Genomic DNA, 57,331 nt, shown 5'->3' on the forward strand with positions numbered 1-57,331 from the left:
CTGCTACTAAGGTTATCTGCTTATTCTACTTCAAGGGGACTAAACGATACCAGGAAGTTGAAGCAATAATCGAAGGTAATTCGTTTACGGTTCAATTCGATACATCATTGATCACGACAGATGAGTCTGTTATTGGCTACATCTACTTTGAAAAAGTAGAGCAGTCAGCAGATGTATATAGCTTTATGTTTAATGTCCATGTGAGCGAAATTGATAAGGCAGTTAAAACACCACTAATTGAACGTGAATCAGGGCGAATTGTTAACGCTAAAGATATCGTGACCAAGCAAGAATTGGATGAACTATTTACCAAAATTAAAGAGCAAGGTGGCACGTATGACGATAGTGGTATTCGTGCTAAAATAAGCCATATTTCAACCGAAATAGAAGCCTTAAAGACAAAACCTGATATTGATACAAGTCAGTTTGCAACCAAGCAAGAATTACAAAATATTGCCTTAACGCCCGGACCTAAAGGGGACAAGGGGGAAGCCGGAGAGCGTGGACCGATAGGACCACAAGGGCCGCAAGGATTGACTGGACCACAAGGTTTACAAGGGGAAACCGGTCAACAAGGCTTACAAGGTATCCAAGGGCCTATTGGTCCTAAAGGTGAAACTGGCGAACGTGGACCACAAGGCGAAACTGGACCAAGAGGGGCGGACGGTTTACAAGGCCCTCAAGGTTTGCAAGGTATTCAAGGCGAGCGTGGTCGAGATGGAGATCCAGGACCTCGTGGAGAACGAGGGGAACAAGGACCTGCTGGCTTACCTGGTCCAGTCGGCCCTCAAGGGCCTATTGGCTTAACTGGTCCAAAAGGTGCTGACGGTCGTGATGGCGTTGGTATTCCTCAGAAATTGAGAATTGAAGGAAATACCTTAATTCTTTCTGATGGTGGTGGGAATGTCACTCTACCAACCGCTACTGGCTCGAATAATCAGGTAAACCAGTATGAAATTCACGGAACGGGCTTTCCTAACGGGAAGGTTACTGCTCCAGTCGGGACTACTTATGTTGATACCGCTGTTACAAGTGGAGCTCTCAAGTGGATAAAGAGACAAGGAAGCGAAAATCAAGGCTGGGAGGTTCTAACTGGTGATACTGGTTGGAGAACGTTGAATATTAAGTCTAAACTCGGAAACTCATATCTAAAAGTTCGACGCAAAAATGACACCGTAACATACCAATTCGGTGGGCTAAGCTGGGGTTGGTTTGGTGTCATTCGTAGAGGTGGCGTAGGATACGAGGCTCAAGGGAGCGACAGGGAAAGAAACTGTTACATTCTAGGACTTGGTGGTGTTCCTGTTGGTTTTCGCTCTGAAGGGTCTTTAATAGGAAACATTTACAACGATAAAGGTGTCTCCTACGGGACTTGGTATTTAGGTGGCGCTGGAGACAGTAACATGCTACGTTTCCAGTTCACTGACCCAGTCCCTACCGATAGAGATATTGGCGACATTCGTGTAAGTTCAATCTCATATTTAACGAGTGAACCGTGGCCTACAACGTTGCCATAATGAAAGGAATTAAAAAATGGTAGAAATTGACAAAAGCAGACTAAGAACGAATCTCCCGCAAGTGGGAATTCAACCATACAGACAAGTACACGCACACTCAACAGGCAACCGTAACTCAACCGCTCAAAATGAAGCAGACTACCACTGGCGCAAAGACCCTGAACTTGGGTTCTTCTCACACGTTGTTGGGAATGGTCGAGTTATGCAAGTAGGGCCTGTAAATAACGGTTCATGGGACGTAGGTGGTGGCTGGAATGCTGAGAGTTATGCAGCAGTCGAATTGATTGAAAGTCATGCAACTAAAGAAGAGTTCATGACTGATTACAAGCTCTATATTCAACTACTACGTGAACTTGCAGAAGAAGCTGGATTGCCTGTCACTCTGGATACAGACGACCTTGCAGGAATTAAAACGCATGAATATTGTACTTATCATCAACCAAATAACAACTCAGACCACGTTGATCCATACCCTTACTTAGCAAGCTGGGGTATTAGTCGCAGTCAATTCAAGCACGACATCGAGAATGGTTTGACTGTTGAACCTGGTTGGAAGAAGAACGACACAGGATACTGGTACGTTAAAGAAGACGGTTCTTATCCTAAAGAGAAATTTGAGAAAATCAACGATGTGTGGTATTACTTCGACAATTCAGGATACATGCTTTCTGAACAGTGGAAGAAGCACAAAGACGGCAAGTGGTACTGGTTCGACAAATCAGGAGCAATGGCTACTGGTTGGAAGAAGATTGCTGAAAAGTGGTACTATTTCAACGAAGAAGGCGCTATGCAGACTGGTTGGGTCAATTATAAAGATACTTGGTACTACCTTGATAGCAAAGAAGGTAACATGGTTTCAAATGCCTTTGTGCAATCAGCAGACAAGACTGGTTGGTACTATCTCAAAGAAGATGGGTCACTTGCTGACAAGCCAGAGTTTGAGGTTGAGCCAGAGGGCTTGATCACACTGAATAAGCCAAAAGAAAAAGAAGAAAAATAAAATAAAATATAACAGAAAGAAATTAAATTAATTATACCTATGAACCGCTGGCAATCGCTGGCGGTTTTTTTGTTTACTCTGAAAAGGGGCAAAAAAGGGGCATAAGGTGTAAACTTTTATATTTTTATGGTAAAAATTATATGCATTTTAAACCTTATTTATGCTTATTTAATAAGATTTATTTCTATTATATACTTATGAAATGATGTTAGCCCTTAAAGAAGCAGTTAAATAATGATTTTATAAAAAACCTATTAATCAAGCGTCAAGCTTGGTTCGTAGGTTTTTTTATTTTGTAGAGGACTTGTTACGAAAGTAGAAGTAGAAATAAGAATTTGGACTATTATAAGCTATAAAAAAATTAAAGCTTGAAAAAATAAAGGAAACAAAAAAACAACTCCGAATCGAAGTTGTTTTCGTTTAACCGTATACAAGTGATGCGGTTGATTATTTGAGACCGTATTTTTTGTTGAAACGATCCACGCGTCCATCTGCTTGAGTGAACTTTTGACGTCCAGTGTAGAATGGGTGTGAGTCTGATGAAATTTCCACACGGATCAATGGGTAAGTTTCGCCTTCGAACTCAACTGTTTCGCTAGAGCGTTTTGTTGAACCGCTAAGGAATTTGTAACCAGTAGTTGTGTCCATGAAGACAACTGGGCGATATTCTGGATGGATATCTTTTTTCATTTTGCAATATTTCCTTTCTGCCATGGTCTCTTTGCGAGCCATAGATTGTTACCATACTAGTCTATCAGATTCTGAAAAGTTTGGCAAGCTTTTTATCTATTTTTCAGCAAGTTTTTTAATTTTTGGTAGATGAACTCATTCTCTTCTAAACTATACGAATTTGCTCCGCTAGCGAGAGGATGGCCACCGCCATCATGTTCTTTTGCGACACCATTGATAGGGACAAATTTACTGCGAAGACGTACGCGGTAGTGACCATCTGCTTGCTCCACAAAGATTCCCCAAAGGCTAACAGTATCAATACGGCCTGGAGCTCCAACGATGGCTGCTGTTTCTGCATCAGTAACCTCGTATTTTTTCAAGATTTCTTGGGTGAGAATAACACGAGCAGCACCATTTTCATCAACTTCTAAGTGGTCATAAACATAACCCTGGAGTTTGGCAATCTTAAAACTCATAGTATCCATTTTACGAGTTAATTCAGCGTAGTCAAAGTTATGTTTTCTGAGTTGACTTGCGATACGAAGCGTGCGTGCAGAAGTAGAAGGGTAGAGAAAACGGCCGGTATCACCAATAATTCCAGCGCAGAGCATTTTAGCAGCGTAGTCGGATAATTCTAAGTTAGTTGCTTCAGAAAAAAGAGCAATCATTTCACTCGCACTACTAGAGTTCGTATCTACCCAAACAAGATCGCCGTAGACTTCGTCATTTGGATGGTGGTCAATTTTGATAATAGTCTCAGCCTTAGTGTATCGTTTATCATCAATACGTGCTGTGTTTGCTGTATCACAGATAATGGCCAGTGCACCTTGATAGTCTGTGTCCTCTACCTGATCCATTTTAGCAAGCCAAGTTAAGGTTGGTTCATTAAAACCAACTACTTTTATCGTTTTTTCTGGAAAATGATGCTCAAGCAAGGCTTTTAAACCTACCTGACTCCCCAGAGCGTCAGGGTCTGGTTTCATATGACGGTGAATGATAATAGTATCATATTCTTTAATTTTTTCTAAAATTTGGTGACAAATTTCCATAATGAACCTCAATTCTTTCTCATTTCATTTTAGCACAAGAGTTTTTATTTTTAAAATCAAAAAGATGTGATATAATGGAGAAAGATTAATTGAGGAGGACCTTATGGCATTAGCAAAAATTGTATTTGCCAGTATGACCGGTAATACTGAAGAAATCGCTGATATTGTAGCAGATAAATTAAGAGAATGTGGATTAGATGTCGATGTTGATGAGTGTACAACCGTTGACGCTTCTGACTTTTTAGAAGCAGACATCGCCATTGTCGCAACCTATACCTACGGAGATGGAGAATTACCAGATGAGATGATGGACTTCTACGAAGATCTAGCAGACCTCAACTTGAGCGGTAAAATCTATGGTGTAGTCGGATCTGGTGATACTTTCTACGATGAATTCTGTAAAGCAGTTGATGACTTCGACCGAGTATTTATCGCCACTGGAGCTGAAAAGGGTTCAGAGTGCGTTAAAGTTGACCTTTCTGCCGAGGAAGAAGATATTGAACGCTTGGAGCAATTCGCTGAAGAATTAGCTGCTAAAGTAGGATAAGCATGAAGTGCACTGATGAAAATTGTCAGTGCAGTTTTTATTAAACAGGATTAGGACTTTACTAGCCTATTTAGTGCTTTTTTGGTACAATAGTTCAATTAAAAAGGAGACTCTATGGATTTAGATAATATTCGACAAGAAATCGATAAAATCGATGACCAGATCGTTCAACTTTTAGAAGAGAGGATGCATTTAGTTGAAGGAGTAGTCGCCTATAAAAAAGCTTCAGGAAAACCTATTCTAGATACTAAAAGAGAAGAAGTTATCTTTGAGAAAGTCAAAAGTCGTGTAGGCAATAAAAAATACGAAGATACAATTGTTGAGACTTTTTCAGATATTCTCAAACGTTCACGTGATTATCAGGATAAAACGATCAAATGAATAAAGAAAAATTTTACCCTCTAGGAATCTTTCTAGCTGGTATGCTGGGAGGAATTGTGCGTTTTCAGATTTCGAGATGGTTGCCATCTAGTCCAGACTTCCCATGGGGAACACTAGTAGTCAACTATTTAGGAATTTTTTGCCTTGTCTACCTTGTAAAAGGTTATCTGGTTTATAAGGGAAGTAGTAAAGGCACTATTCTAGCGCTTGGAACAGGATTCTGTGGCGGCTTAACGACATTTTCTAGTCTCCTATTAGATGCTGTGAAATTGTTGGACACAGGGCGGTACCTTAGTTTGGTGACCTATTTGCTTTTGAGCATCGGTGGTGGGCTTCTATTTGCTTATTGTCTAGGGAGGAAGAAATGGTAGTATTTTATCTAGCACTTGCTTGTGGATTTGGTGCTCTTGTTCGTTATTTCTTTTCCCGTTATAATCAGGGTTCAGTACTGCCTCTAGGAACTCTCATAGCCAATATTCTTGGCTGTTTTCTGATTGGCTTATTTTATAATCATGTGGAATCAAAAGAAGTCTATCTTATTCTTGCAACTGGTTTTTGTGGTGGTTTGACTACTTTCTCAACTTTGAATGATGAACTCCAAAGACTGATCAATGACAAGAAGGCATTTTATAGTTATTTATTATTAACCTACTTGCTTGGTTTTCTTGCAATTTTTTTGGGAATTTTGCTTTAAATTTCTTTACTTTTTCTAGGAAATTTGATAAACTGTATCTTGTGTGTAATGGACGCACAAAAATACAGTTTATCCGCTGAGGAAGTTTCCTCAAGATTGACAAAGATAGGAGAATAAAATGAATCCATTAATCCAAAGCTTGACTGAAGGTCAACTTCGTACAGATATCCCTTCATTCCGTCCTGGTGACACTGTTCGTGTACACGCGAAAGTTGTCGAAGGAAACCGTGAACGTGTTCAGATCTTTGAAGGTGTTGTTATTGCACGTAAAGGTGCTGGCATCTCAGAAAACTACACAGTTCGTAAAATCTCTAACGGTGTAGGTGTTGAACGTATCTTCCCAATCCACACTCCACGTGTTGAAAAGATCGAAGTTGTTCGTTACGGTAAAGTACGTCGTGCGAAATTGTACTACTTGCGTGCTCTTCAAGGTAAGGCAGCTCGTATCAAAGAAATCCGTCGTTAATTCGATGAAAAAAACTCTGCTCATTCGGCAGAGTTTTTCTCTAGCTCCCTTAGTTCAATGGATATAACAACTCCCTCCTAAGGAGTAGTTGCAGGTTCGATTCCTGCAGGGAGCGAAACTAGCTACAAAAACACTGGATAACCAGTGTTTTTTCTTTGACCAAATTTTAAACATTTAATATGATATCTATGGTGTGGTATAATAGATGTAGATTTTGTTGTTTTTGGGAGAAAGAGATGAAAAAACCTACTTTACTTTGGCTGGTTTTAGCCCTTGTAGTATTTGGAGGAGGCGCATGGATGGCACAAGAAACAAATTTATTCCTAAGCCCACGGGCTAAGCAGTTGGCTTATCTAAAGGAACATGAAGAGGAAATGGCGAACTTCGTTAAATCTTGGAATTCAAAAGTTGAGAGTGTCCAGTTTGATTGGGATAGTATGAAGGTTGGTCAGATAGGAAATGGAACTCCTCAAGGCGGAGGTTATATGATGACAGTGAACGGTAGAATCAATAATAATAAGGATACTCAATTTACATTAGGTTTTCCACTAAAACGTAATTTAAATGAAATCCCTGAGAAACTTGTGATTATTCAAATGCAACCTATAAGGATTTTACGCGATGGTGGGTGGTTCTTATATGAGTAATAGTAACTTAAAAACTTTTGAGGATCTTTATTTCAATCATTTAGTTGGAATAGGAGGATAGTATGAAAGAAAGATATTATGAATTTTTGAATATACTGATGACTCGTCATATACCAGTGAGAAATTTACATTTTTTTCTTACATTTTTAATCGAATTTCTATTTACTTCAGTGGTACTGATTGTTTCTATATTTACAAAGAATCAAATGCATAATCTTAGTGTTTTTTTGATTCATATTACAATTGTCCATTTGGTAATAGTACTACTTGCATTTCTGTTGTTTCAAAAATTTTCCGCATCAAAATTATTACAGTCAGTTCCAACGACTTCGTATCTTTTTCTTCATTTTGAATTTCTTTTTTTGAGCTCTATATTCTTTGAGGAACAGTACTTATTGATATTCTTCCTTTTTATTGCTTTAAGCATTGCTTTTCAAGTGGTAAACTTTTTTTACCAAATATCAATTGTTTCAAAAGTCAAACAAATGCCAGATAATGAGCATAAGAAGAATATGTTACACTTACCAACCCTTATTGTAACAGTAATATCCGCGGTAATAGTAGTAATAACACGATTATTTATGTTATCTGGGATTTATATTATCATCGGATTAGTAGGAATGAGTATTTCATGGAACTCGTTCTTTATTATCGGATATACTCAAGTATTTACAGGTTGGAGAAAGACAAGTACTAATAACATTATTTATAGAGGAGAAATAAAATAAAGTTAGATAGAATGGCTAGAAGTAGAGGTCGTGCTAGGAGGATAAGATGAAAGAAAAGTATATTGAATTTTTGAATATGGCAGTTGTGGATACTAGACCTATAAAAAACTCTGATTTTTTAAAGTCAGTTGCAATTGAAGTAATGTTTACTTTGCTGATATTTATAGTATCTATTTTTATAAAAGGAGAGACGAATGATGTGAGTGTGATTATCTTTCATATTACCATTTATCATCTATTGGCTTTGTTATTGATGTTCTTGCTATTTCAAAAGTTTTCCAAATCAAAATTCTTGCAAATATTTCCGGCTACGTCTGTGTTAATTTTTCACGTTGAATTTCTTTTCTGGAGTTCTTTATTTTTGGGAGATGACTACTGGTCTGTCTTTATGTTGTTGATTAGCCTAAGTCTTATTTTTCAGCTACTAACCTTTGTTTACCAGTTGTTAATTGTCCCTAAAGCTAAGACTTTGCCATCTGGAGAGTTCAGGAAGACAATGTTACATATCCCTTCTGTTATTGTTGTTTGTTCAGCAGCAATTGTAATAGTTATAGCACAATTATTTACGTTACCGGCGGTATATGTTGTTACTAGCCTTGTGGCAGTAAGTATTGGATGTATTCCCTTCTATTGGTTTGAATATGCACGAGTATTTACAGGTTGGAAAAAGAAAAGCACCAATAACTTTATTTTTAGAGGAGAAATAAAATGAAATTAATTAGAATAGATATCAGTAATATTGCTTATACAGAGAAAAGAGTTTCGATGGCTACTTTTCCAGATCTGATTGAAAACAGTGAAAAATTATTATTTGAAACAGGGGTCTATAAAAATGGTCCGACAACGATTGAAACATGTTTGAGCACATTTGGAAAGCCAGGAGAATCCTTGTTTAAGGTCTATATTCCGACAAACATCCCAATTGAAGAAATGATGAATTTCAATATCTAGAACATTTTACAATTAAGCAGTGTGTCTCTGATGTAACTCCATTTGATGAACATCTCCTTCCAAAAATTGAAGAAATGAAGCAATATATTCAAGATGAGGGGTTGGAAATGCAAGGAGATACCGTTTTTCTAGCGATATTGCCAATATTTGGACAGCACTTTGTTGAAATTAATATCCCAATTAAGGAGATTTCAGATGCTATTTAAAAACGTGGGAGAATACCAAGATATACAGTATAGAAATGTTATCTCAAGGTATTACAAAGTATCTCCAGAAGAGATGCCGGACACTTATAACGCTTTTTTAGACGAAGTAAGAAAAGCAGGATATACGCTTCGAGGACCTTTCTTTTATACAATTAATTCTAAGTTAGAAGAAAATCAAGATGTGTTGATGGAACTGTTTATCCCAGTAGAAGAAGAGTATATTGAAGATGCTTTGCCGAAAGACTTTTTGTATCACAGTATGTTTCAAGTTTTAAATACTGTTTCAACTAGAATTTTGGAACCAGATGATGAGTCAGTAAGAGAAGGAATCGACTTTTTAGCTGGCTATATTCATTTTCGAGATTATAAAGAGTTGACCCCTCCCTTCTTTTTTACCACAACAATTAATGAAAAATTCTATACAGATATACAAGTAGGAGTGTTGAAGTAGTAAGTCAGATTCATCTGATAATCTCCAGCCTCCAAAAGTTATATTTATTTGTAAACTTTTTGGGTTTTCTGTCTAGTTTGATTATAGATCCGAAGTCGATGCATTGTACAAATAATTAGAGTCATTTTACAAAGGTGTTGATAATTTTTGATCTTTAAAATGTCTCGCCAAATTTCATTTCTTACAAAAATATGAAGGTTAATCTAAAAATAGTTTAGGCAAACTTTTGACCAAGTTTATCCTAAATCCTATTAGAATAGGCTTTTTAAGCATATTTTATATTTCTGCAGGGAGCGAAACTAGTCACAAAAACACTGGATAACCGGTGTTTTTTCTTTGACCAAATTTTGAACAATTCATAAGATATCCATGGTGTGGTATAATAGGCGTAGAATGTTTAGGAGAAAGAAATGAAAAAACACTTATTTTGGCTTATTAGTGTAATGTTAATGTTTTTGACACTTTTTGCACTAAATGGATGTAGTTTGGGTGGAGAATCCATTCCAAAAAACAGGACAAAAGAACAGTACGAATTTGAAAAAACGTTTGAGCCTATATTTAAATTTTTAGAACAAGACAAGAAGGAGTTTACTGGACTAAAGTCATACACTAGTGATGTTTATATAAAAAATCAAGCTAAAGTCAAAAAGTACGAAGTGGACTTAGATATTAATCAAGCTGATATTAAAGGAGATTACACAATAACACGTGGTGACACTAAAGAGACAGTTCCTGTTACTTATTCTAATGGTAAGTTAAATTATGAGTCAGAGATAGATCCTTTATTTGATGAAGAAATTCTTAATTTAGTGGTTTCAAGAGATTATTTCGCTTCCTTAGATGTGAAAAAGACTTTTAAGAGCGCAGAAACTGAATTGAGTGATATTATCTACGAGCCAGAAAATCAATCAGAGTTTTATAAAAAAATAGTGGAAAAGTATAATCTTCCATCTGACACAAAACTTTCAGTTAGTCTTGGATATGCGTATTATGACAGATACGATATACTACTAAGTTTAGAATCAGAAGAAAAATTGGTTCAAATTAGTGCTGCAATTTATCTAGTGAAAGGAAAGTAATTTTTTGAATCCGATCAAAAAGATTGTAAGCTAAAAATAGCACTAATTTCAATATTGGAGAAATTTTTACATGAAAAATCATAAACACTTATTTTGGCTTGTTAGTGTAATGCTAATGCTTTTGACACTTTTTGCACTGAGTGGATGTAGTTTGGGTGGTGAAACAATCCCCAAAAATAGAACAAAAAAACAGTACGAATTTGAAAAAACGTTTGATCCTATATTTAAATTTTTAGAACAAGACAAGAAGGACTTTACGGGATTAAAGGCTTATATTTGTGATGTTTATATAAAAGCTGGAACTCAAGTACAGGATTATGAGATTGATTTAGATATTACTGAATCAGCCATTAAGGGTGACTATACAATAAAAACCGGAGATAAAAAAGAATCGGTTCCTGTTACATACTCAAATGGGAAGTTAAATTATGGGTCGGAGGTAACTCCTTTATATGATGAAGAAATTCTTAATTTAGTAGTACAAAGAGATTATTTTGCTTCTTTGGATATAAAAGAAACCTTTAAGAGCGCTGAAACTGAATTGAGTGATATTATCTACGAGTCAGAAAATCAATCTGACCTCTATAAATATCTTAAAAATAAGTACGATATGCCAGATGATACAACCTGTCGAATAATAGTTAGCTATTCTAGTTATACAATTTATGGTATTACAATTCAGATGAATTCGAAAGATAAGACAGTTCAGTTGGATTTAACTATATTTAAACAAAAGGGATGATAGTTTATGAACGAAATCGAAAAGAGCAATCGTCGGGTCGAAAGGTAAGCAATACAAATGCTAGTTAGGGATAGAAATATGAAAAAAGGCTTATTAATTGGTTGTTTATCCATGGTTATACTATTTGCAATATTCATAATCCTTAGTCCTATTTTTGCAATGATGGATATGTGGGGTCTATTTGCCCATGCAAGTCGGAATGAACTTGAGCAAGCTGTACATCGTTCTTATGAGAACTACGGTCTTACAGGTCAGTTTGAGTTAGAAAAATACGAAAAAAACTATACAAGTGTAGGAGGATTTGTAATCCATGGTACTTACACTGAAAATATAGATGGTAAAACCTATCAGGCTAATTCTCGCTTTGAATACTATACTCGTCCTTCGGAAAACAAAAAGTATAAAAAGACGGATGCAGAAGTAGATTATGAACAAAACAAAAAAATTTATCACGCTTTTCCAGAATTAGCCTATCTAGGGATTGAAATAAGTCCAGGTACTAGTGAGTTTTTAAAAACATTGGATACTTCAATAACAGATCCCAAAATGACTGCTTTGAAATACGATGGGATTGATTTTCAATTTAATAGTAAATCTGGCAATATGTATCTTTATGATGAAATTTTAGAGGAAAATCAAAGAAAAGGACAAGCATTACAAGGGATGTATCCTATGGATGCTCAATATCTTTTCCAAAAAGATATCTTTATACCAGAATTTCAATTTCGATACTACACTCCAGAAGACAAGAAGGATCAGTTATATGATGCTTATCTTAAAGACCTTGAATCGCAATTGAAAGAGTTTTTTAACAATCAACCCTTACCTAGTGGTCTTTATGCTGTAAAGATTGATCGATATGAAGGGGATAAACTAGTCAATAATAGCGGTGGCTATCATGTTAGGATTGGAAACCGTCAAGTTGTGAAGTTTATCAAAGATTTACAGCAGGAGTCACTGGACTAATGCTTTTCAGATGTATAGAATTTTGGAGAAAGAGGTAATATGTTAGATGTCCCAAGAAGAATACCTTCGAATAAAAAAAGAATATAAAATTCGCCTAGTATTAGTAATCCTTCTATTCGTATTATTTTCTATCCTAAGTATCTTGCTCATCATAAATCTCAATAGATTTATCCCGCTAGGCGCGACAGCTATGGCTACAGTTGTTCCGTTCAACCATTTCTTACTCGTTCCACTTTGGGAAGAGAAAAAAGCGATTGAAGCAGAGCATCCTGAATGGAAGGACCTTAGTATAAGCGGAGCCAGGGTCCCTTCGACAGAAGCGAGTAAACGAAACATAGCAACTGTTGGGAGCATTATTGCCTTGTTATTATCGTTTGCTTTACTCTATAGGCCTGCTAAGGTATACCAGAAGGTGCCTACTGCCGATGAACTAAAGAACCTTCCCAAGATTGAGAACAATGGCATTCCTAAACTTGATAATAAGAAAATTCCAAAAATAAAAAGGGAATCAGAAGAGTAATCTGTAATGAAAATACCCCAGGAGTTAGACTTTTTCTCTAACTTCTGGGGTGCTTTTATTATATTCTATTCAGTTTACAAGACCCAAGTTCGAATGGCATGGGCAACGCCGGATTCATCATTTGTTTTGGTGATGTATTTGGCGATTTTTTTGAGTTCTGGGTTTCCGTTTTCCATAACAACGGGATTTCCAACGACTGCTAGCATGGCACGGTCATTTTCTTCATCACCGATCGCCATAGTTTCATCTTTGCTTAGTCCAAGTTTCTCAGCTAGGTGAGTGATAGCAGATCCCTTGTCTACATCCTTTTTAAGGAGTTCTAGGTAAAATTGAGCAGATTTGTTGATAGAGTATCGCTCGTAAAATTCTGCTGGAATCTTTTCAATAGCAGCATCGAGAATCTCTGGTTCGTCGATAAACATACATTTGACGATTTCTTTATCAGCCATCTCTTCAGGTGTACGGTAAAAAATTGGCATGCTGACGAGAGTTGACTCGTGTACGGTGTATTTTCCGATATTGCGATTGGCAGTGTAGATGCCGTCTTTGGTAATAGCATGCATATGGACTCCCAGTTTACGGCTGAGAAATTCCATATCAAGATAGTCCTCGTAAGTCAAGGATTCGCTGATAATCTCATGGCCATTAGCGGTTTCTTGGACAAGGGCACCGTTGAAGGTCACAACATAGTCTCCTTCGTCTCTCAACTGCAAGTCGTCAAGAAGTTTGGCAACACCAGCGATGGGGCGTCCTGTTGCAATGACAACCTTGACCCCAGCTGCTTTGGCATCTTGGATAGCTGCAAAAACTTCTGGAGTAATTTCTTTTTTGCTATTAACCAGGGTACCATCAATATCGACGGCGATTAGTTTTATACTCATAAATTTCCTCTGTTATTTCTTGTCTGGAGTAAAATGATCATTCTCAATCAAATGTGAAAATTGTTGAATGATATTCGTGAAAATACTGTTTTGCTTAAGCATTTCTTTAGGGAAGTAGAAACGGTTGTCACCATGACGGCTTCCTGCAAGAGATTGGACGATAGGAGATAGGCTAGAAAGTTCTGCCAGCTCGCCATTCTTTTGGACAATCTCGATTTGAGTTCTTGGATTTGCAGACTCTGGTCGATAAATATCGTAAGGAAGGTCAAAATTCTTATGGATAGCAGTGTAGTAGTTGGGGTCAAACCCAATTTCTTCTACGAAATTCCGCATGATCTCAAGTTTGTCTTGGTCGTCCTCAGAAAAAGTAATAGATTTAAAGACCTTACGGTTGATAAAACGTTGCGAAAGATCAGCTAGAATTTTATCTGTACTAGTCATCCAGAGTTGGAAATAGGTATTCATAACCCCGTCGTCAAGTGCAAGATAGTCAGATAAGGTTACCTTCTTCTCAAAAAATGGCAGTAGATGTGGGGATGTAAGGGCAAAGAAGTCCTTATTTTCAGGATAGAGCTCCTTAGCACGTTTGAGAAGATTTTGCAGAAGGACTTCCATGGCGCGTGTGGCTGGGTGGAAATAAACCTGCATATACATCTGGTAACGACTGAGTACATAGTCCTCGATGGCATGCATCCCATTACGCTGAAAGGCAATGCCATTTTCAACAGGACGAATGACACGAAGAATACGAGTGAGGTCAAACTGGCCATAAAAAGCACCGGTGAAGTAGGAGTCGCGTAGGAGATAGTCCATACGGTCTGCATCAATCTGACTAGAAATGAGCTGAACCACTTGTTTGTTTGGATAAGTGTGGTCGATAACGCTGGCTACTTTTTTTGGAAAGTCCGGTGCAACCTGCAAAAGAACCTGATGAATCTCTGTATCAGGGCTTTGGATAATTTCCTGGGTAATTGCCTCATGGTCGGTGTCAAAGAGATTTTCAAAAGTATGAGAGTAGGCACCGTGTCCGAGATCATGTAGTAAAGCTGCAGTCATGGTTAGTAGTGACTCGTTAGAATCCCATTCCTCAGGATATTTCTCCTCAAAAATCTCAGTGATTTGACGGGCAATTTCGTAGACACCCAAACAGTGAGAAAAACGACTATGCTCTCCACCATGGAAAGTATAGCTAGATGTCCCAAGCTGTTTGATGCGACGGAGCCGTTGAAATTCTTTGGTATTGATCAGGTCATAAATGACTTGATTATTAACGTGGATATAGTTGTGAACTGGGTCACGAAATACTTTTTCATTCATAAGACCATTATAGCAAATTCCTTGCCTTTTTGGTAAAATAGTAGGGATAAGTGAGAAGAAAGAGGAATAGTTGTGAAGATTAGAATGAGAAATACCATCAAGTTCGATGACCAATTGGAAGTAATCGACCAACTTTATGATGTTGAATTACGGGAAAAGGGCGATTTTTCCTATCTCCTTTTTTACAATGAAGACCAAGAAAAAGTAGTTTTGAAATTTAATGGGGAGGAACTTGTCATGACACGTTTCTCAAATCCCAAGACCATCATGCGTTTTCTCAAGGATTCTGATAGTTTAGCCTATATTCCAACACCTATGGGACTGCAGGAGTTTATCATCCAAACAAGCCACTACGAAGTTGGTGAAGAGAAGATTGAACTAGCCTATCAACTACAAAACAAAGAAGGAGTTCCATTTGCCAACTACCGTTTAGAAATTACTTGGGGATAAGAAAAAGAGGCTGGGAAAAAAGTTCTAGCCTCTCAATTGTATTTGGAGTGTCGAGCAAGACGCAGTGGTTGAGTGGGCTCTAATACGCTGATTTCATCAGCTTTTACAGCCCTACTCAACTGTGCGGAGGTGGGACGACGAAATCGAATTCTAACGAATTACCGATTTCTGTCCCACTCTCATTTGATATAGAGTTCTTGATTTTTTAGGACGATTTCACGTACACTTGCAAATTTCTTAAGTTTTTTAAGTTCTTCTGGATGGGTTACAAGGGTGATGACATAGCCATCTTTACCCATACGCCCTGTACGACCCGCACGGTGAGTGTAAGTTTCCGTGTCTCTAGGGACGTCAAAGTTAATCACGCATTCCAAGCTATCAATGTCGATACCACGAGCCAGAAGGTCTGTCGCAAGAAGTAGTGTCAGTTGATTATCTTTGAATTTTTCTAGAATAACTTTTCTAAATTTAACGTTGACATCGCTAGCTAGCGAAACTGCTAAAACATCACGGTATTGTAATTTTTCCTCGGCGCTTCCAAGATCAGACAAGCTATTAAAGAAGACAAGACCACGGAAATCTTCAACCTGTGCCAGTTTACGAAGCATATCTACTCTGTGACGTTGGTCTACTTGCATGTAGAAGTGTTGGATGTTGTCTAACTTTTGGTCTGAGAGGTCAATGATGCGCGTGTTAGGTGCAATCTTATCTTGGTCAAATTTGGTAGTGGCACTCATGTAAATAAGTTGATGGTCACGAGGTGCGTAGTTGGTAATTTTCTCGACAAAATGAATTTGAGAATCATCAAGGAGTTGGTCGAATTCATCAAGAATGATTGTTTCCACGTTCATCATCTTGATTTTTTTCAATTTGACCAGTTCAAAGATACGACCAGGTGTTCCAATCAGAATTTCTGGTCCTTTTTTAAGTCGTTCAATTTGGCGTTTCTGGCTCGAACCGGATAGAAATAGCTGAGCTGTTAATCCGATAGCCTCACCCCAGGTTTTAGTGACTTCAAAAATTTGTCCAGCAAGCTCAGTATTAGGTGCTAAAATCAATAATTGTTGGGCTTTTTTCTTTTGCAGTTTGAGAAGACTAGGTAGGAGATAGGCTAAAGTTTTCCCTGTACCAGTTGGACTGACTCCAAGTAGGTTTTCACCTTCTGTTATTGGTTCAAAAAGTTGAGTTTGAATGGGAGTAAATTCTTGGAATCCCAGTTGATCAATCAATTCTTGCCATTCGGTAGGTAGTTTGGTTTTCATTTTTCTGCCTCAAATCTAATGCCAGCATTCTGGCGCATGGTATAAAGTAGCTCATGGACGTGTGTCGCATCATCAATCCAAGATTGGTAGAGATTCAGGTCTGCTTGCTTAATCATATGTGCGAAAGCAGCAACTTCCTCAGTCATGGTGTGAGGAGCCTGCTGGATAGGAAGTTGAACTTCATTTCCTTGATGGTCTGTAAAAGTAGCTGATTGGACATGCTCGATTGTATTAAGTGTCAAGGTTCCATCAGTAGTATAAATCTCACAAGGAAGATTAGAAGTGATATTCTTTCCTGCTTTGATGTGTACTTGATAGTCAGGATAGTAGAGCATGCCGTCACCGTTCAAATCGATACTATTATCTAGTTTCTGAGCTTGATAGGTTGCATGAGTCGGTTTTCCAAATAAGCGAACAGCAGCGTAGATAGGATAAATACCAAGATCCATGAGTGCACCACCTGCAAAACGGTCTGAGAAAACATTAGGAGTATCGCCAGCAAGTAGGTTAGGCATCTTAGAAGAATATTTAGCGTAGTTAAAGTCTGCACCCAGAATTTGTTTGTTTGCAAGAAAGTCTTTGATTGTGGTAAAAGCATCTTCGTGGTAGTTTCTTGCTGCTTCAAAGATAAAACATTTATTATCTTTAGCCGTTTGAACTAATTCCTGCCATTCTTGTGGTTGAGTGACAGCTGGTTTTTCAAGGATAACATGTTTTCCAGCAGATAAAGCCATCTTTGCTTGACTAAAATGCAGGGAATTGGGACTAGCAATGTATACCACATCGAATGAATCATTAAAGAAATCATTTAGCTGATCAAATAGCTTAACGCCTTGATACTGTTCAACAAACTTTTCTGCGGTTTCTATTTTTCTAGAATAGACTGCACCCAGTTGAAAGTTCCCGCTAGTATGGGCAGCCTCTAGAAAATGATGGCTGATTGAACTAGTTCCTATGATACCAAGTTTTAGCATAGTTACTCCTTTTCCACAAGTAATGTTTGATTTCATTATATCATAGAAAGAGCCAACTCGTTACCTTGAGATAATTCTTTTGCTTTGATACTTCGAAATTTCTAGAAAAAATGGTACAATAGTTACAGTAAATTTAGGAGTTTAGTATGAGATTATTACCTATGAGAAAGATTTCTCGTCATTCAAAAAGATTGGCGCTTTTTTTGACTTTTTGTGCAGGCTATGTAGATGCCTATACGTTTATTGTAAGAGGCAATACCTTAGTCGCTGGGCAAACAGGGAATGTGGTATTTCTATCAGTCGGAATCGTTCAGAGAAATTTGGCTGATGCTGAAATAAAGATATTGACACTTTTATCTTTCATGTTAGGCGTTTTTTTGCTTACGATTTACAAGGAAAAACTTCGCATTGTTAAAAAACCCATTCTATCACTTGTTCCATTAGCTATTTTATCATTGATAATCGGCTTTGTTCCATTGAGTGTTGATAACATGTTTATTATTCCTCCTCTGGCTTTTTGTATGGGTCTGGTTACAACAGCTTTTGGAGAGGTTTCTGGAATTGCCTATAACAATGCCTTTATGACGGGAAATATCAAACGCACCATGTTGGCTTTTGGCGAATACGTCCGGACCAAGCACACAGCCTTTTTGATGGAAGGATTGATTTTTGTGAGCCTACTTGTTAGTTTCATTCTAGGAGTAGTATTTTCAGCTTACTTAACGATTATCTTCAACGAAAAAACGATTTTAGGTGTCCCTATCATGATGAGTATTTTTTATCTAAGTATGCTTTTATCTTCTTTACAAAAAAAGTCTGATAAAAGGCTGAATTTTGAGTGAAAATACTTGTCAAAAATTTGGAATCATGCTATACTTGTAGAGTTGACTATGCACGATCCTGTGCAACCGCACGAACATCGTTGCTCGTCGTATAACAAATTTAAACTTCGTCATTATCGCCTTGCCTAACATAAGTTATGTCTTCAGCTTAATTCCTAGTTTATTCTTTGTTATACTAAGAGCTCTTCTTTTAAGTGGTTCGTCCCACGATGCTAGGCGAGTCTTCACAAAAATTCGGGGAAACCCCAAAAAATCATAGGAGGTGCATAATGAGCACATACGCAATTATCAAAACTGGCGGAAAACAAGTTAAAGTTGAAGTTGGTCAAGCAGTTTACGTTGAAAAATTGAACGTTGAAGCTGGTCAAGAAGTTACTTTTAACGAAGTTGTTCTTGTTGGTGGTGAAAACACTGTTGTCGGAACTCCACTTGTTTCTGGAGCTACTGTAGTTGGAACTGTTGAAAAACAAGGAAAACAAAAGAAAGTTGTTACTTACAAGTACAAACCTAAAAAAGGTAGCCACCGTAAACAAGGTCACCGTCAACCATACACTAAAGTTGTCATCAACGCAATCAACGCTTAATTTTAAGGAGAACACATGATACAAGCAGTCTTTGAGAGAGCCGAAGATGGCGAGCTGAGGAGTGCGGAGATTACTGGACACGCCGAGAGTGGCGAATACGGCCTAGATGTCGTGTGTGCATCGGTTTCTACGCTTGCCATAAACTTTATCAATTCCATTGAGAAATTTGCAGGCTATGAACCAATCTTAGAATTAAACGAAGATGAAGGTGGCTATCTGATGGTTGAAATTCCAAAAGATCTTCCTTCTCACCAGAGAGAAATGTCACAATTATTCTTTGAATCATTTTTCTTAGGTATGGCAAACTTATCGGAGAACTCTTCTGAGTTCGTCCAAACCAGAGTTATCACAGAAAACTAACACGGAGGAAAACATTATGTTAAAAATGACTCTTAACAACTTGCAACTTTTCGCCCACAAAAAAGGTGGAGGTTCTACATCAAACGGACGCGATTCACAAGCTAAACGTCTTGGAGCTAAAGCAGCTGACGGACAAACTGTAACTGGTGGATCAATCCTTTACCGTCAACGTGGTACACACATCTATCCAGGTGTAAACGTTGGACGTGGTGGAGACGATACTTTGTTCGCTAAAGTTGAAGGCGTAGTACGTTTCGAACGTAAAGGTCGCGATAAGAAACAGGTTTCTGTTTACCCAATCGCAAAATAAACATTAAATAAGGCTTTCCAAGATTTTTGGAAAGCTTTTTTTCTTGAACAATATTTGTATCAGTTATTTTTTAAGTTTACTTCAGAAACTGTTTTAAATCAATAAAATCTTAAGGAGCTTATTTGATTTATTATGATAGATAATAAGAAGGAAATATGGTATAATATAGGGTGAGACCTTATGAATAAATAGTGAAAGAGTATAAAAAAAATAATGAAAAAAATAGTCATTAACGGTAGACGTCCATTAAAGGGTGAGATAACCATTAGCGGAGCAAAAAATAGTGTAGTTGCTCTGATTCCTGCTATTATTTTATCAGATGATGTAGTTATTTTGGATTGTGTTCCAGATATCTCCGATGTCGCTAGTTTGGTTGATATTATGGAAATTATGGGTGCGAGTGTTAAGCGCTATGATGACGTTCTAGAAATTGATCCTCGTGGTGTTCAAAATAAACCAATGCCATACGGTAAGATTAACAGTCTTCGCGCATCCTATTATTTCTACGGTAGTCTTCTTGGACGTTTTGGTGAAGCAACAGTAGGTTTGCCTGGTGGATGTGACTTGGGTCCTCGTCCTATTGACTTGCACTTGAAAGCTTTTGAAGCTATGGGTGCTAAGACAACCTATGAGGGAGATAATATGAATCTCTCAACTAATGGTTCTAAGTTACAGGGTGCTAGTATTTATATGGATACTGTAAGTGTAGGAGCAACTATTAATACGATGCTTGCAGCAGTAAAAGCTCAAGGACGTACAGTCATTGAAAATGCTGCTCGAGAGCCTGAAATTATTGATGTAGCTACTTTGTTAAATAATATGGGAGCTCATATTCGTGGTGCAGGTACGGATATGATTACTATCGATGGTGTTGAATCTCTACACGGCACACGTCATCAAGTTATTCCAGATCGTATCGAAGCTGGTACTTATATTTCTTTAGCTGCTGCTGTGGGACAAGGAATTCTTATTAACAATGTACTTTATGAACATTTAGAAGGTTTTATTGCGAAACTTGAAGAAATGGGTGTTCATATGACTGTTTCTGAAGATAGTATCTTTGTTGAAGAGCAGAAAAATCTAAAAGCTGTTAATATCAAGACTGCTCCATATCCAGGATTTGCTACAGACCTTCAACAACCGATTACACCACTTTTGTTGAAAGCAGAAGGACGAGGAACACTGATTGATACCATTTATGAAAAACGTGTGAACCATGTCTTTGAATTAGCTAAAATGAACGCAGATATTTCAACAACAAACGACCACATCCTTTATAAGGGTGGAAATCCTTTGCAGGGTGCAAAAGTTAAGGCGACAGACCTACGTGCTGGAGCTGCCTTGGTTATTGCTGGCTTGATGGCTGAAGGAAAAACAGAGATTACCAATGTTGAATTCATCCTACGAGGCTACTCAAATATTATTGAGAAATTACGTAAGCTTGGAGCAGATATTGAGCTAATCGAAGATTAGCCATTTTGAGGAACACAATGAATATCTGGACAAAATTAGCAATGTATTCTTTCTATGAGACGGAACGTTTGTATTTCCGTCCATTCTTTTTTACGGATGTAGATGACTTTCATGCTCTAGCATCAGACCCTGAAAATCTCCAATTTATTTTTCCTACGCAAGCCAGCATTGAGGAAAGTCAATATGCTCTTGCTAACTACTTTATGAAATCACCTTTGGGAATTTGGGCGATTTGTGATAAGAAAGCACAGAAGATGATTGGAGCCATCAAGTTTGAAAAGCTGGATGAAATCCGTAAAGAAGCAGAAATTGGCTATTTTTTAAGGAAAGATTATTGGTCTCAAGGATATATGACGGAAGCAGTGACTAAATTACGCGATTTGTCTATGGATCAGTTTGAATTAAAGCAACTTTCTATTGTGACGCATTTAGAAAATAGTGCTAGTCAAAAGGTTGCACAAAAATCAGGCTTCGTTCTATATCGTCGTTTCAAGGGTAGTGATCGATATACTCGTAAGATGCGGGATTATCTAGAATTTCGCTATACAAAAGGAGAGCTAAATGAGTAAACACCAAGAAATTTTAGCTTATTTAGAAGAATTACCAGTCGGAAAACGGGTCAGTGTTCGAAGTATTTCAAATAGGCTGGGAGTGAGTGATGGTACAGCTTATCGTGCTATCAAAGAAGCTGAAAATAGAGGATTGGTTGAAACACGTCCTCGAAGTGGAACTGTCCGTGTCAAGTCCAAAAAAGTTGCCATTGAGAGATTAACCTTTGCAGAAATTGCAGAAGTCACTGGTTCAGAAGTTTTAGCTGGCCAAGCAGGTTTGGAGAGAGAATTCAGTAAATTCTCCATTGGAGCCATGACAGAAAAAAATATTCTTTCTTATCTTCATGATGGTGGTCTACTTATTGTCGGTGATAGAACACGGATCCAATTATTGGCACTTGAAAATGAAAATGCTGTCTTGGTAACGGGTGGATTTGAAGTTCATAAAGATGTTTTGGATGCTGCTAATAAGAAAAATATCCCAGTGTTACGCAGTAAACATGACACATTTACCATTGCAACCATGATTAACCGAGCTTTGTCAAATGTACAAATAAAGACAGATATTTTAACGGTTGAAAAAATCTATCGCACTTGTCATGAATATGGTTTTTTACAAGAAACGGATACTGTAAAAGATTATTTAGATTTAGTTCGTAAGAATAGAAGTAGTCGATTCCCTGTTATCAATCAGCACAAGGTTGTTGTTGGTGTCGTGACCATGCGTGATGCTGGAGATAAGTCACCAGGGACTACCATTGATAAGGTCATGACAAGAACGGTCTATATGACAGGCCTAGCAACGAATATTGCTAACGTGAGCCAGAGAATGATTGCAGAAGATTTTGAAATGGTACCTGTTGTACGGAGCAATCAAACCTTGCTTGGTGTCATTACTAGACGTGATGTTATGGAAAAAATGAGTCGTTCTCAGGTCTCAACTTTACCAACCTTTTCAGAACAGATTGGACAGAAGTTATCTTATCATCATGATGAAGTTGTTATTACAGTCGAACCCTTTATGTTAGAAAAAAATGGTGTTCTGGCTAATGGTGTTCTTTCAGAAATCTTGACTCATATGACGCAAGACTTGGTCGTTAATAGCGGTCGTAACCTCATCATTGAACAAATGTTGATTTACTTCTTACAGGCTGTTCAGATTGATGATGTTCTACGGATTCAAGCTAGAATTATTCATCATACGAGACGATCGGCTATTATTGATTATGACATTTATCTCAATCATCAAATTGTATCAAAAGCAAATGTAACTGTAAAAATTAATTAGAATCTAGGAGAAAACATGATTACATTAAAATCAGCTAGAGAAATCGAAGCTATGGATAAGGCTGGTGATTTTCTTGCAAGTATCCACATTGGCTTGCGTGATATCATTAAGCCAGGTGTTGATATGTGGGAAGTAGAAGAGTATGTTCGCCGTCGTTGTAAAGAAGAGAATTTCCTTCCACTACAGATTGGTGTTGATGGGGCAATGATGGACTATCCATATGCAACCTGCTGTTCGCTCAATGACGAAGTAGCACATGCCTTCCCTCGTCATTATATCCTCAAAGAGGGTGACCTCCTCAAGGTTGATATGGTTCTTGGTGGGCCAATCGCGAAGTCTGACCTCAATGTTTCTAAACTCAATTTTAACAACGTTGAGCAGATGAAAAAATATACTCAAAACTTTACGGGTGGTTTGGCTGATTCTTGTTGGGCATACGCAGTTGGTAAACCATCAGAAGAAGTTAAAAACTTGATGGACGTGACCAAGGAAGCTATGTATAAGGGGATCGAACAAGCTGTTGTTGGCAATCGCATCGGCGATATTGGTGCAGCGATTCAAGAATATGCTGAAAGTCGTGGATACGGCGTTGTTCGTGATCTTGTAGGACACGGTGTTGGACCAACCATGCATGAAGAACCAATGGTTCCAAACTATGGTATCGCAGGTCGTGGCCTTCGCCTTCGTGAAGGTATGGTTTTGACAATCGAACCTATGATTAATACAGGTGATTGGGAAATTGATACAGACATGAAAACAGGCTGGGCTCACAAAACTATAGATGGTGGTCTATCATGTCAGTATGAGCATCAGTTTGTTATTACCAAGGATGGACCTGTTATCTTGACAAGTCAAGGTGAAGAAGGAACTTATTAATCAAAAGGGAGCTGAGCTCCTTTTTTTCGTTTTAGTTGAAATCAAATTTGCGTAGCAGATATCTTACAAACGTTTTCTTTTATAGTAAAATATAAGATGACTATATGAAAGAAGGTTCTTAATTGGAAAGTATTATATTTTTTATTTCTGTCTTTATAGCTGGGGTCTTGTCATTCTTTTCTCCCTGTATTTTTCCCTTGTTACCAGTCTACGCAGGTGTTCTGCTAGATGATCAAGAGGAGTCAAGGACATTTCGTTTTTTGGGTAAAGATGTTGCCTGGTCAGGATTGATTCGGACACTCTGTTTTATCGCAGGTATCTCTCTAATTTTCTTTATTCTAGGGTTTGGAGCAGGATTTCTTGGGAATTTACTTTATGCCGACTGGTTCCGTTATGTCATGGGAATCATGATTGTTATACTGGGTTTGCATCAGATGGAAATTCTTCACTTACAAAAATTAGAGGTACAAAAAACAGTAACATTTAAGCAAAAACAGTCTAGCAAATATTTGTCGGCCTTTTTACTGGGTATCAGCTTCAGCTTTGGCTGGACTCCATGTATAGGCCCAGTTTTAAGTTCTGTTTTAGCACTGGCTGCCTCAGGAGGAAATGGAGCTTTTCAAGGGGCTTTATTAACCCTAATTTATACACTTGGAATGGCGCTTCCATTTTTAGTATTGGCCTTGGCATCAGGTCTGATCATGCCTTATTTTAGTAGAATTAAATCTCACCTACTCTTATTGAAAAGAATTGGTGGTTTACTAATTATTCTCATGGGAATTTTATTAATGTTGGGACAGTTAAATGTCTTATCTGGAATATTAGGATAAAAGGAGTAATCTATGAAAAAAACAATCTATTTTGGACTTAGTTTCTTATCTATCTTTCTTTTGATTGCTTGTGGCAAGGAAGAGAAGGAACCAAGTCAGGAAAATCAAACGACTCAAGCACAGCAGCAAGCAACGGTTAAGCAAATAGCTGTAGGAGCAGAAGCACCGGATTTCACGCTCCAATCTATGGATGGAAAAGAAGTGAAATTATCAGATTATAAAGGAAAGAAAGTTTATCTTAAATTTTGGGCTTCTTGGTGCGGACCTTGTAAAAAAAGTATGCCTGAATTAATGGAACTTGCTGCAAAAGAAGATCGTGATTTTGAAATATTATCTGTTATTGCACCCGGCCTTCAAGGCGAAAAAACGATCGACCAATTTCCAAAATGGTTTGAGGAGCAGGGCTATAAGGATATACCTGTCTTATATGACACTAAGGGAACTACCTTCCAAGCCTATCAGATTCGAAGTATCCCAACTGAATACCTAATTGATTCAAATGGTAAAATTGCTAAGATTCAGTTAGGTGCAATTAGCAATGCAGAAGCTGAAGCAGCTTTTGCACAAATGGATTAACGTTATAAAAAATGTCTAGACTGTTTTGTCTAGACATTTCTTTTTTTTAAAATTAAATTGAATTAGTTTTTAGAAGCAGCTTGGAATTCTGGGTTTTTCCATGCTTCGTCAATAATTTCTTGCAATTCACGAGCAGAAAGTTGCATTTTTTGAGTTTCAGCATCGTTCAATGGGATGTTAACTGGGCGAACGATACCATGCGCACCAACGATAGCTGGTTGACCGATAAAGACGTTTTCAACTCCGTATTGTCCTTCTTGGAAGACTGAAAGTGGAAGAACCGCATTTTCATCATCAAGGATAGCTTTTGTGATACGAGCAAGAGCAACTGCGATACCGTAGTATGTAGCACCTTTTTTGTTGATGATTGAGTAAGCAGCGTCACGAACTGAGATGAAGAGTTCAACAAGATCCGCTTCATTCAAGTCACGGTTAGCTTGTAACCATTGTTCCAATTTAACACCGGCAACGTTAGCGTGTGACCAAACTGCAAATTCAGAGTCACCGTGCTCACCCATGATGTAGGCGTGAACTGAACGAGCATCAACACCGATAGTTTCAGCAAGTGCTTGACGGAAACGAGCTGAGTCAAGTGAAGTACCTGAACCGATAACACGTTCTTTAGGGAATCCTGAGAATTTCCAAGTTGAGTAAGTTAAAATGTCAACTGGGTTAGCAGCAACAAGGAAGATACCGTCAAAACCAGACGCAACAACTTGTTCAACGATTGATTTGTTGATAGCAAGGTTTTTACCAACAAGGTCAAGACGAGTTTCACCTGGTTTTTGTGGAGCACCGGCAGTGATAACTACAAGGTCTGCATCCGCACAGTCTTCGTACTTAGCTGCATAGATTTTTTTAGGTGAAGTAAAAGCTAGCGCGTGGCTAAGGTCTTCGGCATCACCAACTGCTTTTTCAAACAATTGAGGAATTTCAATGATACCAAGTTCTTGTGCAATTCCTTGTGTTACGAGGGCAAAAGCGTAAGATGAACCTACGGCACCGTCACCGACGAGGATAACTTTTTTGTGTTGTTTAGTTGCTGTCATTTGTCTAAACATCTCCTTTATTTTATTAAGGGGGAACCCCATTTGATTTCATTCTATCACTTTTGCTAGGCTTTGTCACGGATATACCTTCGGGATAAATATGTAAACGTTTTACACGTGTTGTTAGACTGTAAAATAGTCCAAACTATGGTATAATATATGTAATTACTAATAGTGAAACGAGGCATTTGTTAATGCAAGATAAAAATTTAGTGAATGTCAATCTGACCAAGGAGATGAAGACTAGCTTTATCGACTACGCCATGAGTGTAATCGTATCGCGTGCTCTTCCTGATGTTCGTGATGGGTTGAAACCTGTTCATCGTCGTATTTTGTACGGAATGAACGAATTAGGAGTTACGCCTGATAAACCTCATAAAAAATCTGCCCGTATTACAGGGGACGTAATGGGTAAATACCACCCACACGGTGATTCATCTATTTACGAGGCTATGGTCCGTATGGCACAATGGTGGAGTTATCGCTACATGCTTGTAGATGGACATGGAAACTTTGGTTCCATGGATGGTGATGGTGCTGCCGCGCAACGTTATACCGAAGCTCGTATGAGCAAGATTGCCCTTGAAATGCTTCGTGATATCAATAAAAATACCGTTGATTTTGTTGATAACTATGATGCCAATGAGCGCGAACCGGTAGTTTTACCAGCTCGTTTCCCAAATCTATTGGTAAATGGTGCTACAGGTATCGCCGTTGGTATGGCGACCAATATTCCACCTCATAATTTAGGTGAAACCATTGATGCTGTTAAACTCGTCATGGATAATCCTGAAGTTACAACTAAAGATTTGATGGAAGTTTTGCCTGGTCCAGATTTTCCAACCGGTGCCCTAGTTATGGGGAAATCAGGTATTCATAAAGCATACGAGACAGGTAAGGGATCTATTGTTCTTCGTTCTCGAACAGAAATCGAGGAAACAAAAACTGGTCGTGAACGTATCGTTGTTACTGAATTCCCATATATGGTCAACAAAACCAAAGTGCATGAACATATTGTGCGTCTGGTTCAAGAGAAACGTATTGAAGGAATTACAGCTGTTCGTGATGAATCTAACCGTGAAGGTGTTCGCTTTGTTATTGAAGTTAGACGCGACGCATCAGCTAATGTTATTTTGAACAACTTATTCAAGATGACTCAGATGCAGACTAGCTTTGGTTTTAACATGCTTGCTATCCAAAATGGTGTTCCAAAGATTTTATCGCTTCGCCAAATCTTGGACGCATACATTGAGCACCAAAAAGAAGTTGTGACTCGTCGCACTCAATTTGATAAAGAAAAAGCTGAGGCGCGTGCACATATCTTGGAAGGTTTGTTAATTGCTCTGGATCATATTGATGAAGTCATTCGTATCATCCGTGCCAGTGAGACTGATGAAGAAGCTCAATCAGAATTGATGAGCGAGTTCAAACTATCTGAACGTCAAAGCCAAGCAATCCTAGACATGCGTCTCCGTCGTTTGACTGGCTTGGAGCGTGATAAGATTCAATCTGAATATGATGACCTCATTGCTTTGATTGCCGACTTGGCAGATATTCTTGCAAAACCAGAACGTGTTGCGCAAATTATCAAAGAAGAACTTGATGAAGTGAAGCGCAAATTTGCTGATAAACGTCGCACAGAGTTGATGGTGGGAGAGGTTTTGACGCTCGAAGATGAAGACTTAATTGAAGAATCTGATGTTCTCATCACACTATCGAACAAAGGCTACATCAAACGTTTGGATCAAGATGAATTCACAGCTCAAAAACGTGGTGGACGTGGCGTACAGGGAACAGGAGTCAAGGATGATGACTTTGTCCGTGAGTTGGTTTCTACTAGCACCCATGATCACTTGCTTTTCTTTACCAACAAAGGTCGTGTCTATCGTTTGAAAGGTTATGAAATCCCAGAATATGGTCGTACAGCCAAGGGATTGCCAGTAGTTAACCTCTTGAAACTGGATGAGGGAGAAAGCATCCAAACTATCATTAATGTCGAATCAGAACGTAGTGATGATGCATACATCTTCTTTACGACTCGAGCAGGTATTGTTAAGAGAACTAGCGTTAAAGAATTTGCCAACATTCGTCAAAATGGTCTAAAAGCCTTGAATTTGAAAGATGAGGACGAATTGATTAATGTTCTTCTTACTCAAGAAGATACTGATATCATTATCGGTACTAAGTTAGGCTATGCAGTTCGTTTCAACCAGTCATCCGTTCGTAGCATGAGTCGTAGTGCTACTGGTGTTAAAGGGGTAAATCTTCGTGAAGGAGATGCTGTAGTTGGAGCTAGAGTAATTACTGACCAAGATGAGGTCCTCATTATCACCGAAAAAGGATATGGTAAGCGTACAGTTGCCACTGAATATCCAACTAAAGGTCGTGCTGGTAAAGGTATGAAAACCGCTAATATTACAGATAAGAATGGTCATCTTGCAGGTCTTCTAACAGTAAAAGGTAACGAAGATTTGATGGTTATCACAGATACCGGTGTCATGATTCGAACAAATGTTGCCAATATTTCACAAACTGGACGTTCAACTATGGGAGTAAAAGTTATGCGTCTAGATGAGAATGCTAAGATTGTAACCTTTACAACAGTTGCGGCAGCTGAGAAAGAAGAAGTTGGGGCAGAAAACGAAACAGAAAGTGAAGAATAATGTCTCAAAAAAGAATAAAAAGTAAAAAAAATAAGCGTAAGAATCTACTGATTAATATTTTGGCTGGATTTCTAATCCTTTTGTCTCTAGCTTTGATTTTTAATTCGAAGATACGTGATGTAATTATGATTTGGAATACCAATAAATATCAAGTAAGTCAGGTTTCAAAAGAGGAAATTGAGGAAAATAAAACTGCTACTGGAAATTTTGATTTTGACTCTGTAAAATCCTTATCTTCAGAGGCAGTACTTTCAGCTCAGTGGAATTCCCAACAACTTCCAGTGATTGGGGGTATTTCTATTCCAGAACTTGAAATGAATTTGCCTATTTTTAAGGGGCTTGATAATGTGAACCTGTTCTATGGTGCTGGAACGATGAAAGCTAATCAGGTTATGGGGCAGGGAAATTATTCATTGGCAAGTCACCGTATTTTTACTGGTAAAGATGCAGATCAGAAGCTATTTTCACCCCTAGCACGTGCTACTAATGGAATGTTCATTTATCTAACAGATAAAGAAAAAGTTTATAAATATGAAATAGTAGAAGTCAAAAAGGTAACTCCAGATCGCATCGATGTTATTGAAGACAGAGAAGGGATTGACGAGCTGACTTTGGTAACCTGTGAAGATGCTAATGCTACAGAACGGATAATTGTTAAAGCAAATTTGAAGGAAGTTAAAGACTATTTACAAGCTTCTCCAGAAATATTGCAATCATTTACTAAACCATATAAACAGTTTTATGAATAGTAGAAGAGGTTGGGACAAAAGAGCCCGACCTCATTTTTTATTAGCAATCAAACTTTGACGCGGTAGCTGATTGAACTTTTTGTTCGTCTTTTAGACTCCAAAAAGCTCCTAATCATCCTCGCGGGGCTGGGACTACGAAATCGAGACTTTGTCTATCGATTTCTGTCCCACCGCCTTTTCTTGTCAATTTCAGAAAATAGATAAGGTAAAGACTTTTCAATTTTTCTAAAAAGTAGTATAATGTTACTATTATAGAAATTTTTAGAAAATTCCAAAAGAGGTTTGTTATGGGATATACAGTTGCTGTTGTCGGTGCTACAGGTGCCGTTGGTGCTCAAATGATCAAAATGTTGGAAGAATCAACTCTTCCAATCGATAAGATTCGCTACCTTGCGTCTGCACGTTCTGCAGGAAAGGTCTTGCAATTCAAGGGTCAAGATGTAACTATTGAAGAAACAACAGAAGAAGCTTTTGAAGGAGTTGATATTGCTCTTTTCTCAGCTGGTGGTTCAACTTCTGCAAAATACGCACCTTATGCTGTTAAAGCAGGGGCAGTAGTAGTAGATAACACTTCTTATTTCCGTCAAAACCCAGATGTGCCATTGGTTGTTCCAGAAGTAAACGCCCATGCTCTTGATGCTCATAACGGGATCATCGCATGTCCTAACTGTTCAACTATTCAAATGATGGTAGCTCTTGAACCAGTTCGTCAAAAATGGGGCTTAGACCGTATCATCGTTTCTACTTATCAAGCTGTTTCAGGTGCTGGTATGGGAGCTATTCTTGAGACACAACGTGAATTGCGTGAAGTATTGAATGATGGTGTAAATCCACGTGATTTGCATGCGGAAATCTTGCCATCAGGTGGCGATAAGAAACATTATCCAATTGCTTTTAATGCCCTTCCTCAAATTGACGTCTTCACTGATAATGACTATACTTATGAAGAAATGAAGATGACAAACGAAACTAAGAAAATCATGGAGGACGATAGCATTGCCGTTTCAGCAACTTGCGTGCGTATTCCTGTCTTGTCAGCTCACTCTGAGTCTGTTTACATTGAAACAAAAGAAGTGGCTCCAATCGATGAAGTCAAAGCTGCGATTGCTGCCTTTCCAGGTGCAGTTCTTGAAGACGATGTGGCTCACCAAATCTATCCACAAGCTATCAATGCGGTTGGTTCTCGTGATACCTTTGTTGGTCGTATCCGTAAAGACTTGGATGCTGAAAAAGGGATTCATATGTGGGTGGTATCTGATAACCTTCTCAAGGGTGCTGCTTGGAACTCAGTTCAAATTGCAGAGACTTTACATGAACGTGGTTTGGTTCGTCCAACTACAGAATTAAAATTTGAATTGAAATAGGGAGCAAAACAGAAATCAGTAACTCTAAGAGTTTGATTTCGTAGTTTTGCCCCCGCACAGTTGATTAGTAAGTACGAATGTTGTAAACATGAGTAGTTCCAATCAACCACTGCGTTATGAAACAGAAGTCAGTAACTCGAAGAGTTTGATTTCTTCCTCTTATTTTATGTACAGAACAGGAGGCAAAGGCAAGTATGCCCCAGCCTCTTTCTTATATAGAGAAAGGTTTTTTCTATGGCTTATCAAGATTTAAAAGATTGTAAAATTATCACTGCTTTTATTACCCCTTTTCATGAAGATGGGTCAATAAATTTCGACGCTATTCCAAAGTTGATTGAACATTTATTGGCACATCATACAGACGGAATTCTCTTGGCGGGGACGACTGCTGAGAGTCCGACTCTTACTCACGATGAGGAGTTACAGTTATTTGCAGCTGTTCAGAAGGTTGTTAATGGCCGTGTTCCTTTAATAGCTGGTGTTGGTACTAATGATACACGAGACTCTATTGAGTTTGTCAAAGAGGTAGCGGAGTTTGGTGGTTTTGCGGCTGGTCTTGCGATTGTTCCTTACTACAATAAACCATCTCAAGAAGGTATGTACCAACACTTTAAAGCTATTGCAGATGCTTCTGATTTACCCATCATTATCTATAATATTCCAGGCCGTGTAGTAGTAGAATTGACTCCAGAAACTATGCTTCGCTTAGCGGAACATCCAAATATCATTGGTGTTAAGGAATGTACTAGCCTTGCAAATATGGCTTATTTGATTGAGCACAAACCAGAAGAATTCTTGATCTACACTGGTGAAGATGGAGATGCTTTCCATGCTATGAACCTTGGTGCTGACGGGGTTATCTCTGTTGCTTCTCATACCAATGGTGATGAAATGTATGAAATGTTCACTGCGATTGACGAGAGTGATATGAAGAAAGCGGCAGCTATTCAACGTAAGTTTATTCCCAAGGTTAATGCTCTCTTCTCATACCCAAGTCCTGCACCTGTTAAGGCAGTCCTCAACTATATGGGATTTGAAGCTGGTCCAACTCGTCTACCATTGGTTCCTGCGCCTGAAGAGGATGCTAAGCGCATCATCAAGGTTGTTATTGACGGAGACTACGAAGCAACTAAAGCGACTGTCACTGGAGTTCTTCGACCTGATTACTAAGATAAGAAAGATAAATAGAAACTTCCTACAAGTAAAAATTGTTGGGAGTTTTTTTCTTTTTCTACGAATATATAAATAGAGAGAGAAAAAAGGAGTCGATCATGAAGATTAAGATTGATAATTTTGAGATTTATAAGTTAAAGCAAGCAGGTTTAAGTAATCAGCAAGTACTGAAAGTACTTCAATACGGAGAAATTTATGATCAAGAATTGAGTTTAGAGACAATCGCTGAAGCATCTGAGTGTCGTAATCCAGTCGTTTTTATGGAGCGGTATCATAAACTGACTTTTGAAAGCATGGAACGCCTGAAGAAAGATTTTGAAAAGTTCCCATCATTTTCAATTTTGGATGATGTTTATCCCATTTCACTCAGTGAAATTTATGATGCACCTGTTTTGTTTTTTTATAAAGGAGATTTAAATCTCTTGAAATTACCAAAGGTTGCTGTTGTTGGTAGTCGCTCTTGTAGTCAGACCGGAACCAAATCAGTCCGTAAAATCATTGAAGAATTGGAAAATGAATTAGTTGTGGTGAGTGGACTTGCTAGAGGAATTGATACAGCAGCCCATATGTCTGTTCTACAAACTGGGGGCAAAACGATTGGCATTATTGGGACTGGTTTAGATGTCTATTATCCACGCTCCAATAAACGCCTTCAAGAATATATTGGAGAACAACATTTGCTTTTAAGCGAGTACGGTCCAGGAGAAGAACCTTTGAAATATCATTTTCCTGCTAGAAATCGAATTATTGCGGGATTGTGTCGGGGAGTCATCGTTGCAGAAGCTAAAATGAGATCTGGTAGCTTAATCACTTGTGAGCGTGCCATGGAGGAAGGTAGAGATGTCTTTGCGATTCCAGGTTCCATTTTAGATGGACGCTCAGACGGCTGTCATCATTTAATCCAAGAAGGAGCAAAACTAGCAACATGTGGGCAGGATATACTAGCAGAATTTGAATTTTAATGAATGAAATGATTTCATTTTACAAACTTTTCTTCTATTATATAGGTGTTATGTCTTGACAGGTTTTTAAAAATGGTTTACACTTTATAAAGTTTAATTACTTTGAGAAGGTGTGATACTGTGGTAACGGCAACCAAAAAGAAAAAATCAACAAGTAAAAAAAATCTTGTGATCGTAGAGTCGCCTGCTAAGGCGAAAACGATTGAAAAATATCTAGGACGTAATTATAAGGTTTTAGCCAGCGTAGGACATATTCGTGATTTGAAAAAATCAAGTATGTCAGTTGACGTGGAAAATAATTACGAACCGCAATATATCAATATTCGTGGGAAAGGTCCTCTCATCAATGATTTGAAAAAAGAAGCTAAGAAAGCTGATAAAGTCTTTCTTGCAAGTGACCCGGACCGGGAAGGGGAGGCTATTTCATGGCATTTAGCGCATATTTTGGATTTAGACGAGAATGATACCAACCGTGTTGTTTTCAACGAGATTACCAAAGATGCAGTAAAAAATGCCTTTAAAGAACCTCGTAAAATCAATATGGATTTGGTAGATGCCCAACAAGCCCGTCGTGTTTTAGACCGTTTAGTGGGATATTCAATTTCACCAATTCTTTGGAAAAAGGTTAAAAAAGGCTTATCAGCAGGACGTGTTCAGTCTGTTGCTCTTAAGCTAATCATTGATCGGGAAAATGAAATCAATGCCTTCCAACCAGAAGAATATTGGACGATTGATGGTGTCTTTAAAAAAGGTACCAAGCAATTCCAAGCTTCTTTTTATGGAATGAATAGCAAGAAGATGAAGTTGACTACCAATGATGAAGTCAAAAAAGTTTTATCTCATTTGAACAGCAAGGATTTTACAGTTGATCAAGTAGATAAAAAGGAAAGAAAGCGTAATGCTCCTCTTCCATATACAACGTCTTCTATGCAGATGGATGCTGCTAACAAGATTAATTTCCGTACTAGAAAGACTATGATGGTTGCTCAGCAACTCTATGAAGGAATCAATATTGGTACAGGTGTCCAAGGTTTGATCACCTATATGCGTACGGATTCTACTCGTATCAGTCCAGTTGCTCAGAATGAAGCAGCAAGTTACATCAATGAACGTTTTGGTAGTAAGTATTCTAAACATGGTAGCAAGGTGAAAAATGCCTCTGGCGCTCAAGACGCTCACGAAGCTATTCGTCCTTCAAGTGTCTTTAATACACCTGAGAAAATTGCTAAGTATTTGGATAAAGATCAGCTAAAACTTTATACCCTTATCTGGAACCGCTTTGTAGCGAGTCAAATGACTGGTGCAATTTTTGATACCATGGCTGTTAAACTTTCGCAAAATGGTGTTCAATTCGCGGCGAATGGTAGTCAGGTTAAGTTTGATGGTTATTTAGCCATTTACAACGATTCTGATAAAAATAAGATGCTGCCTGATATGGAAGTAGGAGATGTGGTCAAACAGGTAAATAGCAAACCTGAACAACATTTCACACAACCACCGGCACGATATTCTGAGGCTACTTTGATTAAGACCTTGGAAGAAAACGGAGTTGGACGTCCATCTACCTATGCTCCAACCATTGAAACAATCCAAAAACGTTACTATGTAAGACTAGCATCTAAACGCTTTGAACCAACTGAACTAGGTCAAGTCGTTAACAAGCTGATTGTTGAATACTTCCCAGACATTGTTAACGTGAAATTTACCGCTGAAATGGAAGGTAAACTGGACGATGTTGAGGTCGGAAAAGAAGAGTGGCAACGGGTTATTGATGAATTTTACAAACCATTCTCTAAAGAGGTCGCAAAAGCTGAAGCAGAGATGGAAAAAATTCAAATTAAGGATGAGCCAGCTGGATTTGACTGTGAAGTTTGTGGCAGTCCTATGGTGATTAAGATTGGACGCTTCGGTAAGTTTTACGCATGTAGTAATTTTCCAGATTGTCGACATACGCAAGCTATTGTCAAAGAAGTCGGTGTTACATGTCCAAATTGTCATCAAGGGCAAATTATCGAACGTAAAACCAAACGTAATCGTATTTTCTATGGATGCAATCGTTATCCAGAATGTGATTTTACTTCTTGGGATAAACCTGTTGGACGTGATTGTCCTAAATGTGGTCATTTCCTCATGGAGAAAAAAATCCGTGGTGGCGGAAAACAGATCGTATGTAGCAATGGTGACTACGAAGAAGAAAAGATTAAATAAAATTAATTAGGGCTGAAATGATAATTTCAGCTCTTTTTAATTTAAACTTGACAGATTTTATCTTTTTATGCTTAACTAGAAGAAGATTATTCTTACTTAGGAGCAGATATGCGCATTATTTATCTTTGCATTGGATTCATTTCTTTAGCTTTGGCAATCGTTGGAGTTGTCTTGCCACTATTACCGACAACACCCTTTCTCTTGTTGTCAATTGCTTGTTTTTCAAAATCTTCTAAACGTTTTGAAGATTGGCTCTATCATACCAAGCTCTATCAAACCTATGTTGCGGACTTTAGAGAAACTAAATCTATTGCGCGTGATCGAAAGAAAAAGATTATCGTATCGATTTATATTTTGATGGGAATCTCGATTTATTTTGCTCCGCTCTTACCTGTAAAAATTGCTTTAGGCTGCTTAACAGTATTTATAACCTATTATCTCTTTAAGGTAATACCAGATAAAGAATAGCTAAAAAAGTCATGATTTTCCTTGATAAAAAGTAGGGGTTACTTAAAACAATATGATATAATAATATCAAAGAAAGCTTCAAGGAGTATCAAATGATTTACGAATTTTGTGCTGAAAATGTAACCTTGCTTGAAAAGGCTATGCAAGCTGGAGCTCGCCGTATTGAGCTCTGTGATAATTTAGCAGTTGGTGGAACAACTCCAAGCTACGGAGTGACAAAGGCAGCTGTGGAACTGGCGGCCGACTACGATACGACCATTATGACTATGATTCGCCCGCGTGGTGGTGATTTTGTCTACAATGATTTAGAAGTTGCTATCATGCTTGAGGATATTGCTCTAACTGCTCAAGCAGGAAGCCAAGGCGTTGTCTTTGGTGCATTGACTGCTGATAAGAAGTTAGACAAGGCCAATCTTGAAAAATTAGTTGCTGCATCTAAAGGTATGGAAATTGTTTTCCATATGGCATTTGATGAATTGAGCGAACAGGATCAGTTAGAAGCTATTGATTGGCTTAGCCAGGCTGGTGTAACACGCATCCTCACTCGAGCTGGTGTATCTGGCGACTCGTTAGAGAAACGCTTTTCTCACTATCATAGAATTCTAGAACACGCTGCAGGAAAAATTGAAATTTTACCTGGTGGGGGGATTGACATGGATAACCGTCAAACCTTTATCGATCAATTAGGTGTGACACAATTACATGGAACAAAGGTTGTCTTTTAAAAAATAGAAAGGAACTGCTAGCTTTTGGTAGCAGTTTTCGCTTATGTTTGAAATTTTTAAAGCCTATCAATTTAATAGAAAAAAGGCTAAAGAGTATGGATTTGTAGAAAAACAAGGTGTATGGACCTATAGTTGCCAGATTTTGCAAGGTGACTTTGTCATGACTGTATCCATCACTGCTGATAATGTGAGCTTTCAAGTCTTTGACCAGGAGACTGGTGACCTCTATCCTCAAGTTCATATGGAAAGTATGAGAGGTACTTTTGTCGGAAGCGTTCGAGAGGCTTGTTTAGAAGTTCTTTATGACATTCGAAAGGCTTGTTTTGAGGTACAGGAATTTCTCTATCCACAGACCAAGAGAATCATGGCGCTTGTTCAAGCAAAGTATGGCAATCAGCTGGAATATCTATGGGAGAAATCACCTGATACGGCTGTTTTGCGCCATGAAGATAACCAGAAGTGGTATGCTATTTTAATGAGAATTCCTTTGGATAGGCTAGATAAGGGGAGAGAAGGGCTAGTGGAAGTAGTCAACCTCAAACACGACCAAGTAGCTGACTTGCTTTCACAAAACGGAATTTATCCAGCCTTTCATATGAATAAACGCTATTGGATTAGTATTCCACTCGATGACACTCTAACTGACGAAAAGGTGCTTGAATTATTTGAGAGAAGTTGGTTTTTGACTTCTAAGAAATAAATAAACATATTTGAGTTTTCAAATACTTTCAATTCGCAAAATATTCTTTATTGAAGAAATTTTCAGAAAATATTGGATTTTTTCTTGACAAGTGATTTTTCCTATGCTAGAATACTAAACAAGACATCAAACAAAGGAGAAAGCCAAACATGAAAACAGCTAAGTTTAATCAATTTGCTTTGTTGTTGAGGTACTCGGACTAGTGCAAAAGCATTAGTCCTGTTTGGCTTACCAAGCGGGAGTAAATCAACATCTCGCTTGGAACTCCGAGCGAGATGTTTTTTCTATATCGAAAATGTGAAGGGAGAATTCTCATGCGTGTAGTTGAGTTTTTAGATACCAGTCTCCGAGATGGTGAGCAGACACCAGGTGTCAATTTTTCAATAAAGGAAAAGGTTGCTATAGCAAAACAGCTTGAGAAATGGGGTATTTCAGCAATCGAAGCTGGTTTCCCAGCTGCTAGTCCAGATTCATTTACAGCTGTTCAAGAAATTGCTAAGGCTATGAAAAAAACAGCAGTGACAGGCTTAGCTCGTTCTGTTAAATCAGACATTGACGCTTGTTATGAAGCACTAAAAGATGCAAAGTATCCTCAGATTCACGTCTTTATCGCTGCCAGTCCGATTCACCGTAAGTATAAGCTTAATAAGAGTAAGGAAGAGATTTTGGAAGCGATCAGTGAACATGTTTCCTATGCACGGAGTAAGTTTGAAGTAGTAGAATTCTCTCCAGAAGATGCGACTAGAACTGAGCTGGACTTTCTCCTACAAGTCGTTCAAACTGCGGTTGATGCGGGTGCGACTTATATCAATATTCCTGATACAGTAGGTTTTACAACTCCAGAGGAATACGGAAGTATCTTTAAATATCTGATTGATAATGTCCAAACTAATCGTCAGATTATCTATTCTCCTCACTGTCATGATGACCTCGGAATGGCAGTAGCAAATAGCCTTGCTGCTGTAAAGAATGGTGCAGGACGTGTAGAAGGAACCATTAACGGGATTGGAGAACGAGCTGGAAATGCTGCTTTAGAAGAAATAGCAGTAGCCCTCAATATTCGCCAAGATTATTACCAAGCAGAGACAAGTATCGTTCTTAACGAAACCATCAATACTTCTGAAATGGTCTCTCGCTTCTCAGGAATTCCAGTTCCCAAAAATAAGGCAGTTGTCGGTGGAAATGCCTTCTCTCATGAATCAGGTATTCACCAAGACGGAGTCCTTAAAAACCCACTTACCTATGAAATCATCACCCCAGAGTTGGTGGGTGTTAAAAGTAATAGTCTTCCGCTTGGAAAATTATCTGGTCGCCATGCCTTTGTAGAAAAACTGAGAGAACTGGCCTTAGACTTCACAGAAGAGGATATCAAGCCACTCTTTGACAAATTCAAATCACTTGCAGATAAGAAACAAGAAGTCACAGACGCGGATATTCGTGCTCTAGTAGCTGGAACCATGGTTGAAAACCCAGAAGGCTTTCACTTTGATGATTTACAACTTCAAACTCATGCAGAAAATGAAATTGAAGCGATTGTCAGATTGGCTAATTTGGATGGTGAGAAAGTCGACTTTAATGCGACTGGACAAGGTTCTGTTGAGGCTATCTTTAACGCTGTTGACAAATTCTTTAATCAATCTGTTCGCCTGGTATCCTACACCATTGATGCGGTAACGGATGGAATCGATGCTCAGGCTAGAGTCTTAGTTACTGTTGAAAACAAAGATACAGAAACCATCTTTAACGCGGCAGGGCTTGACTTTGATGTACTAAAGGCCTCAGCTATTGCTTACATCAATGCCAATACTTTTGTTCAAAAAGAGAATACCGGAGAGATAGGTCCAAATGTTTCCTATCGCGACATGCCTAGTCTTTAAAGGAGAATACCATGACAAAGAAAATTGTTGCCCTAGCAGGTGATGGGATTGGACCAGAAATCATGGAAGCTGGTTTAGAAGTTCTAGCATCTATATCCGAAAAAACAGGCTTTGACTATGAGATAGATAGAAGACCTTTTGGAGGTGCAGGTATTGATGTTACAGGACACCCCTTGCCAGACGAAACGCTCAAGGCTACTAGGGAAGCGGACGCTATTCTCCTTGCTGCAATCGGTAGTCCTCAGTATGATAATGCTACAGTTCGACCCGAACAAGGGCTTTTGGCACTCCGCAAGGAACTTAATCTTTATGCCAATATTCGTCCAGTTAAAATTTTTGATAGTCTTAAGCACTTATCGCCTCTCAAACCTGAACGAATTGCTGGTGTTGACTTTGTTGTAGTACGTGAGTTGACAGGTGGGATTTACTTTGGTGATCATATCCTTGAAGACCGAAAAGCGCGTGATATCAATGACTATACCTATGAGGAAGTGGAGCGTATTATTCGTAAGGCTTTTGAAATAGCAAGAAGTCGGAGAAAAATCCTAACCAGTATTGATAAGCAAAATGTTTTGGCAACATCAAAACTTTGGCGAAGAGTGGCTGAGGAAGTCGCAAAAGATTTTCCAGATGTAATCCTGGAGCACCAGTTGGTCGACTCAGCTGCTATGCTCATGATTACCAATCCAGCCAAGTTTGATGTTATCGTGACAGAGAATCTTTTCGGAGATATCCTCTCAGACGAATCAAGTGTTCTATCTGGTACACTTGGGGTTATGCCATCAGCCAGTCACTCTGAGAATGGACCGAGTCTCTATGAACCCATTCATGGTTCGGCGCCTGATATCGCAGGCCTAGGAATCGCCAATCCTATTTCTATGATTTTATCAGTTGCTATGATGTTGCGAGATAGTTTTGGACGATATGAGGATGCTAAGCGTATCGAAGATGCAGTTGAAGCAACTTTAGCTGCCGGAATTTTAACGAGAGATATAGGAGGACAGGCTTCGACCAAGGAAATGACAGAAGCCATCATTGAAAGACTATGAAGATAAATGAAGGAATTACTTTTGCTATTTTGATTTGGAATCTATTGGTATTTATGATTTATGGTATTGACAAATCCAAAGCAAGAAAAGGTGCTTGGCGCATCCCGGAAAAATATTTATTATCATTTGCATTCTTATGTGGTGGTTTTGGTGCTTGGTTGGCAGGTGTTACCTTTCACCACAAGACTAGAAAATGGTATTTTAAAACGGTTTGGTTCCTAGGGATAGTGACTACACTAGTAATTTTGTATTTGATATGGAGGTAATGAATGGAAGGAAAATCGATTTTTGATAAATTATGGGACCTCCATGTGATTACAGGAGAAGAAGGGCAGCCTCAACTCATGTATGTAGATCAGCACTATATTCACGAAGTGACCAGTCCTCAAGCTTTTCAAGGATTGCGAGATACAGGTCGCAGATTGAGACGACCAGACTTGACATTTGGAACCTTTGACCACAATGTTCCGACAGTTAATATCTACGATATACGTGATGTAATCTCCAAAGCACAGATTGATAAGTTAGCTGAAAATGTTGAAGAGTTTGGAATCGAACATGCTGCCCACGGTTCAGAAAAGCAAGGTATCGTTCATATGGTTGGTCCAGAAACAGGAAGAACACAACCTGGGAAATTCATTGTCTGTGGTGATAGCCATACTGCAACTCATGGAGCTTTTGGAGCGATTGCCTTCGGTATTGGAACCAGTGAGGTCGAACATGTCTTTGCAACCCAAACCATTTGGCAGGTTAAACCCAAGAAAATGTTGGTGGAATTCACAGGAGTTCCTCAAAAAGGGGTTTATTCCAAAGATTTCATTCTAGCCTTGATTGCCAAGTACGGTGTCGCTTGTGGTGTTGGCTACGTGGTGGAGTATCGAGGTCAGGCCATTGATGCACTTAGCATGGAAGAACGTATGACTATCTGCAATATGTCCATCGAATTTGGTTCCAAAATGGGAATTATGAATCCAGATCAGAGGACTTATGATTATTTGAAGGGTCGAGAGTGTGTTCCCAAGGATTTTGCTGCAGCAGTATCTGATTGGAAAAGACTGGTTAGTGATGAAGATGCCGTTTATGATAAGGTTATTCGTTTGGATGTCTCAGAATTAGCTCCTATGGTGACTTGGGGTACTAATCCTGCTATGGGTGTTGATTTTGATTCTAGTTTCCCAGAAATTACGGATATGAATGATGAACGAGCCTATCATTACATGGATTTGCAACCAGGTCAAAAACCAGCAGATATCCAACTAGGCTATGTCTTTATTGGTTCTTGTACCAACGCTAGACTTAGTGATTTGCAACTGGCGGCTCGCTTTGTAGAAGGGAAGAAGATCGCCCCTAACTTAACAGCTATTGTGGTACCTGGTTCTCGACCAGTCAAGCGAGCTGCTGAGAAGTTGGGCTTGGACAAGGTTTTTCTAGATGCTGGTTTTGAATGGAGAGACCCAGGCTGCTCCATGTGCCTCGGGATGAATCCTGATAAAGTACCAGATGGTGTTCATTGTGCCTCAACTAGCAACCGTAACTTTGAAGATCGACAGGGCTTTGGTGCTAAGACTCATCTCTGTAGTCCAGCTATGGCAGCTGCGGCAGCAATCGCAGGGCGATTCGTAGATGTACGGCAAATGCCAGAAGCTCAGTAAGGAGAGGATATGGAGAAATTTACAGTTTATACAGGAACAACCGTTCCTCTCATGAATGATAACATCGACACCGACCAAATTCTTCCCAAACAGTTTCTGAAGTTGATTGACAAGAAAGGCTTTGGTAAGTACCTCATGTATGCTTGGCGTTATCTGGATGATAACTACACTGAGGATCCAGATTTTGTCTTTAATCGGCCAGACTACCGTAAGGCTACTATCCTTATCACGGGAGATAACTTCGGGGCTGGTTCTTCGAGGGAGCACGCAGCTTGGGCATTAGCAGATTATGGTTTTAAGGTCGTAATTGCAGGATCTTTCGGTGACATTCATTACAATAATGAACTCAATAATGGCATGTTGCCAATTGTTCAACCAAGGGAAGTTAGAGAAAAACTCGCCCAGCTCCAACCAACTGATCAAGTGACGGTTGACTTGGAACAACAAACAATCATCTCACCAGTTGGGGAATTCACTTTCGAAATTGATAACGAATGGAAACACAAGCTCTTAAATGGTTTGGATGATATCGGTATTACCATGCAGTACGAAGATTTAATTGCTGCTTATGAAAAACAACGCCCAGCCTACTGGCAGGATTAGAAAAAATATAGAAAAGGAAATAGAACTATGACAAAACACATTCAATGGGACGGAACACTTTCACAAGAAGGCTACGACATTTTAAAAGGTGAGGGCGGATGTATCGTTTGTCCTACTAAAGTCGGTTACATTATCATGACTAGTGACAAGGCTGGACTTGAGCGTAAGTTTGAAGCCAAAGAACGTAACCGTAACAAACCAGGTGTTGTCCTCTGTGGTAGCATGGACGAGCTATGCGCTTTAGCACAGCTAAATCCTGAAATCGAAGCTTTCTATCAAAAACATTGGGACGAAGATATTCTCCTTGGTTGTATTCTTCCTTGGAAACCAGAAGCTTTTGAAAAATTGAAAGCATACGGTGATGGACGTGAAGAACTCATGACAGACGTTCGTGGTACTAGCTGTTTTGTCATCAAGTTTGGTAAAGCTGGTGAACAATTAGCTGCCAAACTTTGGGAAGAAGGGAAAATGGTCTACGCTTCATCTGCAAACCCTTCTGGAAAAGGAAATCGTGGTAAAGTGGAAGGAATTGGGGAGCGTATCGAAGGAGCAGTGGATCTTGTCATCGAAGCAGACGACTATGTTGCTTCAATCCAGCCAGACAAAACAGTTGAAACTCGCTACGAGCAAGGTGTGATGGTGTCTATGGTTGATAAAGACGGCAAGCTCATTCCAGAACAAGGTGGAGCATGTTCAACTTCACCAGCACCAGTTGTGATTCGTAAAGGACTTGACATCGATAAAATCATGATGCATCTGTCAGAAACCTTTAACTCATGGGACTACCGTCAAGGGGAGTATTATTAAGACTAAACATAAATTAGAGAGTCTATAAACTCTCTATTTTTTGTGAAATAACGAGTAAAATCCGAACATAATAATTTTAATGTTTCAAAATGTTTGACAAAAACTTTACCTTAGTTTATAATCTTTAAAGGAAACGTCGGAAAAGACGTAGTGATGCGAAAGCATAGGTAGGTCATTATAAAAGAAACGAGACATCGAAATGTTAAACGAATTTCCGATTTTTGACTATGAAGATATTCAGCTAATTCCTAATAAGTGTGTTCTTAAAAGTCGTGCAGAAGCTGACACACAAGTAACACTAGGGAAGCACACCTTTAAATTACCAGTTGTTCCTTCTAATATGCAAACTATCTTGGATGAAGATGTTGCAGAACAACTTGCAAAAGGTGGTTATTTCTATATCATGCATCGCTTCGATGAAGCTGGACGCATTCCTTTTGTGAAACGCATGCATGAAAAAGGGTTGATTGCATCTATCTCTGTTGGTGTTAAAGATTACGAATATGATTTTGTTAGTCAATTAAAGGAAGATGCTCCAGAGTACATCACTATTGATATTGCTCATGGACATGCCGACAGCGTGATTTCAATGATTCAGCACATTAAGAAAGAATTGCCAGATACCTTTGTCATCGCCGGTAACGTTGGTACTCCCGAGGCAGTTCGTGAACTTGAAAATGCTGGAGCAGACGCTACTAAGGTCGGGATCGGTCCAGGTAAAGTATGTATTACTAAGGTTAAAACTGGTTTTGGTACTGGTGGTTGGCAGTTAGCAGCTCTTCGCTGGTGTGCTAAGGCTGCGCGTAAACCGATTATTGCCGATGGTGGTATCCGTACACACGGAGATATTGCCAAGTCAATCCGCTTTGGTGCAAGTATGGTTATGATTGGTTCTTTATTTGCAGGCCATATCGAAAGCCCTGGTAAAACTGTCGAAGTCGATGGGAAACAATTTAAAGAATACTATGGTTCCGCTTCAGAATACCAAAAAGGTGCCTATAAGAATGTCGAAGGTAAGAAAATTCTTCTTCCTGCCAAAGGACATTTACAAGATACCCTAACTGAAATGGAACAAGATTTGCAAAGTTCGATTTCTTATGCTGGAGGTCGAAAGGTAGCTGATCTTAGACATGTGGATTATGTGATTGTCAAGAACTCTATCTGGAATGGAGATGCTCACTAAAAATATGATTACTTATTTATGTCGCGAATTGGCGTGGCGTTTCTACAAGGTACCGTAAATACCTAACAATGAGTAAGTCGAAGAGAGATTAAAGAAGCAGGAATATCTGTTTCAATCTTTCTAAGGGGCTTACTATGTAAGTCCCTTTTTATTTCGGAGGTTATTGTGAAATTACTAGAGGAACGTATTTTAAAAGATGGGAATATTCTAGGTGAGAATATTCTTAAGGTGGATTCTTTCTTAACTCACCAAGTTGATTATAAGTTAATGCGCGAGATTGGCCGCACCTTTGCAGAATATTTTAAAAATGCAGGTATTACCAAAGTCGTAACCATTGAAGCATCTGGAATTGCTCCAGCTCTATATGTTGCAGAACAATTAGATGTACCTATGATTTTTGCTAAGAAGGCAAAAAATATTACCATGAATGAAGGAATTTTGACTGCTGAGGTTTATTCTTTCACTAAGCAAGTTACTAGTACCGTATCCATTGCAGGGAAGTTCTTATCTCCAGGAGATAAAGTATTAATTATTGATGATTTCTTGGCTAATGGTCAAGCAGCTAAAGGTTTGATTCAGATTATCGAACAAGCTGGTGCTACAGTCGAGGCCGTCGGGATTGTAATTGAAAAATCATTCCAAGATGGTCGTGAACTGTTAGAAAAATCAGGTCATCAGGTAGTATCACTTGCTCGTTTAGAGCGTTTTGAAAATGGAAGAGTTATCTTCAAGGAGGCAGAAATCTAATGAATCAAAAAGAAAACCACTCAAAAGCGGCCGTATTGGGCTTGCAACACTTACTTGCTATGTACTCAGGTTCAATCCTGGTACCAATCATGATTGCAGGTGCCCTAGGTTACTCACCTCAACAACTGACATACCTTATCTCTACAGATATCTTTATGTGTGGTGTTGCAACTCTATTGCAGTTACAATTAAATAAATATTTCGGTGTCGGTTTACCGGTTGTTCTGGGTGTGGCCTTTCAGTCTGTTGCTCCACTTATTATGATTGGACAAAGTCACGGTAGTGGTGCTATGTTTGGTGCCTTGATTGCTTCTGGTATTTATGTCGTTCTTGTAGCAGGTGTATTTTCTAAGATTGCTAATCTGTTCCCTTCAATCGTAACAGGTTCTGTCATTACAACAATCGGATTAACCTTGATTCCAGTAGCTATCGGAAATATGGGAAATAACGTCGAAAAACCAACGGGACAAAGTCTAGCATTAGCAACAATCACTATTCTTATCATTCTCTTGGTTAATATCTTTACAAAAGGTTTTATTAAGTCAATTTCTATTTTGATTGGTTTGATTGCAGGTACTATCATCGCTGCGACTATGGGCTTGGTTGATTTCTCTCCAGTAGCAGAAGCTCCACTTGTTCATATCCCAACTCCATTCTACTTTGGTGCTCCACAATTTGAGATTTCTTCTATTGTAATGATGTGTATTATCGCTACTGTATCAATGGTAGAATCAACTGGTGTATATCTTGCCCTTTCTGATATTACTAAAGATCCAATCGATAGCACTCGTCTCCGTAATGGTTATCGTGCTGAAGGTCTTGCTGTTTTACTTGGTGGACTTTTCAATACCTTCCCTTATACAGGATTTTCACAAAACGTAGGTTTGGTGAAACTTTCAGGTATTCGTACCCGTTTACCGATTTACTACGCTGGTGGTTTCCTCATCTTACTTGGTCTCTTGCCTAAGTTTGGTGCCTTGGCACAGATTATCCCAAGTCCAGTTCTTGGTGGAGCCATGCTCGTCATGTTTGGTTTTGTTTCTCTACAAGGGATGCAAATCTTGGCACGTGTGGATTTCGAACATAATGAACACAATTTCCTCATTGCAGCAATTTCTATTGCTGCTGGGGTTGGATTAAACGGAAGCAACCTCTTCAATACTCTACCAACAGAATTACAAATGTTCTTCTCAAATGGTATCGTCATTGCAAGTACAGTGGCCATCATTTTGAACGCTATTTTGAATCGTAAAAAATAAAAATAAATGAGAAGGATAGAAATATCCTTCTCATTTTGTTTTTTTAGAGCTTCTGTATTGTTTCTATAGTCCTTTTTATGGTAAAATGGTTCTATGAATGAAAGAATGAAAGAGCTCGTTGAGTTGCTCAATCGCTATGCGACAGAGTATTATACAAGTGATAACCCATCTGTATCTGATAGTGAGTATGATCGTCTCTATCGTGAACTGGTAGAGTTAGAAAAAGCTCACCCAGAGCAAGTCTTGCCAGATAGTCCAACCCACCGTGTTGGCGGTAAGATTCTAGATGGTTTTGAAAAATATAGTCATCAGTATCCTCTCTATAGTTTGCAGGATGCTTTTTCTCGTGAAGAGCTCGATGCCTTTGATGCGCGTGTTCGTAAAGAATTGGATGACGTTACTTATATCTGTGAGTTGAAAATTGATGGTTTATCGATTTCCTTGACTTATGAGCAAGGAATTTTTGTTGCTGGAGCGACTCGTGGTGATGGTTCTGTCGGTGAGAATATCACAGAAAATCTCAAACGTGTCAAGGACATTCCTTTATCCTTAACAGAGAAATTAGATATCACTGTTCGTGGTGAATGTTATATGCCAAGAGCTTCTTTCAATCAAGTCAATCTTGCTCGTCAAGAAAATGGGGAGTCGGAGTTTGCTAATCCACGAAATGCAGCTGCAGGAACCCTTCGCCAGTTAGACACTGGAGTAGTAGCTAAGCGTAATCTTGCAACTTTCCTCTATCAGGAAGCAAGTCCTTCAACTAGAGACAGCCAAGAGAAGGTTTTAAATCATCTGGAACAGTTAGGCTTTGTGGTTAACCCTAGACGACTATTAGCGCACAGCATGGATGAGGTATGGCAGTTTATCCAAGAAATTGGTCAAGAAAGAGATCAGTTGCCTTATGATATTGATGGTGTTGTTATTAAGGTCAACGACCTAGCTGGTCAAGAGCAACTTGGTTTTACAGTTAAAGCGCCTAAGTGGGCAGTCGCTTATAAGTTCCCTGCAGAAGAAAAAGAAGCAAAATTGCTTTCTGTTGACTGGACAGTAGGAAGAACTGGTGTCGTAACTCCGACTGCTAATCTTACTCCGGTGAAATTGGCAGGTACAACAGTTAGTCGTGCAACGCTTCATAATGTAGACTATATCGCTGAAAAGGATATCCGCAAGGATGATACAGTGATTGTTTATAAGGCAGGGGATATCATTCCAGCTGTTTTACGTGTAGTAGAATCCAAGCGTATATCTGAAGAAAAACTCGACATTCCAACAAATTGTCCAAGTTGTGAGAGCAAGCTGTTACACTTTGAAGATGAGGTTGCTCTTCGTTGTATCAATCCTCGATGTCCTGCTCAGATTAAGGAAGGGTTGATTCACTTTGCATCCCGTGACGCCATGAATATTTCTGGCCTTGGTCCATCAATCGTAGAAAAATTATTTGCCGCCAATTTAGTTAAAGATGTTGCAGATATATATCGTTTGACAGTTGAAGATTTTCTCTTGTTAGACGGCATCAAGGAGAAATCAGCTCAAAAGCTTTATCAGGCTATTCAAGCTTCTAAAGAAAATTCTGCTGAAAAACTTTTGTTTGGTTTAGGGATTCGTCATGTTGGAAGCAAGGCAAGTCAGTTACTCTTACAACATTTCCATTCAATCGAGTCACTTGCTCAAGCAAATCCTGAAGAAGTAGCAAGCATCGAAAGTCTCGGAAGTGTTATTGCTCAAAGTCTACAGACTTATTTTGCTACAGAAGGTTCTAAAATTCTTTTAAGAGAATTAAAAGAATCAGGTGTTAATCTAGACTATAAAGGACAGGTCGTTGCAGCAGATGCTGCCTTATCAGGTCTAACTGTCGTATTGACAGGTAAGCTGGAGCGTTTAAACCGCTCAGAAGCTAAAAATAAACTAGAAAGTCTTGGAGCCAAGGTTACTGGTAGTGTCTCAAAAAAAACAGACCTTGTTGTGGCAGGAGTAGATGCAGGCAGCAAACTCCAAAAAGCACAAGAGTTGGGAATTGAGATTCGTGATGAAGCTTGGCTTGAGAGTTTGTAAGGTATACACAGTTTAGAATAATCAGCTATCATTTCTTGGTTCTATTCGAATAAGTTAATCAAGAAATGTTACTATATAAATTTAGCAATTAGAAATTAGGGAGAACTATGTACAATTATCCTGTACTTATTCATTATCATCGTAAGGATGAAGCATATCAGAGTTGCAACTTTAGTAAATGGCCAGCTGATTCAGTAGAATTTGTTAAAGAGCAAGAATACTTTGGAGATAAGTTTTCATTTACCCAATCAAGTGAAACACCTCTTGAACAAATGGTGTTTACAGTTGATAAAGATGGAGTAAGCAAAGAATATCCTATCCGATTCAATCATTATCCACTCCTAACAGAAGTTTGGATTTTAGATGGAGATGCCACCGTTTATTATTCTGAAAACCCAGCCATTGCAAGTCCACACTATAAAGATCAAAATCCATTTGCTTTTGATAAAGCGATTAACAGTGCTAGTTTTGATCACCACTGGGGTTACCAAGGAGAGTTGGGATGCCAGGTTTCCGAAGAAGAAACAAGCTTTAAACTTTGGTCACCAACAGCAGCAACTGTACAAGTTGTAGTTTATGAATCAGCAAGTAATGATGCGGCTATCCTAAATACTTATGAAATGCAACGTGGTAACAGTTATTCATATAGTCACAAGGATAATACAATTGGCGTTTGGAATTTGACAGTTCCTGAAAGTCTTGCTGGTCGTGCCTATCAATATCAGATTAATTTTCCACATCATCAATCATTGACACGTGATCCATATACCATTGCTACAAGTCCAGATGGTAAACGTTCAGCGATTCTTTCAGAGAAAGAACGTCAAGTTGAAGGTTTTGAGGTTAAGAATGGAACGGAAGCAACTTGGCGATTGGAAAATTCTTGTCAAGCGGTTGTTTACGAAATGCATATTCGTGACTTGACCAAGTCTGAAACTTCTGGTGTTGCTCCAGAATTAAGAGGAACATTCTTGGGTGCTGCCCAGACTGGAACAGTCAATCACTTCGGTCAGTCTACTGCATTTGACTACATCAAGGAACTTGGTGTTAACTATGTTCAACTGCAACCAATTGCTGATCGTCACAAAGAGTATGATGCAGATGGAAATGTGACCTACAACTGGGGTTACGATCCACAAAACTACAATGCACCAGAAACCAGCATGTCTACGAATCCAAATGATCCAGGTCAAGTTATCCGCGATTTGAAGACGATGATTCAAGCTTATCATGATGCTGGAATCGGCGTTATCATGGATGTGGTATACAACCATACGTTTTCAACTGTTGATGCCCCATTCCAAACAACCGTTCCAGACTATTATTACCGAATGAACCGCGATGGAAGTTATCAAAATGGTACTGGTGTAGGAAATGAGACTGCTAGTGAGCACGAAATGTTCCGTAAGTACATGATTGATTCCCTTCTTTATTGGGTAAATGAATTTAATATTGATGGTTTCCGCTTTGACTTGATGGGAATTCATGACGTTAAAACGATGCAAATGATTCGTTGGGCTATGGATGAAGTCGATCCTAAAATCATCCTTTATGGAGAAGGGTGGGATATGGGAACTGGTCTTGCTCCTTATGATAAAGCTAAGAAAGACAATGCCTATCAGTTACCTAATATTGGCTTCTTCAATGATGATCAACGTAATGCGATTAAGGGTGCTGAAGTTTATGGTGATATCAAATCAGGCTTCGTAAGTGGTGCTGCCACTGAACCAATTGTTGCCAAAGCAATCCTTGGAAGTCGTGAACTAGGCTCATATCTAAGCCCTAATCAGGTTGTCAACTATGTAGAAGCCCACGATAATTATAACTTGCATGATTTGTTAGCGACACTCCATCCAACAGAAGACCAAGCAAGTATCATGAAAAAGGTAGAAACAGCAACTGCTATGAACCTCCTGATGCAAGGTATTTCCTTTATGGAACTCGGCCAAGAGTTTGGACGTACCAAGCTAGTTCCTACAGGTGAAAACGGTGAGTTGACTCATGATGATCGCGAACGTGCTATGAACAGTTACAATGCTCCAGACTCAGTTAACCAGGTAAACTGGGACTTGATTCATGAACGTCAGGATAGCATTGAATTTATTCGTCAGATAATAGGTCTTAAAACAAAGACTAGTGCCTTTTCATACCCTACATATGAGGAAGTTTATCGTCATGTCTTTGTCCATACAGCCATTGAAAATAGTGGGTGGATTGTTTATGAGATTCAAGGAGATGATGAGCATTTCTTAGTTATCTTTAATGCAAAAGGGGAATCTTACTATTATGAAAATGCTGGTAACCTTGAAATGCGCATAACAAACAGTCGTTCAGGTCAAGAAAATACTCTCGATAACGTAAGTGTATCAGTTATGAACGTTTTATCATAAATTCTAAATGAAACTCAAGATATAATCTTGAGTTTTTTTGTTGTGGTTATCTATAATTTATCCTAATAATAAAAAATATGGAAAAGTACAATAAATAGTTGAAAATTTCAGAAAATTTGATAAAATTGTACTCAAGATACTTTATCCGAACAAAATGAAAATTATTTGAAAATAATGTTAGGTTTTTAAAGCGTCTGTTTTATAAAATAAAGATTGGTGAAAATATTGTAAGTGATTTGATGTATGGAAGTTTAAATCATGTAAAAACATCGATAATACTGAAACTTTTAGAAATGTCAAGATAATAATCTGTAGATTTTCTAAAAAATATTTATGATAATTCGAAAATTGGTTGAAACTTTTCTAAAAAGATAGTATAATAGAAATATAGAAAACGCTTACAATATAAAGGGGGATTTATGGATAAATTAGAAGCTTTAAGAACTTTTACAACTGGCGAAAATTTCCATCTTCAACACTATTTGGGCGCACATCGTGAGGAGAGAGATGGGGAATATGGTTACACATTCCGCGTTTGGGCTCCAAATGCGCAGGCGGTTCATCTAGTTGGTGATTTCACTAATTGGGTTGAAAATCAAATCCCCATGGTTCGAAATGAATCTGGAGTATGGGAAGTTTTTACAACTTTGGCACAGGAAGGACAGATTTATAAGTACAACATTACTCGCGCTAATGGACATCAGTTGATGAAGATTGATCCTCTAGCTGTACGCTATGAGGCTCGTCCTGGGACAGGCGCTGTTCTAACAGAAATTCCTGAGAAAAAATGGAAAGATGGGCTTTGGCTAGCTCGAAGAAAACGCTTGGGATTCTTCGAAAGGCCAGTTAATATTTACGAAGCACACGCTGGTTCGTGGAAACGAAATCCAGATGGAACTCCATATAGTTTTGCTCAATTAAAAGAAGAGTTGATCCCTTACTTAGTTGAAATGAACTACACTCATATTGAGTTTATGCCTTTGATGGCTCACCCGCTAGGTTTGAGTTGGGGCTATCAACTGATGGGATATTTCGGTTTAGAACATTCTTACGGAAGACCAGAAGAGTTTCAAGACTTTGTTGAGGAGTGTCACTTAAACAATATCGGTGTTATCGTGGACTGGGTTCCAGGTCACTTCACAATCAATGACGATGCCTTAGCCTACTATGATGGAACTCCGACTTTTGAATATCAAGACCATAACAAAGCTCATAACTATGGTTGGGGGGCATTAAACTTCGACTTAGGGAAAAACGAAGTACAGTCTTTCCTAATTTCTAGCATTAAGTTCTGGATTGATTTTTATCATTTAGATGGTATCCGTGTTGATGCCGTAAGTAATATCCTTTATCTTGATTATGATAATGCACCTTGGACACCAAATAAAGACGGTGGAAATCTTAACTACGAAGGCTATTATTTCCTTCAGCGTTTAAATACTGTTATTAAGCTAGCTCACCCTGATGTCATGATGATTGCAGAAGAAAGCTCTTCGGCAACTAAAATAACAGGTCCGAAAGAGATAGGTGGTCTTGGATTTGACTACAAGTGGAACATGGGCTGGATGAATGATATCTTACGTTTCTACGAAGAAGATCCAATTTACCGCAAGTATGATTTTAACCTAGTAACCTTCAGTTTTATGTATGTCTTTAATGAAAATTATCTCCTACCATTCTCACATGATGAGGTTGTACATGGTAAGAAGAGTATGATGCATAAGATGTGGGGGGATCGTTATAATCAATTTGCAGGCCTTAGAAATCTTTATACTTATCAAATTTGTCACCCTGGTAAGAAATTACTCTTTATGGGTAGCGAATTCGGTCAATTCTTAGAGTGGAAATCAGAAGAGCAATTAGAATGGTCAAACCTTGAAGATCCAATGAATGCCAAGATGAAATCCTTCACATCTCAGTTGAATCAACTTTATAAGGACCACCGTTGTCTTTGGGAAATTGATACAAGCTATGATGGAATTGAAATTATCGATGCAGATAATAGAGATCAGAGTGTTCTTTCCTTTATTCGTAAAGGAAAGAAAGGTGAGATGCTAGTCTGTGTCTTTAATATGGCACCAGTCGAACGTCCTGATTTCACAATTGGACTACCAGTTGCAGGTGTGTATGAAGAAATTTGGAATACAGAGTTGGAACAATGGGGAGGTGTTTGGAAAGAACACAATCAAACTGTTCAAACTCAAGAAGGATTATGGAAGGATTATGAGCAGTCTTTGACCTTTACCTTGCCAGCTTTGGGGGCAAGTATCTGGAAAATCAAACGTCGCTTGAAACCTGTTAAAAAAGAATCAAATAAATCTCAAAAAGGAGTAGAAAATGAAGAATGAAATGCTAGCTTTAATCCTTGCCGGTGGGCAAGGAACTCGTCTCGGTAAACTCACTCAAAGCATTGCAAAACCTGCTGTGCAATTTGGTGGGCGCTATCGTATCATTGACTTTGCTCTTTCTAACTGTGCCAACTCTGGTATCCATAATGTTGGGGTTATTACACAGTATCAACCACTAGCTCTCAACAGTCACATTGGTAATGGTTCTAGTTGGGGTCTTGATGTAATTGATTCAGGTGTTTCTATCCTTCAACCTTACTCTGCAAGTGAAGGAAATCGTTGGTTTGAAGGTACAAGTCATGCGATTTACCAAAATATTGACTATATCGATAGCATTAATCCTGAGTATGTTTTGATTCTTTCAGGAGACCATATCTACAAGATGGACTATGATGATATGCTCCAATCACACAAGGATAACAATGCCAGCTTGACAGTAGCTGTCTTGGATGTACCACTAAAAGAAGCTAGTCGTTTCGGTATCATGAATACAGATGCTAATAATCGCATTGTTGAATTCGAAGAAAAACCTGCCCAACCAAAATCAACCAAGGCATCAATGGGGATTTATATCTTTGACTGGAAACGACTTCGCAACATGCTAGTTGCTGCTGAAAAGGCTAACCTAGATATGTCTGATTTCGGAAAGAATGTTATTCCAAATTATCTTGAGACAGGTGAAAGTGTCTATGCTTATGAATTTAATGGATACTGGAAGGATGTTGGTACAATCGAATCTCTTTGGGAAGCAAATATGGAATACATCTCTCCAGAAAATGCTCTAGATAGCCGAAATCGTCAATGGAAAATTTATTCTCGTAACCTTATCGCTCCACCAAACTACCTTGGAGAATTTGCTCAAGTAGAAGACTCTCTAGTAGTAGATGGATGTTACGTGAATGGTACTGTAAAACATTCCATTCTTTCTACAGCTGCTCAAGTTCGTAAGGGAGCAGAAGTTGTTGATTCTGTCATCATGAGTGGAGCAGTTATCGGTAGAGGTGCTAAAATTACACGTGCAATCATCGGTGAAGGTGCAATTATTGCCGATGGTGTTGAAATTGATGGTACAGAAGAAGTACAAGTAGTCGGATATAACGAAGTAGTGGGGGTAGCAACAGATGAAGATTGATAAATATTCAGCGATTTTAGGAAATACCGTTGGTTTCCATGATATGTCAACCTTGACAAGTAACCGTCCAGTGGCAAGTTTGCCATTTGGAGGAAAGTATCGTTTGATTGACTTCCCACTCTCAAGTTTAGCAAATGCTGGTGTTCGAAGTGTCTTTGGAATCTTCCAACAAGATAACATCAGCTCTGTATTTGACCACATTCGTTCAGGACGTGAATGGGGCTTGAATACCCTTCTTAGCCACTACTATCTTGGAATCTACAATACTCGTGTGGAAAGCAGTACTGTTGGTAAAGAGTATTATCAACAACTCTTGACTTATTTAAAACGTTCTGGATCTAACCAAACGGTTTCCTTGAACTGTGACGTTTTGGTAAATATTGATCTTACTCAGGTCTTCCATTTGCATAATACTACAAAATCTCCTATCACAGTCGTTTATAAGAAACTACCTAAAAAGGATATTTCAGAAGTAAATGCTATCCTAGATATTGATGAAACTGACCACGTGCTCTCTCACAAACTCTTCGATAAAAAAGCTGAACAAGAATACTACAACATGTCAACGGATATCTTTGTTGTAGATACTCAATGGTTGATTGAACGTCTGGAAGAAGAAGCTCAGAAAGAACACCCAGAAAAACTACGTTATGTTCTACGTGACTTAGCAGCGGAATCAGGCGCTTTTGCATATGAGTATACTGGTTACTTAGCTAATATTCATTCTGTAGAAACATACTACCAAGCCAATATTGATATGCTTGATCTGCATAAATTCTACTCTTTATTCTCTCCAAATCAAAAGATTCACACAAAGGTGAAAAACGAAGAACCAACTTATTATGCACCTGGTTGTGAAGTAAATACTTCGCAGTTTGCTTCTGGTAGTATTGTCGAAGGTAAGGTTGTTCGTTCAGTTGTTTCGCGTAATGTTCAAATTCATAAAGATAGCTTAGTTAAAGAATCTATTGTTTTCCCTCGTGTTGTCATTGGTGAAGGTGCTCAAGTTGAGTATGCGATTATTGATAAGGGTGCTGAAGTAGCTGATGGAGTTGTTATTCGTGGTACAGCAGAAAATCCTGTTGTCATCAAAAAAGGTGAAAAAGTAACAGAGGACATTCTTTCATGAAAATTTTATTTGTAGCAGCCGAAGGAGCCCCTTTTTCTAAAACAGGTGGCTTGGGAGATGTTATCGGGGCTCTTCCAAAATCATTAGTTAAAGCTGGTCATGAAGTTGCTGTTATCCTGCCATACTATGACATGGTGGAATCCAAGTTTGGTGATCAAATTGAAGATGTTCTTCAATTTGAAGTATACGTTGGTTGGCGTAGACAATTTTGTGGCATTAAGAAGACTGTTTTAAATGGTGTTACCTTCTACTTTATTGACAACCAGTATTATTTCTTCCGTGGTCATGTGTATGGTGATTTCGATGATGGTGAACGTTTTGCCTTCTTCCAACTTGCAGCTCTGGAGGCTATGGAGCGCATTAGATTTATTCCAGATGTTCTTCATGCTCATGATTATCATACAGCTATGATTCCTTTCTTGTTGAAGGAAAAATACAGATGGATTCAAGCCTATCAAAACATTAAGACTGTCTTAACGATCCATAATTTGGAATTCCAAGGTCAATTCTCTGAAGGTATGCTTTGGGATTTGTTCCGAGTTGGATTTGAACGCTATGCGGATGGTACAGTTCGCTGGAATGACTGCCTGAACTGGATGAAGGCTGGTATCCTCTATGCAGATCGTGTATCTACTGTATCGCCAAGCTATGCTTATGAAATCATGACAACAGAGTTTGGATGTGGCTTGGATCAGATTTTACGAATGGAGTCTGGTAAGGTTTCTGGTATTGTAAATGGAATCGATACGGATCTTTATAATCCAGAAACGGATCCTTTGTTGGATTATCATTTTAATAAATCAGACCTATCAGGAAAAGCTCAGAATAAAGCTAAACTTCAGGAGAAAGTTGGTCTTCCAGTTCGTCCTGATGTTCCAATGATTGGTATTGTGTCGCGTTTGACAAGACAGAAAGGTTTTGATGTCGTCGTTGAAGGTTTGCATCGCATGCTTCAAGAAGATGTTCAAATCGTTCTCTTGGGTACAGGTGATCCTGGTTTTGAACAAGCCTTCTCATGGTTTGGTCAAGTATTCCCAGATAAACTATCTGCCAATATTACCTTTGATGTCAAGCTAGCACAGGAAATTTATGCAGCCTGTGATATTTTCCTCATGCCAAGTCGTTTTGAACCTTGTGGACTTTCTCAAATGATGGCTATGCGTTATGGAACATTACCACTTGTTCATGAGGTAGGCGGGTTGAGAGATACTGTTCAACCGTTTAATCCAATTGAAGGAACGGGTACAGGATTTAGTTTTGACAACTTGACGTCATACTGGCTTAACTGGGCTCTTCAAACAGCCTTGGATGTTTACTATAATCATCCTGACGTTTGGAAGAAACTTCAAGTCCAAGCTATGGAATGTGACTTCTCTTGGGATACAGCTTGTCAGTCTTACCTTGATTTGTATCACAGCTTAGCAAATTAAATAAATAAAATCGTATGATGCTTTCATACGATTTTTTGAGATAATAAAGTAAGGATTATAAATGAAAACAATCAACGGTCTCTGTGTGCTCGATGTAGATGGAACTCTGATAGAAGAAGAGGTTATTGATTTATTAGGGAAAGAGGCAGAGTGCGAAGAAGAAGTAGCCCTGCTAACAGCTCAAGCTATGAGAGGAGAATTAGACTTTGAAGCAAGTTTAAAAAGACGTGTTTCTCTTCTTAAAGGTCTTTCTATCAATGTTTTTGATAAGATTTATCATGAACTTCACCTTAGTAAAAATGCTGCCCGGTTTATTAAAGTTTTTCAAGAAAATCAGATAGAAGTCGGTTTAGTATCAGGCGGATTTACCACTATTGTAGAAAGATTAGCAAAAGATTTAGGGATTTCATTATTTACTGCTA

General features: G+C 38.6%; 60 protein-coding genes, 1 tRNA gene and 1 riboswitch (2 of these 62 only partly in view). Of the genes, 54 read left to right on the plus strand and 7 right to left on the minus strand.

Features of this window, described 5'->3' with window-relative positions; genetic code table 11:
• Positions 1-1,517, plus strand: the 3' portion of a protein-coding gene (locus ACLNCS_RS04405) for a collagen-like protein (RefSeq protein ID WP_424847420.1). Its footprint begins 127 nt before the window's first position; the window shows 1,517 of its 1,644 coding nt (coding positions 128-1,644); its start codon lies off the left edge, out of view; it ends in the stop codon at positions 1,515-1,517.
• Positions 1,518-1,533: 16 nt separating this feature from the next.
• A complete protein-coding gene (locus ACLNCS_RS04410; RefSeq protein WP_424847422.1) occupies positions 1,534-2,517 on the plus strand; it encodes an N-acetylmuramoyl-L-alanine amidase in 984 nt (327 codons plus the stop codon).
• A gap of 447 nt (positions 2,518-2,964) precedes the next feature.
• On the opposite strand, the gene ACLNCS_RS04415 is transcribed toward ACLNCS_RS04410, so the two are convergent.
• Entirely contained in the window at positions 2,965-3,207 is a 243-nt protein-coding gene (locus tag ACLNCS_RS04415) for a type B 50S ribosomal protein L31 (protein WP_004253349.1), read from the minus strand.
• Between the two features lie 92 nt (positions 3,208-3,299).
• The gene (locus ACLNCS_RS04420) at positions 3,300-4,238 is read right to left on the minus strand and encodes a DHH family phosphoesterase (protein ID WP_424847424.1); all 939 of its coding nucleotides are present in this window, start codon (positions 4,236-4,238) and stop codon (positions 3,300-3,302) included.
• 103 nt (positions 4,239-4,341) lie between these two features.
• Here ACLNCS_RS04420 and ACLNCS_RS04425 point away from each other — a divergent pair, with 103 nt between their 5' ends.
• From ACLNCS_RS04425 to ACLNCS_RS04500, 16 genes are all read left to right on the plus strand, one after another.
• On the plus strand, positions 4,342-4,785 hold the full coding sequence (locus ACLNCS_RS04425) for a flavodoxin (protein ID WP_006148652.1): 444 nt from the start codon (positions 4,342-4,344) through the stop codon (positions 4,783-4,785).
• A gap of 114 nt (positions 4,786-4,899) precedes the next feature.
• A complete protein-coding gene (locus tag ACLNCS_RS04430; protein ID WP_006148651.1) occupies positions 4,900-5,166 on the plus strand; it encodes a chorismate mutase in 267 nt (88 codons plus the stop codon).
• The gene (gene crcB / locus ACLNCS_RS04435) at positions 5,163-5,537 is read left to right on the plus strand and encodes a fluoride efflux transporter CrcB (protein WP_006148650.1); all 375 of its coding nucleotides are present in this window, start codon (positions 5,163-5,165) and stop codon (positions 5,535-5,537) included. Before ACLNCS_RS04430 ends, crcB (ACLNCS_RS04435) begins: the two co-directional genes overlap by 4 nt.
• Positions 5,531-5,860, plus strand: a complete 330-nt coding sequence (gene crcB, locus ACLNCS_RS04440; RefSeq protein WP_006148649.1) for a fluoride efflux transporter CrcB — start codon at positions 5,531-5,533, stop codon at positions 5,858-5,860. Before crcB (ACLNCS_RS04435) ends, crcB (ACLNCS_RS04440) begins: the two co-directional genes overlap by 7 nt.
• A gap of 118 nt (positions 5,861-5,978) precedes the next feature.
• On the plus strand, positions 5,979-6,326 hold the full coding sequence (rplS, locus tag ACLNCS_RS04445; protein ID WP_001068670.1) for a 50S ribosomal protein L19: 348 nt from the start codon (positions 5,979-5,981) through the stop codon (positions 6,324-6,326).
• Between the two features lie 43 nt (positions 6,327-6,369).
• Positions 6,370-6,441: transfer RNA gene (locus ACLNCS_RS04450), tRNA-Arg, on the plus strand.
• A gap of 121 nt (positions 6,442-6,562) precedes the next feature.
• Positions 6,563-6,973 (plus strand): hypothetical protein, encoded by a 411-nt coding sequence (locus ACLNCS_RS04455; protein ID WP_424847428.1) that lies wholly within the window; start codon positions 6,563-6,565, stop codon positions 6,971-6,973.
• Between the two features lie 62 nt (positions 6,974-7,035).
• Positions 7,036-7,701, plus strand: a complete 666-nt coding sequence (locus ACLNCS_RS04460) for a lantibiotic ABC transporter permease (RefSeq protein ID WP_424847430.1) — start codon at positions 7,036-7,038, stop codon at positions 7,699-7,701.
• Positions 7,702-7,747: 46 nt separating this feature from the next.
• Complete coding sequence (locus ACLNCS_RS04465; RefSeq protein WP_424847432.1) at positions 7,748-8,413, plus strand: lantibiotic ABC transporter permease; 666 nt, start codon at positions 7,748-7,750, stop codon at positions 8,411-8,413.
• Complete coding sequence (locus ACLNCS_RS04470) at positions 8,410-8,652, plus strand: hypothetical protein (RefSeq protein ID WP_424847434.1); 243 nt, start codon at positions 8,410-8,412, stop codon at positions 8,650-8,652. The genes ACLNCS_RS04465 and ACLNCS_RS04470 overlap by 4 nt, the downstream gene beginning before the upstream one ends.
• A gap of 74 nt (positions 8,653-8,726) precedes the next feature.
• Positions 8,727-8,858 carry a hypothetical protein gene (locus ACLNCS_RS04475; RefSeq protein ID WP_424847436.1) on the plus strand — a complete coding sequence of 44 codons (132 nt, stop codon included), beginning with the start codon at positions 8,727-8,729 and terminating at the stop codon, positions 8,856-8,858.
• Positions 8,848-9,309: a hypothetical protein gene (locus ACLNCS_RS04480; protein WP_247912430.1), complete on the plus strand. Its 462-nt coding sequence runs from the start codon at positions 8,848-8,850 to the stop codon at positions 9,307-9,309. Before ACLNCS_RS04475 ends, ACLNCS_RS04480 begins: the two co-directional genes overlap by 11 nt.
• Before the next feature lie 410 nt (positions 9,310-9,719).
• Positions 9,720-10,388, plus strand: a complete 669-nt coding sequence (locus tag ACLNCS_RS04485) for a hypothetical protein (RefSeq protein ID WP_424847438.1) — start codon at positions 9,720-9,722, stop codon at positions 10,386-10,388.
• A 70-nt stretch (positions 10,389-10,458) separates the two neighbouring features.
• The gene (locus tag ACLNCS_RS04490; RefSeq protein WP_424847440.1) at positions 10,459-11,130 is read left to right on the plus strand and encodes a hypothetical protein; all 672 of its coding nucleotides are present in this window, start codon (positions 10,459-10,461) and stop codon (positions 11,128-11,130) included.
• Positions 11,131-11,208: 78 nt separating this feature from the next.
• Positions 11,209-12,096, plus strand: coding sequence for a hypothetical protein (locus tag ACLNCS_RS04495; RefSeq protein WP_424847442.1), 888 nt, complete (start codon positions 11,209-11,211; stop codon positions 12,094-12,096).
• 46 nt (positions 12,097-12,142) lie between these two features.
• Complete coding sequence (locus ACLNCS_RS04500; protein WP_424847444.1) at positions 12,143-12,616, plus strand: hypothetical protein; 474 nt, start codon at positions 12,143-12,145, stop codon at positions 12,614-12,616.
• Between the two features lie 74 nt (positions 12,617-12,690).
• On the opposite strand, the gene yidA is transcribed toward ACLNCS_RS04500, so the two are convergent.
• Both yidA and ACLNCS_RS04510 read right to left on the minus strand, forming a co-directional pair.
• A complete protein-coding gene (gene yidA, locus ACLNCS_RS04505) occupies positions 12,691-13,497 on the minus strand; it encodes a sugar-phosphatase (RefSeq protein ID WP_006148642.1) in 807 nt (268 codons plus the stop codon).
• Positions 13,498-13,509: 12 nt separating this feature from the next.
• Positions 13,510-14,814, minus strand: a complete 1,305-nt coding sequence (locus ACLNCS_RS04510; protein ID WP_006148641.1) for an HD domain-containing protein — start codon at positions 14,812-14,814, stop codon at positions 13,510-13,512.
• A gap of 72 nt (positions 14,815-14,886) precedes the next feature.
• On the opposite strand from ACLNCS_RS04510, the gene ACLNCS_RS04515 reads away from it, so the two are divergent.
• Positions 14,887-15,264 (plus strand): DUF1934 domain-containing protein, encoded by a 378-nt coding sequence (locus ACLNCS_RS04515; protein WP_004253378.1) that lies wholly within the window; start codon positions 14,887-14,889, stop codon positions 15,262-15,264.
• 179 nt (positions 15,265-15,443) lie between these two features.
• On the opposite strand, the gene ACLNCS_RS04520 is transcribed toward ACLNCS_RS04515, so the two are convergent.
• Together ACLNCS_RS04520 and ACLNCS_RS04525 are read right to left on the minus strand one after the other, a co-directional pair.
• Complete coding sequence (locus tag ACLNCS_RS04520) at positions 15,444-16,526, minus strand: DEAD/DEAH box helicase (protein ID WP_004253381.1); 1,083 nt, start codon at positions 16,524-16,526, stop codon at positions 15,444-15,446.
• Complete coding sequence (locus ACLNCS_RS04525) at positions 16,523-17,500, minus strand: Gfo/Idh/MocA family protein (RefSeq protein WP_424847447.1); 978 nt, start codon at positions 17,498-17,500, stop codon at positions 16,523-16,525. The genes ACLNCS_RS04520 and ACLNCS_RS04525 overlap by 4 nt, the downstream gene beginning before the upstream one ends.
• Before the next feature lie 146 nt (positions 17,501-17,646).
• Between ACLNCS_RS04525 and ACLNCS_RS04530 the strand changes: the two genes are divergently transcribed.
• The 10 genes from ACLNCS_RS04530 to sdbB all read left to right on the plus strand — a co-directional run bounded on the left by ACLNCS_RS04530 (position 17,647) and on the right by sdbB (position 25,190).
• Complete coding sequence (locus tag ACLNCS_RS04530) at positions 17,647-18,342, plus strand: YoaK family protein (protein WP_070677267.1); 696 nt, start codon at positions 17,647-17,649, stop codon at positions 18,340-18,342.
• A 269-nt stretch (positions 18,343-18,611) separates the two neighbouring features.
• Positions 18,612-18,926 (plus strand): 50S ribosomal protein L21, encoded by a 315-nt coding sequence (rplU, locus tag ACLNCS_RS04535; protein WP_003007734.1) that lies wholly within the window; start codon positions 18,612-18,614, stop codon positions 18,924-18,926.
• A 15-nt stretch (positions 18,927-18,941) separates the two neighbouring features.
• On the plus strand, positions 18,942-19,286 hold the full coding sequence (locus ACLNCS_RS04540; RefSeq protein ID WP_070677270.1) for a ribosomal-processing cysteine protease Prp: 345 nt from the start codon (positions 18,942-18,944) through the stop codon (positions 19,284-19,286).
• A 16-nt stretch (positions 19,287-19,302) separates the two neighbouring features.
• Positions 19,303-19,596 (plus strand): 50S ribosomal protein L27, encoded by a 294-nt coding sequence (gene rpmA, locus ACLNCS_RS04545; RefSeq protein ID WP_000916509.1) that lies wholly within the window; start codon positions 19,303-19,305, stop codon positions 19,594-19,596.
• Between the two features lie 213 nt (positions 19,597-19,809).
• Entirely contained in the window at positions 19,810-21,069 is a 1,260-nt protein-coding gene (locus tag ACLNCS_RS04550) for a UDP-N-acetylglucosamine 1-carboxyvinyltransferase (protein WP_074324155.1), read from the plus strand.
• 17 nt (positions 21,070-21,086) lie between these two features.
• Positions 21,087-21,638, plus strand: a complete 552-nt coding sequence (locus tag ACLNCS_RS04555; RefSeq protein WP_006145664.1) for a GNAT family N-acetyltransferase — start codon at positions 21,087-21,089, stop codon at positions 21,636-21,638.
• Positions 21,631-22,908, plus strand: a complete 1,278-nt coding sequence (gene spxR, locus ACLNCS_RS04560; protein WP_036757618.1) for a CBS-HotDog domain-containing transcription factor SpxR — start codon at positions 21,631-21,633, stop codon at positions 22,906-22,908. The genes ACLNCS_RS04555 and spxR overlap by 8 nt, the downstream gene beginning before the upstream one ends.
• A gap of 15 nt (positions 22,909-22,923) precedes the next feature.
• Entirely contained in the window at positions 22,924-23,784 is an 861-nt protein-coding gene (locus ACLNCS_RS04565; RefSeq protein ID WP_045763436.1) for a methionyl aminopeptidase, read from the plus strand.
• A 122-nt stretch (positions 23,785-23,906) separates the two neighbouring features.
• The gene (gene ccdA2, locus ACLNCS_RS04570) at positions 23,907-24,614 is read left to right on the plus strand and encodes a thiol-disulfide oxidoreductase-associated membrane protein CcdA2 (protein WP_070677276.1); all 708 of its coding nucleotides are present in this window, start codon (positions 23,907-23,909) and stop codon (positions 24,612-24,614) included.
• Positions 24,615-24,626: 12 nt separating this feature from the next.
• Entirely contained in the window at positions 24,627-25,190 is a 564-nt protein-coding gene (sdbB, locus tag ACLNCS_RS04575) for a thiol-disulfide oxidoreductase-associated lipoprotein SdbB (RefSeq protein WP_070677279.1), read from the plus strand.
• 62 nt (positions 25,191-25,252) lie between these two features.
• On the opposite strand, the gene ACLNCS_RS04580 is transcribed toward sdbB, so the two are convergent.
• The gene (locus ACLNCS_RS04580; RefSeq protein WP_004253416.1) at positions 25,253-26,239 is read right to left on the minus strand and encodes an L-lactate dehydrogenase; all 987 of its coding nucleotides are present in this window, start codon (positions 26,237-26,239) and stop codon (positions 25,253-25,255) included.
• Positions 26,240-26,433: 194 nt separating this feature from the next.
• On the opposite strand from ACLNCS_RS04580, the gene gyrA reads away from it, so the two are divergent.
• The 25 genes from gyrA to serB all read left to right on the plus strand — a co-directional run.
• Positions 26,434-28,902, plus strand: a complete 2,469-nt coding sequence (gene gyrA, locus ACLNCS_RS04585) for a DNA gyrase subunit A (RefSeq protein ID WP_424847454.1) — start codon at positions 26,434-26,436, stop codon at positions 28,900-28,902.
• Complete coding sequence (locus ACLNCS_RS04590; RefSeq protein WP_424847456.1) at positions 28,902-29,651, plus strand: class A sortase; 750 nt, start codon at positions 28,902-28,904, stop codon at positions 29,649-29,651. The genes gyrA and ACLNCS_RS04590 overlap by 1 nt, the downstream gene beginning before the upstream one ends.
• 287 nt (positions 29,652-29,938) lie before the next feature.
• Positions 29,939-31,015, plus strand: a complete 1,077-nt coding sequence (locus ACLNCS_RS04595; RefSeq protein WP_223332945.1) for an aspartate-semialdehyde dehydrogenase — start codon at positions 29,939-29,941, stop codon at positions 31,013-31,015.
• Positions 31,016-31,249: 234 nt separating this feature from the next.
• Positions 31,250-32,185 (plus strand): 4-hydroxy-tetrahydrodipicolinate synthase, encoded by a 936-nt coding sequence (gene dapA, locus ACLNCS_RS04600; protein WP_424847459.1) that lies wholly within the window; start codon positions 31,250-31,252, stop codon positions 32,183-32,185.
• A 107-nt stretch (positions 32,186-32,292) separates the two neighbouring features.
• Positions 32,293-33,150, plus strand: coding sequence for a DNA-processing protein DprA (gene dprA / locus ACLNCS_RS04605; RefSeq protein ID WP_424847620.1), 858 nt, complete (start codon positions 32,293-32,295; stop codon positions 33,148-33,150).
• 120 nt (positions 33,151-33,270) lie between these two features.
• A complete protein-coding gene (topA, locus tag ACLNCS_RS04610; RefSeq protein ID WP_074324153.1) occupies positions 33,271-35,358 on the plus strand; it encodes a type I DNA topoisomerase in 2,088 nt (695 codons plus the stop codon).
• A 108-nt stretch (positions 35,359-35,466) separates the two neighbouring features.
• The gene (locus ACLNCS_RS04615) at positions 35,467-35,826 is read left to right on the plus strand and encodes a YbaN family protein (RefSeq protein ID WP_070677300.1); all 360 of its coding nucleotides are present in this window, start codon (positions 35,467-35,469) and stop codon (positions 35,824-35,826) included.
• A gap of 92 nt (positions 35,827-35,918) precedes the next feature.
• The gene (locus ACLNCS_RS04620; protein WP_070677303.1) at positions 35,919-36,551 is read left to right on the plus strand and encodes a copper homeostasis protein CutC; all 633 of its coding nucleotides are present in this window, start codon (positions 35,919-35,921) and stop codon (positions 36,549-36,551) included.
• Positions 36,552-36,594: 43 nt separating this feature from the next.
• On the plus strand, positions 36,595-37,251 hold the full coding sequence (locus ACLNCS_RS04625; protein ID WP_424847461.1) for an MmcQ/YjbR family DNA-binding protein: 657 nt from the start codon (positions 36,595-36,597) through the stop codon (positions 37,249-37,251).
• Between the two features lie 314 nt (positions 37,252-37,565).
• The gene (locus tag ACLNCS_RS04630) at positions 37,566-39,128 is read left to right on the plus strand and encodes a 2-isopropylmalate synthase (protein WP_070677309.1); all 1,563 of its coding nucleotides are present in this window, start codon (positions 37,566-37,568) and stop codon (positions 39,126-39,128) included.
• Between the two features lie 11 nt (positions 39,129-39,139).
• Positions 39,140-40,177 carry a 3-isopropylmalate dehydrogenase gene (gene leuB / locus ACLNCS_RS04635; protein ID WP_070677312.1) on the plus strand — a complete coding sequence of 346 codons (1,038 nt, stop codon included), beginning with the start codon at positions 39,140-39,142 and terminating at the stop codon, positions 40,175-40,177.
• The gene (locus ACLNCS_RS04640) at positions 40,174-40,443 is read left to right on the plus strand and encodes a DUF1294 domain-containing protein (RefSeq protein ID WP_070677316.1); all 270 of its coding nucleotides are present in this window, start codon (positions 40,174-40,176) and stop codon (positions 40,441-40,443) included. The genes leuB and ACLNCS_RS04640 overlap by 4 nt, the downstream gene beginning before the upstream one ends.
• 3 nt (positions 40,444-40,446) lie before the next feature.
• Positions 40,447-41,829: a 3-isopropylmalate dehydratase large subunit gene (gene leuC, locus ACLNCS_RS04645; RefSeq protein WP_414312054.1), complete on the plus strand. Its 1,383-nt coding sequence runs from the start codon at positions 40,447-40,449 to the stop codon at positions 41,827-41,829.
• Positions 41,830-41,838: 9 nt separating this feature from the next.
• Positions 41,839-42,432 carry a 3-isopropylmalate dehydratase small subunit gene (leuD, locus tag ACLNCS_RS04650; protein WP_070677321.1) on the plus strand — a complete coding sequence of 198 codons (594 nt, stop codon included), beginning with the start codon at positions 41,839-41,841 and terminating at the stop codon, positions 42,430-42,432.
• 27 nt (positions 42,433-42,459) lie between these two features.
• Positions 42,460-43,239, plus strand: a complete 780-nt coding sequence (locus ACLNCS_RS04655; protein ID WP_424847465.1) for an L-threonylcarbamoyladenylate synthase — start codon at positions 42,460-42,462, stop codon at positions 43,237-43,239.
• A 199-nt stretch (positions 43,240-43,438) separates the two neighbouring features.
• The gene (gene guaC / locus ACLNCS_RS04660) at positions 43,439-44,422 is read left to right on the plus strand and encodes a GMP reductase (protein ID WP_070677326.1); all 984 of its coding nucleotides are present in this window, start codon (positions 43,439-43,441) and stop codon (positions 44,420-44,422) included.
• A riboswitch (purine riboswitch) is annotated at positions 44,415-44,511 on the plus strand. It overlaps the preceding gene by 8 nt.
• Positions 44,512-44,587: 76 nt before the next feature.
• On the plus strand, positions 44,588-45,169 hold the full coding sequence (locus ACLNCS_RS04665) for a xanthine phosphoribosyltransferase (RefSeq protein ID WP_006151911.1): 582 nt from the start codon (positions 44,588-44,590) through the stop codon (positions 45,167-45,169).
• On the plus strand, positions 45,169-46,428 hold the full coding sequence (locus tag ACLNCS_RS04670) for a nucleobase:cation symporter-2 family protein (RefSeq protein WP_070677329.1): 1,260 nt from the start codon (positions 45,169-45,171) through the stop codon (positions 46,426-46,428). Before ACLNCS_RS04665 ends, ACLNCS_RS04670 begins: the two co-directional genes overlap by 1 nt.
• 93 nt (positions 46,429-46,521) lie before the next feature.
• Positions 46,522-48,480 carry an NAD-dependent DNA ligase LigA gene (gene ligA / locus ACLNCS_RS04675; protein WP_424847468.1) on the plus strand — a complete coding sequence of 653 codons (1,959 nt, stop codon included), beginning with the start codon at positions 46,522-46,524 and terminating at the stop codon, positions 48,478-48,480.
• Between the two features lie 107 nt (positions 48,481-48,587).
• Positions 48,588-50,870 carry a type I pullulanase gene (pulA, locus tag ACLNCS_RS04680; RefSeq protein WP_424847470.1) on the plus strand — a complete coding sequence of 761 codons (2,283 nt, stop codon included), beginning with the start codon at positions 48,588-48,590 and terminating at the stop codon, positions 50,868-50,870.
• A gap of 419 nt (positions 50,871-51,289) precedes the next feature.
• Positions 51,290-53,218 (plus strand): 1,4-alpha-glucan branching protein GlgB, encoded by a 1,929-nt coding sequence (glgB, locus tag ACLNCS_RS04685; protein ID WP_424847472.1) that lies wholly within the window; start codon positions 51,290-51,292, stop codon positions 53,216-53,218.
• Positions 53,208-54,350 carry a glucose-1-phosphate adenylyltransferase gene (locus ACLNCS_RS04690; RefSeq protein WP_004253502.1) on the plus strand — a complete coding sequence of 381 codons (1,143 nt, stop codon included), beginning with the start codon at positions 53,208-53,210 and terminating at the stop codon, positions 54,348-54,350. Before glgB ends, ACLNCS_RS04690 begins: the two co-directional genes overlap by 11 nt.
• The gene (gene glgD / locus ACLNCS_RS04695) at positions 54,340-55,479 is read left to right on the plus strand and encodes a glucose-1-phosphate adenylyltransferase subunit GlgD (RefSeq protein WP_004253504.1); all 1,140 of its coding nucleotides are present in this window, start codon (positions 54,340-54,342) and stop codon (positions 55,477-55,479) included. Before ACLNCS_RS04690 ends, glgD begins: the two co-directional genes overlap by 11 nt.
• Entirely contained in the window at positions 55,476-56,909 is a 1,434-nt protein-coding gene (gene glgA, locus ACLNCS_RS04700) for a glycogen synthase GlgA (protein ID WP_424847475.1), read from the plus strand. The genes glgD and glgA overlap by 4 nt, the downstream gene beginning before the upstream one ends.
• A gap of 61 nt (positions 56,910-56,970) precedes the next feature.
• Positions 56,971-57,331: the 5' portion of a phosphoserine phosphatase SerB gene (gene serB, locus ACLNCS_RS04705; RefSeq protein WP_424847477.1), read on the plus strand. The gene runs 281 nt beyond the window's last position; only the first 361 of its 642 coding nucleotides appear in the window; its start codon is at positions 56,971-56,973; its stop codon lies off the right edge, out of view.

Origin of the sequence: Streptococcus sp. CL9.43, from assembly GCF_049737935.1 — a bacterium.
Classification (GTDB): domain Bacteria; phylum Bacillota; class Bacilli; order Lactobacillales; family Streptococcaceae; genus Streptococcus; species Streptococcus infantis_I.

Excerpts from the sequence above, each read along its gene's own strand:
- ACLNCS_RS04410 (WP_424847422.1), top strand. The coding sequence starts at position 1,534 with ATGGTAGAAATTGACAAAAGCAGACTAAGAACGAATCTCCCGCAAGTG.
- ACLNCS_RS04415 (WP_004253349.1), bottom strand. The coding sequence starts at position 3,207 with ATGAAAAAAGATATCCATCCAGAATATCGCCCAGTTGTCTTCATGGAC.
- ACLNCS_RS04420 (WP_424847424.1), bottom strand. The coding sequence starts at position 4,238 with ATGGAAATTTGTCACCAAATTTTAGAAAAAATTAAAGAATATGATACT.
- ACLNCS_RS04425 (WP_006148652.1), top strand. The coding sequence starts at position 4,342 with ATGGCATTAGCAAAAATTGTATTTGCCAGTATGACCGGTAATACTGAA.
- ACLNCS_RS04430 (WP_006148651.1), top strand. The coding sequence starts at position 4,900 with ATGGATTTAGATAATATTCGACAAGAAATCGATAAAATCGATGACCAG.
- crcB (WP_006148650.1), top strand. The coding sequence starts at position 5,163 with ATGAATAAAGAAAAATTTTACCCTCTAGGAATCTTTCTAGCTGGTATG.
- crcB (WP_006148649.1), top strand. The coding sequence starts at position 5,531 with ATGGTAGTATTTTATCTAGCACTTGCTTGTGGATTTGGTGCTCTTGTT.
- rplS (WP_001068670.1), top strand. The coding sequence starts at position 5,979 with ATGAATCCATTAATCCAAAGCTTGACTGAAGGTCAACTTCGTACAGAT.
- ACLNCS_RS04455 (WP_424847428.1), top strand. The coding sequence starts at position 6,563 with ATGAAAAAACCTACTTTACTTTGGCTGGTTTTAGCCCTTGTAGTATTT.
- ACLNCS_RS04460 (WP_424847430.1), top strand. The coding sequence starts at position 7,036 with ATGAAAGAAAGATATTATGAATTTTTGAATATACTGATGACTCGTCAT.
- ACLNCS_RS04465 (WP_424847432.1), top strand. The coding sequence starts at position 7,748 with ATGAAAGAAAAGTATATTGAATTTTTGAATATGGCAGTTGTGGATACT.
- ACLNCS_RS04470 (WP_424847434.1), top strand. The coding sequence starts at position 8,410 with ATGAAATTAATTAGAATAGATATCAGTAATATTGCTTATACAGAGAAA.
- ACLNCS_RS04475 (WP_424847436.1), top strand. The coding sequence starts at position 8,727 with ATGAAGCAATATATTCAAGATGAGGGGTTGGAAATGCAAGGAGATACC.
- ACLNCS_RS04480 (WP_247912430.1), top strand. The coding sequence starts at position 8,848 with ATGCTATTTAAAAACGTGGGAGAATACCAAGATATACAGTATAGAAAT.
- ACLNCS_RS04485 (WP_424847438.1), top strand. The coding sequence starts at position 9,720 with ATGAAAAAACACTTATTTTGGCTTATTAGTGTAATGTTAATGTTTTTG.
- ACLNCS_RS04490 (WP_424847440.1), top strand. The coding sequence starts at position 10,459 with ATGAAAAATCATAAACACTTATTTTGGCTTGTTAGTGTAATGCTAATG.
- ACLNCS_RS04495 (WP_424847442.1), top strand. The coding sequence starts at position 11,209 with ATGAAAAAAGGCTTATTAATTGGTTGTTTATCCATGGTTATACTATTT.
- ACLNCS_RS04500 (WP_424847444.1), top strand. The coding sequence starts at position 12,143 with ATGTCCCAAGAAGAATACCTTCGAATAAAAAAAGAATATAAAATTCGC.
- yidA (WP_006148642.1), bottom strand. The coding sequence starts at position 13,497 with ATGAGTATAAAACTAATCGCCGTCGATATTGATGGTACCCTGGTTAAT.
- ACLNCS_RS04510 (WP_006148641.1), bottom strand. The coding sequence starts at position 14,814 with ATGAATGAAAAAGTATTTCGTGACCCAGTTCACAACTATATCCACGTT.
- ACLNCS_RS04520 (WP_004253381.1), bottom strand. The coding sequence starts at position 16,526 with ATGAAAACCAAACTACCTACCGAATGGCAAGAATTGATTGATCAACTG.
- ACLNCS_RS04525 (WP_424847447.1), bottom strand. The coding sequence starts at position 17,500 with ATGCTAAAACTTGGTATCATAGGAACTAGTTCAATCAGCCATCATTTT.
- ACLNCS_RS04530 (WP_070677267.1), top strand. The coding sequence starts at position 17,647 with ATGAGATTATTACCTATGAGAAAGATTTCTCGTCATTCAAAAAGATTG.
- rplU (WP_003007734.1), top strand. The coding sequence starts at position 18,612 with ATGAGCACATACGCAATTATCAAAACTGGCGGAAAACAAGTTAAAGTT.
- ACLNCS_RS04540 (WP_070677270.1), top strand. The coding sequence starts at position 18,942 with ATGATACAAGCAGTCTTTGAGAGAGCCGAAGATGGCGAGCTGAGGAGT.
- rpmA (WP_000916509.1), top strand. The coding sequence starts at position 19,303 with ATGTTAAAAATGACTCTTAACAACTTGCAACTTTTCGCCCACAAAAAA.
- ACLNCS_RS04550 (WP_074324155.1), top strand. The coding sequence starts at position 19,810 with ATGAAAAAAATAGTCATTAACGGTAGACGTCCATTAAAGGGTGAGATA.
- ACLNCS_RS04555 (WP_006145664.1), top strand. The coding sequence starts at position 21,087 with ATGAATATCTGGACAAAATTAGCAATGTATTCTTTCTATGAGACGGAA.
- spxR (WP_036757618.1), top strand. The coding sequence starts at position 21,631 with ATGAGTAAACACCAAGAAATTTTAGCTTATTTAGAAGAATTACCAGTC.
- ACLNCS_RS04565 (WP_045763436.1), top strand. The coding sequence starts at position 22,924 with ATGATTACATTAAAATCAGCTAGAGAAATCGAAGCTATGGATAAGGCT.
- sdbB (WP_070677279.1), top strand. The coding sequence starts at position 24,627 with ATGAAAAAAACAATCTATTTTGGACTTAGTTTCTTATCTATCTTTCTT.
- ACLNCS_RS04580 (WP_004253416.1), bottom strand. The coding sequence starts at position 26,239 with ATGACAGCAACTAAACAACACAAAAAAGTTATCCTCGTCGGTGACGGT.
- gyrA (WP_424847454.1), top strand. The coding sequence starts at position 26,434 with ATGCAAGATAAAAATTTAGTGAATGTCAATCTGACCAAGGAGATGAAG.
- ACLNCS_RS04590 (WP_424847456.1), top strand. The coding sequence starts at position 28,902 with ATGTCTCAAAAAAGAATAAAAAGTAAAAAAAATAAGCGTAAGAATCTA.
- ACLNCS_RS04595 (WP_223332945.1), top strand. The coding sequence starts at position 29,939 with ATGGGATATACAGTTGCTGTTGTCGGTGCTACAGGTGCCGTTGGTGCT.
- dapA (WP_424847459.1), top strand. The coding sequence starts at position 31,250 with ATGGCTTATCAAGATTTAAAAGATTGTAAAATTATCACTGCTTTTATT.
- ACLNCS_RS04615 (WP_070677300.1), top strand. The coding sequence starts at position 35,467 with ATGCGCATTATTTATCTTTGCATTGGATTCATTTCTTTAGCTTTGGCA.
- ACLNCS_RS04620 (WP_070677303.1), top strand. The coding sequence starts at position 35,919 with ATGATTTACGAATTTTGTGCTGAAAATGTAACCTTGCTTGAAAAGGCT.
- ACLNCS_RS04625 (WP_424847461.1), top strand. The coding sequence starts at position 36,595 with ATGTTTGAAATTTTTAAAGCCTATCAATTTAATAGAAAAAAGGCTAAA.
- ACLNCS_RS04630 (WP_070677309.1), top strand. The coding sequence starts at position 37,566 with ATGCGTGTAGTTGAGTTTTTAGATACCAGTCTCCGAGATGGTGAGCAG.
- leuB (WP_070677312.1), top strand. The coding sequence starts at position 39,140 with ATGACAAAGAAAATTGTTGCCCTAGCAGGTGATGGGATTGGACCAGAA.
- ACLNCS_RS04640 (WP_070677316.1), top strand. The coding sequence starts at position 40,174 with ATGAAGATAAATGAAGGAATTACTTTTGCTATTTTGATTTGGAATCTA.
- leuC (WP_414312054.1), top strand. The coding sequence starts at position 40,447 with ATGGAAGGAAAATCGATTTTTGATAAATTATGGGACCTCCATGTGATT.
- leuD (WP_070677321.1), top strand. The coding sequence starts at position 41,839 with ATGGAGAAATTTACAGTTTATACAGGAACAACCGTTCCTCTCATGAAT.
- ACLNCS_RS04655 (WP_424847465.1), top strand. The coding sequence starts at position 42,460 with ATGACAAAACACATTCAATGGGACGGAACACTTTCACAAGAAGGCTAC.
- guaC (WP_070677326.1), top strand. The coding sequence starts at position 43,439 with ATGTTAAACGAATTTCCGATTTTTGACTATGAAGATATTCAGCTAATT.
- ACLNCS_RS04670 (WP_070677329.1), top strand. The coding sequence starts at position 45,169 with ATGAATCAAAAAGAAAACCACTCAAAAGCGGCCGTATTGGGCTTGCAA.
- ligA (WP_424847468.1), top strand. The coding sequence starts at position 46,522 with ATGAATGAAAGAATGAAAGAGCTCGTTGAGTTGCTCAATCGCTATGCG.
- pulA (WP_424847470.1), top strand. The coding sequence starts at position 48,588 with ATGTACAATTATCCTGTACTTATTCATTATCATCGTAAGGATGAAGCA.
- glgB (WP_424847472.1), top strand. The coding sequence starts at position 51,290 with ATGGATAAATTAGAAGCTTTAAGAACTTTTACAACTGGCGAAAATTTC.
- ACLNCS_RS04690 (WP_004253502.1), top strand. The coding sequence starts at position 53,208 with ATGAAGAATGAAATGCTAGCTTTAATCCTTGCCGGTGGGCAAGGAACT.
- glgD (WP_004253504.1), top strand. The coding sequence starts at position 54,340 with ATGAAGATTGATAAATATTCAGCGATTTTAGGAAATACCGTTGGTTTC.
- glgA (WP_424847475.1), top strand. The coding sequence starts at position 55,476 with ATGAAAATTTTATTTGTAGCAGCCGAAGGAGCCCCTTTTTCTAAAACA.